Genomic DNA, 57,671 nt, shown 5'->3' with positions numbered 1-57,671 from the left:
CTGGTGTTTTTATTGGTGAGCACACGCAACCGTTGGCTGGCACTGCTACCTTACTTTATCATTGTGCCCATAGGCATATACCTGACAAGGGATGTCTTTCACCACGCGTTGTTCTATGTAAACCCCATTCTGCGCACCGGTGATTTTGTAATAGGCATGATGCTGTATAAGCTCTACGCCAACAGGAAAGATATTGAGTACCTGAACAACCGAAGGTTTGCCAGCGTAGCAGAGGTGTTTACCGTATTGCTGCTGGGCGCATTCATCTACTTTCACGACCAGGTGGCCATTGGTTACCGCTACAGCATATATTATATGCTGCCTATGAGCCTGCTGGTATATGTATTTGCTTACTCAAAAGGTGTTATCTCTGATATACTGTCAAATAAAACGCTTGTATTTTTAGGTGATACCAGCTTCAGCTTTTACCTGCTGCACATACTGGTGTTGCGCTACTACATTATACTACAGGAAAAATATGCCTTCATTCCGCATGGCTATGCCGCAGCGGCAATAATACTGGCAGTAACTATTGCAGGCAGTATAATAGCCTATAAGTATTACGAAATACCGATGAACAGCTATGTGAAGAAAAGGCTCAGCGACAGTAGGAAAACACCGAAGGCAAGAGTTACCGCCTACGAGCGGTATAAAGGCATACCCGCAGGCCGTGCAGGCGAGGCCAACATGCCTGTTTAGTCTACATATTCGTTGAAAAGTCTTTCCAGAGTCTCATCCAGGTTATCAGTAAGGCCGGGGTGTGGCCGCGAGGTTTGTATCACGGAGCTGCGCACGGCGGTAAGCCAGCGGAAACGGGATGCAATGTCGAGCGAAGCAATGTTACCACCATCCTTATCGCCGCCACATACTTTGAGCAGTGCATCGAGGTTAGCACATATCTGTGCGGTATCAGCCTTGGGGTCCAGTACCTTCAGGCGCTCTTCGTCAAGGTGTACTTTGCAATGCAGGTAGCCACTCTTTGAGGCACAGAGTATCACGCCGACGTTGATGAACTCCTCACGTTCGACCCTGGGCACCACGCGGATGACCGCATACTCATATAAGTGCTTTACCGCCATTTTTGCGCTTCGTTTACAAAGTTATCAGAATTGCGGAGCCTTAACAGCAGGAATTGTGCATATACTTCGCGTTGCTCAGCGGGCGTGCCCGACTCGGGCATGGCCAGCAGCCAATCGTCGGGCAGGCCAGATACGATATTGTCTATCACTTCTTCCGTCAGCAGCTGTTTGTATGCCTCATTCACCTGTGCCAGCTTTGATGCCTTGGGCAACAATACATGGTCTTTTATCATTGGGAATGCAGAGATGGCCTGTTTCTCCCAGTTGTCCCAGGAATGATGGAAAAGGAATGCCGCGCCGTGGTCTATGAGCCATAGCTCGTTGCGCCACATGAGCATATTGGTATTGCGGAATGTCCTGTCGACATTGGTAATATAGGCATCCAGCCATACCACCTGTGAGGCCGGGAGTTCATCCACGGGCATAGCCACGGGATCGTAATTGACAGCGCCGGACAGGAAGTGCAGTGCCAGGTTGAGCCCTTTGCTGGCTTTGAGCAGGTCTTGTATCTCCTCGTCGGGTTCGGTACGTCCAAAAGCTTCGTCCAGCATAGCATACACCAGTTCGGGCACTTTCAATCCCAGCACCCGGGCTATCTCGCCACCCAGGTATTCGGCTATCAACGCACGTTCGCGCTGCCCCGCCCCCCTGAACTTGAGCACATATTTAAAACCATCGTCAGCCTCGGCAAGAGCGGGCAAAGAGCCTCCTTCGCGCAGCGGCAGCATATACCGCAGCACATTCACCGTACGAAGGTTCAGTTGTTCTGTCATTGTGTAAAAATAAGCTACTGCGATAAAAGAAAATGCATTTCCCGGCTGAACAGGAAATGCATTATGCATATATTATTCCGGGTATAACCCCGCTATTATTACTTAACAGAATCGTATGGAGATACCGGTATCAATACCTCTACCACATCGCAGCCTTTTACGGTTATGTGGTATTCTTTCACAACGGGGTTTACTTTATAACCGCTGGCCTGTGTTGCCACTATGTAGTACGAACCTTTGAATACAGTCTTTTCAGTTTCAGTACGTCCTGCAATAGTGGGTTCCTCCATATTGTCTATCGTGATATTATATGGATTAGCTGATTTGTTGACAAAATGGATCTTACCATCCTTGCATGCATCTTCAGTAGTAGTATTCTTGGTGCAACCAACAAAGAACAATGCAGCGAATAGTAACGTAAAAATATTTTTCATTATCAGTAATTTTTCGAGTTGCTAAAATATCATTAATAAATGAGAAATAACAGGGGGTGATACGTCAAATATCAAAAACAAATGCTCATTTACAGTTATAACTACTTTAAAGCGTTGAGCAATGCGTTGATGTCGTCCGGGGTATTATAATAATGCATGCTGATGCGGATATTGCCCCGCTGAGAGCAGACAATACTATGCTTCTGCAATTTATCCCAAATGCCGTTCTCTTCTTTTAGAAATACGATAGAGGCCCTGTTCTTTGTATCAGCCTCACCGATAAGGGTGACATCAAGGTCTTGTAAGCCATCTATGAGCATTTGGGTAAGGGTGCGGTTGTGCTGCTCAATGTGCTCAACTCCCCGCTTACGTTTATCATTTATGGCAGCATTGAGTACCGTAAAACCATACATATTCGGATGACCAGGCTCGAAGCTTAATATACCCGGTTCGTAAACCGGTTTGCCGTCTTTTATGCGGTAGCTGTTGTTGCCACCTACTGCCGGAGTGTACCTATCAAAGAACCTGCTATTGACATATAATATGCCGGTGCCAAAGCCCGCATTCATCCATTTGTAGTTGCTGGCGATGAGCACATCCACATCCAGCTCAGCCAGGTTGATCTGTATAGCTCCTAAACTTTGTGTGGCGTCTACTATAAACAGGATTCCATGCTGCCTGCAAAAGCTGCCCAGATCAGCCAGGTCTATTTTGTAGCCCGACATCCATTGTACATGGCTTACGGCCAGTATATTGATATGTTCGCTGAGTAAACGTTCTTTTATTTCATCAACAGGTATAGTGAAACCATCCATGTCCTTCACCCATGTAATATTAAACCCGTTGATTCGGAAAGGCTCCAATAGTGAAGGGTAATCGGCTGCATAGGCCAGCACTTTCTCATTACCCGTCAGCGAGTGCACCATGGCATTGATCCCCCAACTGAAATTAGGTATCAACGCTATATTGCCCACATCCGCACCCAGGAAATCAGCGATATTCTGCCTGATGAGGGGCTGCTCAATGTCTCTCCATTTTTCAGCACGGGAACTGGCATTGGCTGACAGTTCAGCATAAAATTTATTGGCCTGTTCTGTAAACTCTGCGGGTAATATTCCTGTAGCGGCGGTGTTGAGGTATGTTGACATAGGATAAAGTTGGGGATTTTTTTTGCAACAAAAAAACAGCCCCGAAATTCGGGGCTGTTTTAATTATATCTCAAAGCAGTTACAACTGCGTTTGATTATTTGATAATTTCAGTAACCTGGCCGGCACCTACTGTACGTCCACCTTCGCGGATAGCGAATTTCAGACCTTTTTCCATCGCGATCGGAGCGATCAGTTTAACAGTCAGGTTAACGTTATCACCAGGCATAACCATTTCAACACCTTCAGGCAGCATACACTCACCAGTTACGTCCGTAGTACGGAAGTAGAACTGAGGACGGTATTTGTTGAAGAATGGCGTGTGACGACCACCTTCTTCTTTGCTCAGTACGTATACCTCACCTTTGAAGTCAGTGTGCGGAGTGATGCTCTTAGGAGCGCAGATAACCATACCACGTTTGATATCTTTTTTCTCAATACCACGCAACAGGATACCGGCGTTATCACCAGCCTCACCACGGTCAAGAAGTTTTTTGAACATCTCAACACCAGTACAAGTAGAAGTCAGAGGAGAGTCATTGAAACCAACGATCTCAACGTTGTCACCCACTTTGATCACACCACGCTCGATACGACCAGTAGCAACTGTACCACGACCTGTGATAGTGAATACGTCCTCAACAGACATCAGGAACGGCTGATCAACAGCACGTGGAGGCAGTGGTATCCACTCATCCACAGCTTTCATCAGTTCCAGTACTTTCTCAACCCACTGAGGCTCTCCAGCCAAAGCGCCTGTAGCAGAACCCTGGATGATCGGTGTGTTATCACCATCATATTCGTATTTACTCAACAGTTCACGGATCTCCATTTCAACCAGTTCCAGGATCTCAGGATCATCAACCAGGTCTACTTTATTCATGAAAACAACCATACGAGGAACGCCAACCTGGCGGCCTAACAGGATGTGTTCTTTAGTTTGTGGCATCGGACCATCAGTAGCAGCCACCACCAGGATAGCACCATCCATCTGTGCAGCACCTGTAATCATATTCTTTACATAGTCGGCGTGACCAGGACAGTCAACGTGTGCATAGTGGCGAGTATCAGTAGCGTACTCTACGTGTGCAGTGTTAATCGTGATACCACGCTCTCTTTCTTCAGGAGCACCGTCGATCTCATCGTATCCTTTTTTAGCTGCCAAGCCTCTTTCTGATAAGATAGTTGTGATCGCAGCAGTCAATGTAGTTTTACCATGGTCAACGTGACCGATAGTACCAATGTTAACGTGGGGTTTATCCCGCTGAAAGGTCTCTTTTGCCATTTTTATTTTTTTTAAGCGATGTTTTAAATTGTTTCTTCTTTTATCAATTGATGGCCTTCGGCCTTTTCAATACCGTTTTTTTCTTATGAGCTGTTGAGCAGGATTGAACTGCCGACCTCTTCCTTACCAAGGAAGTGCTCTACCACTGAGCTACAACAGCTTTTGTTTTTTTTTCGCCCTGTCAACCTTCACGCCAAAAGCGTGATGCTCTACCACTGAGCTACAACAGCTTTTGTTATTTCCTCAAAACAGGGTTGCAAAGTTAAGCAAAACCATGTTATAAACCGAGCTACAACAACTTTAAGAACTTGTTATAAAACCTTACGTTTTCGACCAAGCATAAGCTGCCTGATGAAAACGGGTGTTATTAACGAGCGGGAGACGAGGTTCGAACCCGCGACCTACAGCTTGGAAGGCTGTCGCTCTACCAGCTGAGCTACTCCCGCTAATACTGCTTATTGCAGTATGCCAATACAGATAACAGTTATAAACTGCATGCTGCAAAAACATACTGCAATCTATTTAAAAAATGTGGGCAGAGAAGGATTCGAACCTCCGTACTCGTGAGAGAACAGATTTACAGTCTGTCGCCTTTAACCACTCGGCCATCTACCCTCCTGATATTTCCTCCCGGAGGACAAAACTTGAACTCCCAAAAAGAGCCGCTTGCCGGAATCGAACCAGCGACCTACTGATTACAAATCAGTTGCTCTACCAGCTGAGCTAAAGCGGCTTATATCGATCTTAAGAACTTGCCCGCGTTTCAAACGGGATTGCAAAAGTAGGTAACAAATTGATTTTTGCAAATTTTTTTCAGCGCATTTTCAGACAATTTTCAAGGAAGCCGAACTGCCAGCTCAACCAAATGTCAAAGTACCTGAAAAATAGGCCTTCCAGAGGTTTCGGCACCCATAAGAAAGGAAATAAAAAGTTAGTTTATATATGTTGCAGAGAAAGTGTATTTGTCCTGTACCGAACCTTTTGCCGAATCGGGATAGACAATTGTGAAATCTCCGGACATTTGCGTGCCCAGGTTATTGATATGCCCTTCGCCTTTTAACAATTGTATCTTTGAACTACCCAGAGGCTGATTTTTCGGGAAGACAAAATTATCCTGCGTGGAAACAACATATGATTCAATCAGTATCGAATCTATCCCATTTGCGAGATAGCCTATCTCCATCGCGATGCGTGCTGATGCATTAAACGAGGCATCACCCAGCAGGCCATTAAAGTTCAGGAAAGTTACAGACTCAGCGCCCTCAGTAACCGTCACCTCGTATTTTTTCTCAGGTCCGGATACCGGATTATTATTTGACGATATCAGCTGCTGAGAAAAAGACCATTTCCCCAGGTAAGGTGTTATAGCTTTCTTTTCGCAATATTGCCCGGTATAACCGGTGGTACAATCACACGCACCACTGATACATATCCCGTTGTTTTTACACTCAATACCTTCGCAAGGGTCGATGTATGTATACTTAGGCTTGTTACAAGCCGTATACACCACTGAAGAAAAAAAAGACATAATAATCACTGCCGTCGCTATAACACTCTTAATGCGGGTCAACATGCTAATATTTTATTTCATACAAAAATAACGCAATTACCTTGTCCACGTATAACCGACATTAGTAATTACATCCTTCTGACTTAAAGAATACAATCCCGTGACTTTGGCACCATCATCGCTAAGGAGGCCATTGCCGGATGCCAGCTTAAAGCTGTCGTTCAATACCCGCTCCATGATCGTAAAGGTCTTATACCCACTCCTATAACACTTTACGGTATCCAGTGTATCCGCAAAATTGAGCAGGTAGAAAGTATCAGTATAACCGGCATATACTACAGACACATCATATTTATTGAGTACTGAATCTTTTTTATCCGTTTCAACACTGCTCCAGTTACCCTCGTACTTCTGGTACCATTGTTTTTCGCACATATCCCCTTCGTAACCAAAGGTACACGCACATTCACCTCGCACACATACCCCCTCATTCTCACATTGAACAGAAGTACACATATCCTGAATACATCCGTTGCATAACAAAAGCCCTATACATAGGCTATACGACAATAATATTTTTACGAACCCGGGCATGACTTAATATTAGTAGATCCTTACCTGTAAGACCTGTCCAAACGATGCTTTTAACATTAGTTTTTTATACTAAGTATGTTATGCTTATATTTACAGCTAACAGGTAACTTCATTTATGCGGCGTAAAGCTACTTATAAATTTATTCTATTTTTCAAACTGTGCTTCTTACTGAACATATACTGTGTTCAGGCACAAACTGCCTATATCCCCAACAGCTTTACCGATACTATGCTGTGCGTAAACGCACAGTTCAGCGTGCCTATTGCAGTTACAGGCAGTTTTAACATGTCTAACTTTTTCACGGTAGAGATGTCCAATTCAGCCGGTAGTTTTTCCAGTCCTGACACTGTTGGTTATTATTATGGCGTGGGTTCAGGCACTGCTTACTGTTTATTACCGGGTAGTATTGGTGCAGGCACCGGCTACCTGTTTCGTATACGAGCGTTGTCACCCGCCTATACATCGGCACCATTCAGTAAAACAATACGCGTATCCAACTTTCCCACTGTAAATGCCGGGGCCAATGGCCCTCTTTGCGAAGGAGACACGGTACACATGACGGCCAGCACCCCCAATGCCTCTCCTTCATTTAACTGGACAGGCCCCAACAGTTTCAGCAGCAGCCAGCAGAACCCCAATATTTACAATGCTACAACTGCCGCCAAAGGAACTTATAAAGTGTATGTAACCAGCTATATGTGCACGTCTTTCGACACGGTACAGGTGGTGGTTACCCCAGCACCGAAAATAGATTCAGTAACCAATACATCGCCTGTATGTGAATATGATGAGCTAAACATCAACGTATGGGTCAACCTGCCAAATATTCCTCCCCCATCATGGACCTATCCTTCGAGCGTAGTGAAGCAGGCCGGGGGTATCTGGTTTGAACATACCAAACCTTCGGATGGCGGGATGTACTTTGTAAAAGTAACAATAGGTAACTGCTGGGATACAGGCCATACCTATGTAACCGTAAAACCACTACCCGATACCCCCAAAGCCACCAGCAACAGCCCGATATGTGTAGGCGAAACGCTGCAGCTGAGCGGCAGCACTACCACGCAGGGAGTAACTTACAGGTGGGAAGGCCCCAATAGTTTTGCCGCAAATGGCGCCACGGCCAATAAAAACAACATTGCCAAAACAGATGAAGGTGATTATTTGCTATATGCCAAAAAGAATGGCTGCGAATCCAGGCCTGGCTCAACTAAACTTGACGTAGGCATACCATTGGTAGCGCTGGCGATAACAGGAGACACGACGCTTTGCCCGGGCGACAGGCTACTGCTGAGCGCCAAAACAAGCAACCCTGCCGGTATTGAATGGAAAAAAGATAATGATACATCTGTAATAAGCATCCTGAGAACGCTGAGCATTTCTCCTGTTAAGGCTACCGATGCCGGAACTTATTCTGTAACACAGGAAGAAGTAGGCTGCAAATCACCACCAACATACATAACCGTAAAGATACCTGACATAAGGACACCCCAACCAGAAAATAACGGCCCTCTGTGCATTGGCGAAACGCTGAACCTGAGCATTAAGCCAACACCTGATGGTACCTATGCATGGACGGGGCCGGGCGGGTTTGCATCAAATGCACAAAACCCTGCGCTGGCTGATGTTACAGAAGCGACAGAAGGCACTTACATTATTAAAACACAACTGGAATACTGTTCCATTACCGATAGCACCAGTGTTGTTATAAAACCTATGCCCGAAATAAAAAGTATCAGCAGCAACAGTCCTGTATGCACAGCTACAATGCTGGAATTATATACTGAAAGCACCTTGCCTAATTCCAGTTTTGAATGGACCGGCCCTAATAACTTCAAGTCGGACAAACAGAATCCCACCGCTCCTTTTGACGGAAGTATGGCCGGAACCTACCAGGTACGTACCACTACAGACAAGTGCATCTCAGCACCAGCTATGACAGAAGTAGAAATGCGTGAGGGTCCCGGGGGATCGGTAGCACGCAGCAACAGTCCTATAAACGAAGGAGCTACTCTTGAATTATATGCCAATAACGACAAGGACAGCGTAAGTTTCTCCTGGAAAGGACCTGATGGTTTTACATCGGACGAACGTAACCCGGTAATACCGATAGCAACCTATAGGAACAGCGGCGAGTATGAACTGACCAGTAGTTATAATGGTTGTACCACCACTACTACTACTATTGTTAGTGTTAAGGATATCCTGGGCATTACGTTAGACCTGTACCCCAATCCTAACAAAGGAAAATTTACAATTTCTGGTATTACCCAGACGGATGAAACATTAACGATGAATATTTATAATCACCAGGGTATGATCGTACATAAAAGTTTCATACAGCCAGACAGGTCAAAATTCGATACTGTTGTAGACCTGGGCAACACGGCAAGTGGAGTATATATATTGCAACTTATTTCAGGTATAGAAAAAAGAACTGTACGTTTTACGGTTATACAGCAATAACAGGCTGCAACATTAACATTCTTTAAAGGATATTGGCACAGGGCTTGCATTATCATCTGAAGTGAAATCAGTCATTTACTACATATTACTATTACCTATAGCTCTGCTCTTGCATGACGGCGCCCTGGCACAGGAGACAGCGCCTGATACACAGCTACATGTAACCCTGAAACCCGTGTCAATTAAAGCTGAGCGGGACTGGGCAAATGATACAGTGCGTTATAAGTATAACCAGATGAAGTACTATGTTACTACCGTAATGCCGTATGTGCAGGAAGCTGTGAACTTATATGAAGACCTTGAAGTAAAGACCGGGCAAGGAGGCATAAGCCGAAAAGAACGCAGAGCATATGTACACCAGCGTGAAGATGAACTAAGAGAACAGTTTGATAAAGAGGTAAAAGCGCTGAATGAAACGCAGGGTGTGCTTATGGTGAAGCTAATAGCCAGGCAAACGGGTGTGAATATTTACGATATGCTGCTTGAATATAAAAACCCGGTAGCAGCCACCAAGTGGCTGGGCTGGGCCAGGCTGCATGGTTTCAACCTGAACAGGCAATATAACCCTGACGACAATATCATGCTGGAGAATATTATGGATGAACTCGGCTATCCGCTACCCTATTTTTATAAAGAACATGAAATACTGACCGCCAATTAGCCTACTATCCGTAACTTTGCGGCGTTATGAAAGTGAACAAGACAAGTATTTTCCTCATTGTATTTTTCCTGATACTGGCTTCAGCATTTGTTACCTATTCACTCAGATATTCAAAAAAGCCGGATACACTGCCCGTAATAGGCTCAAACACCGGCCATCATGTGCAACCGTTCAAATTTGTGAACCAGGAAGGCGACACGATAACCAACGAAGACCTGAAAGGCAAGATATATGTCGTGGAATACTTCTTCACAACATGCAAAGGCATATGCCCGAAAATGAATGAGAATATGAGTAAAGTGTACGAGGCTTTCAGGGGTAATGATATGGTGAAGATACTATCTCACAGCGTAGACCCGAAAAAAGATACAGTAGGTGCTATGAAGGAATACAGCCTGAGGTTTGAAGCTGACCCTGAGCAATGGATGTTCCTTACAGGAGATAAGAAAGAACTGTATGATGCCGCCAGGTACAGCTACCTGATCAGTGCAGAAGATGACACAGCAGGTGTTGAGATAGAAAGCGACTTTATTCACTCAGACCGGTTTGTACTGGTTGACAAAGATGGTTTCCTGCGTGGCCGTTTCTACAAAGGAACTGACATGACTGAAGTAAATCAGTTGATCGGAGATGTAAAGAAACTATTGAAAGAGCAGGAGTAACTCAGGCATTCATGGTCCAGCCCAGCAGGAGCCAGCCCAATACGATCAGTGGAGAAGGTATTTTTGTAAAGAACAATATACAGAAAGTAATAACAGCCACTACAACGTTCGTCCACTCAAACGACATAGTCTGAAACAATACCACACCCGAAGCCCATATAATACCGACAATAGCGGCATTGATACCTTCAAGCGCACGAAATATCACTACATACTGCCGCAGATTCTGATATACCGGAAAAAGGAAAAAGAGCAATAGTGTGCTTGGGAGAAATACCGCGAAGGTTGCCACTATGCAACCAACTGCCTGCCACACCGCGCCATAAGGGCTCATGACCATCCCCCCCACATAAGAACAGACCGCAAATACCGGCCCCGGTACTGCCTGCACCATACCATACCCGGTAAGCAACTGCTCGCCCGACATAAGCGGAGACAAACCAAGGTGCAAGGGACGATTGACAAACTGGAACAACATCATGGGCATAAGTGCCTGACCACCACCGAACACAATAGCACCGAAACGATAAAAGTTCTCGAACAAATTGAACAACTTGGCATTCGGGAAACTGTACATATTTGCCGCCTCACTAAGCACCCCCACTACCAGGAATATGGCTACAAATATCCACAGGTTCATCCACTTAACAGGCTTAGGTTTTTCTTTACTGTCAGGTATACGCCTGTTGCTGAAATTGCTGATCACGCCCGACAGCAGTAACAACAACGGAAACACCCATGGAAACTGCACGAAAAAAGTTACAATAGCACAGCCTGTCATAATAGCCCATGTCGCGACATGGCGTACACTGCTTTTCATCATCCTTGCCGCAGCATAAAAGATAAAACCGACAGACATCGGTAGCACATACTTGAATAAATTGGTACTTATCTCCTTTACATCTATGTAATATATCAGGAATGAGAAAGCCCCCATCATGGTAGCTGCCGGCAATATCCATAATAACAAGGCAACAATCGCCAGGGGTATACCCCCTCTTTTATAAGCTATCAGCGTAACCGTCTGTGTGGAAGAAGGCCCCGGCAGCATCTGGCAAAAGGCATTGTATTCCATCAGTTCTTCTTCCGATACATCCTTACGTTTCTGCACGAAGGTGCGCATCATCATACCTATGTGCCCCTGTGGCCCGCCAAAAGCAGTAAAGGAGTACAACAGTACAGACCTTAAAAATGGTATGTGCCGCAAAAACATAGGCTAAGTTGGTGATTCTGCCGAAAATTACTTACAAAAAAGGGAATTACATAAAGTAGAAAAATACACGCATGTTTCGTATCTTGCGGCGTAAATTTCTATATAAATGGAATCTGTACTACTCAACGCATTTTACGATACAGTTCAATATGGCTTAGGTATGACGCTTTGCTATATCTTCATCATACTGATGACCTTTGAACTATTATATGTAATGTCAAAATATCTGGGCGGGGACAAAAAATAACCCCTTCCCTTTACATCCTTTTACGACTTGAAGGACCTTGCAGAAATAAGAAGAGACTACCAACTGGCAGCTCTTGACGAGACGACCGTCGGGGATGATCCCATAGCATTTTTCACGCGCTGGTTCATGGAGTGCAGGGAGGCGTTGATAGATGAGGTCAATGCCATGACACTTGCCACTGTAGGCCCGGACGGCAAACCTGACGCACGTATCGTTCTATTAAAAGGCCTGGAAGACGGGGCTTTTGTTTTTTTCACCAACTACAACAGTACCAAAGGACAAAACATAGCACACAATCCAAATGTGTGCCTGGTATTCTTTTGGAAGGAACTGGAGCGACAGGTCAGGATATACGGCCAGGCCTCAAAGCTGCCACCCGAAAAAAGCGATGAATATTTTCACTCCCGCCCCGAAAGCAGCCGGATAGGCGCCTGGGCTTCACCGCAAAGCTCAGTCATACCTGACAGGGCTATACTGAACGACAACTACTACCGTTACGAACAAGAGTTTGCCGGCAAGCCTGTTCCCCGCCCGAAACATTGGGGAGGGTATGGTGTGCAACCATACAGTATCGAATTCTGGCAGGGGCGAAGCAGCCGCATGCACGACAGGATACTGTTTACAAGTACAAAGGACGGGCAGTGGAAAAGAGAGCGGCTGGCCCCATAAAAAATCAAAGCAAGTGCTTAGAGTATATCGATCGCTCATCCACATATAAAAACACCATTAACGTGTAGAGTGATAATTATCAACACGTTACATCAGTTAACAACAAGATAACGAAGTTAATACCCATTTGTTAATCATAAGGCATAAATTTTGCAAGAATCCGGGTTGAATCCATTGTTAATCTCCTGTGGATAACTTGTTAATACCCTGTGAATAAGTTATCCACAAAGCTTTAGCATGTAAGGAAACGAACGTATTTTGCGTATTGTATTTTAAGGCGGGTAAAATGTGTAGAAGTCGCTGTAATACAGTGTTATCTATACTCTACTGCCAAATATGTTGAAATATCGTGGTGATATATAAGCAAGAGAGAGGGAGCCAGCGACTCCCTAACTGCGTATATAGCACTTTGTGGATGAATTGAAAATGTAGATTACTAACCCAATTAAATGCGACAGCTTATGCGATCGACCCCAATATTAGCTGCAATGGCCCTTGTGCTGTTGATAGCATCTTGTGCCGCACCGCAAAAGACGATATACTTTTCTGACAATGTACCTTTAGATCCTCATGTGCAGGTTGAGAACATTGAAAAGCGGAAAGAGATCAGCATACTGCCCGGCGATATACTGGCCATAAACGTCACCTCTATCAGCAGTATAACCGCAGGCGCAGGAGGGACAGGCGACCCAGTAGTCATCTTCAATGAAGGAGGTACCACTTACAACATCAGCTCGAGTATGGGTTCTGCCGGCTCGGGCGGAGGTTCGAATAAGGCATTTCTTGTAGACGAGAATGGTTTTATTGATTACCCGGTGTTAGGCAAAGTAAAAGTATCCGGCCTGACCTTAAGGGAAATAAAAGACCAATTAGGCAAACGCCTGGTCGATTTCATATTGGAACCTGTAGTGGAGATACGCATCATCAATTACAAAATTACAGTATTGGGCGAGGTAGGCCATCCGGGCTCTATCATCGCCTCGAATCATAAGATCAGCGTTATTGATGCCATAGCCCTGGCAGGAGATATACCTATTACGGGAAGGAAAGATAACGTGATGATAGTGCGCGAAACGGAAGGCCGCAGGGAATATGCACGCCTGAACCTGAACAGCAGGAACGTTTTCAGCAGTCCCTATTTTTACCTAAAACAGAATGACTTAATATATGTGGAACCGGCAAGGATAAGGAGGCAGGAAAGCAACGAGTTCCTGCGTTTCTACCTGCCAACATTTACATCATTGCTATCTGCAGCGATCGCAATTTATGGTGTAACACAAATTGTTAAGTAAGGCGTGAGCCAATAAGAATGGAGCAGAACCAACAGCAAATACAAGCAAGGCTACTTAACCAGCTCAACTCGAGTTTCGACTTCAAGCGATTGTTCGGGGCGCTGCTGACCAATTGGTATTGGTTTGTACTTACGCTGTCTATAACTCTCACAGCAGGCTTTCTGTACCTGCGCTATACTACTCCGCAATACGCCATTAACAGCTCCATACTTATGGAGCAAAACAAAGAAGATCCGGCACAAAGCCTGCTGAATAAGATCGATCCGGGTAATGACAAATCCAAGGTCAACCTTTTTAACGAAAAAGTGATACTGCAGTCGCAGGATATGATATTCAAAGTGATCGACTCCCTGGATATCAATATACGTTACTGGGCTATAGGCCGTGTAAAAGAAACGGAACTGTACAAGGAATGTCCGATAAAAATAGTATTTGACGAAAAAGGATTTCTTGTCGGCAGCAAGCAGATCACTATCCGCCAGATAGTAGAGGGACAGTTTGAACTGGTAGAAGGCGAAGCATCAGAACGCGTATTATACGGCACGTGGATCAACCGCAAATGGGGACGTTTTAAAATTCTCTACAACGAAGGCCCTGAAGTGAACAGGGGTTTCCTGGAGTCTACCGACTTTATTGTAAACATAGAACATCTTGAAGTAGCCGCCGGCAGAATAGGTGGTAAGTTTGGCGTAGACCTGCAGGACGGCCGTACCAGCCTGCTGGACCTGCACTTTACAGATAATATCCGGGAGCGTGGTGTAGACTTCATGAATACGCTCATATACTTCTACCAGAAAAACGAACTGGAAAGTATCAACTATACTGCGCAGAAAACACGAGAGTTCATTGAAGACAGGACAGCGAGTATCAGCAACAACCTGCAACAACTGGACTCATTGACCGTTGATATACAGAAAACAAATGATGTTGTAGATGTAAAAGCCGAGACAGCAGACCTTATGGGTAAAAAGTCAGCATCGGAAACACTGGTAGATGAACTGACCCATAAAAAGAACATCATTGAAACGCTGAAGAACAGCCTTGAGAATCCGTTTGGAAGTGAATATGAAGTAATAGCCGGGGCAGAAGTTACAGACCCATCGCTAAGCGGCCTGATACAGGACTATAACCTGGCGATACGCGAAAGAAGTTTACTGGCACGCAACTGGGGCAAAGCCCACCCGCAACTGCTGGACAAAGAAAGTGAGATAGCAGCTATACGCAAACGTATTATTGACGCCTGCGAAAAAGTACTGAAAAACCTGAATCGCGAACTGGCCGTAGAAAGGGAGAACCAGCGCGAAGTATCGGAAAAGATACGTCAGGCCCCTGAAATAGACAAAGAGATAAACCAGGCCAACAGGAACTACCCTGTACTGCAAAGCATCTACCTGTTGCTGTATCAAAAGTTGGTAGAGAACGAGATATCTGTTTATTCAGCTACCAACAAATCAAAAGTAGTAGTAGTACCATATGCATCAGGTGCACCCATAAGTCCTGTTCCTAAAAGGATATACATGATGATGTTCCTGATAGGTATATTGATACCGGGGTCTATTGTTGTGTTGCGCGAGGTGATGAACAATAAGGTCATCAATGAAAATGATATTGAGTCGCAAACGTCTATTCCGCTTATCGGTTCGATAGGCAGAGTAGAAGGTACTACTGATAAAGAAAATGCAATTGTCGTTGGTCCGCACGTGCGCACAGGAGTTGCAGAACAATTCAGGCTGATACGCGCCAACCTTGAGTTTATGTCAGGGGCGAAGAATAACAGCCGCATATACATGGTAACATCGAGCACCAGTGGTGAGGGTAAATCGTTCATATCTATCAATATGGGTATCACGATGACACTGGCGAAAAAACGTGTTATCATTCTTGAATTTGACCTGCGTAAACCTAAGATAGCCCACTACCTGGGCCTGCCCAATGATGGTGGTATCAGCGGTTACCTGGCTGGGATGTGCGGTATGGAAAACGTGATAAAAGCATCGGGTATTCACGAGAACCTGTATATCGCCAACTGCGGTGCCATACCTCCCAACCCTGGAGAATTGCTTGTTTCAGACAAATGCCGCCAGTTGTTTGATGAGTTATCAGAAATGTTTGACGTGATCATTGTAGATACTGCGCCGATAGGTATGGTGTCAGATGCATTGATATTATCACAATATGCAAGTACTAACCTGTTCATTATCAGGCAATCTTACACAGTAAAAGACCAGGTAAGGATGTTTGACGTACTGCACAAGGATGGAAAGATCAAAAATCCGGCTATCATATTCAATGGTGTGGAGTTCCTTAGAAAATACGGATACGGATACGGCGGTAGTTCAGGCTACGGATACGGCTATGTGTACGGATACCAGGCTGGTGGCTATGGATATTACAACGACGACAAGAGCAAAAAGAAAAAGAAGAACATATTCAAACGGTTTTTTACTAAATAAGAGAGAGGAGCAGTAAAATACCCGTTTCAGTTATTTGCATGTTAACAAGAGAGATACGATAGGCCCTTCTTTAATGAAAGGAATATCATTGCAGAAATAAATTAGTTACATATAGCTGATGAAATTGAAAAAAAGAAATGCGCTTTCGTACGTCGCGAAGCTCTATAATATATTCAACCGAAAACAAAAGAAGTCATTTAACTGGCTGGTATTCTGGACGTTTATCAGTTCTATAACTGACCTTCTGGGCCTCTCGCTGATCATACCTGTTGTGGGCCTGGTTATGTCTGAGTCGTTTTACGAAACTGTTGCTACCAACTACCCTTTCCTCGCCACCTTTTCCAAAAACGAATTACTGGTATATACAGTTGCACTCTTCTTCCTGATGATAGTCGCCAAAAATGCCTTCGGTCTGCTGATCAATTGGCTACAGGTAGCATTTGTGCGTAGGCTGTATGTTAGCTCTTCAATGAACGTGCTAGGCAAAGTATATGACCGCAGTATGCTGGACATGCAAAAAGAAACATCTAATGAACTGGTGAGTAAACTTACCTATTACCAATCTGCCTTGTGCAGCAGTGCTGCCATATCCAGCCTGATACTTATCAACGAGGCAATAATCTTTATACTAACAGGACTTATTATATGCTTGTATAACTGGCAGCTGTTCTTCCTGCTTATTGGCGTTTTAATTCCTATCATGGGTACATTTTATGCCAAAGTGAAGAACATGATACGCGAGGCAGGTGAAGAAAAAAGCAAGAACAGTATCAAACTGTATGCGTATGCACAGGAGATGATATTCGGTTATACCGATATAAAAATAGCAGGTACAGAAGACCGCTTTAAAAACCGCTTTCACGACTTCGCAAAAAGATACAGCCATAACCAGGCACAGATAGATTTCATGATGTTCATTCCTACACGCATCATAGAGATAGCCATATTCATGTGTATTATCCTGATACTGGTGTATGGCGTGTTTGTACTGAAGGATACTGAGAAGATCATTACAACCGTTAGTTTATTCTCTGTGGTAGCTTACCGTAGTATACCCTCCATCAACAGGTTTGTTATTTCAATGAATAACCTGACCTCTACCGGTTTCATATTTAAAGATGTAGACTTTACACCAACAGAGGAAGAGGATATTGTTAAAAAAGACAGTAAGGAAATCACACTGACCCATAGCATAAAATTCAACCATGTTGGCTACAAATACCCCGGCAGTGATACTGATATACTGAAAGACTGCAACCTGACCATTAAAAAAGGTGAGGCCATAGGTATAATAGGGCGTTCAGGTGCGGGAAAATCTACTTTGGTAAATAACATACTTGGCTTTTTATACCCTACCAGCGGGGATATACATATTGACCAGACACAACTAACCAGGGACAATGTGCATAAATGGTGGGAGATACTTGGCTACGTAAGGCAGGAGGTATTTGTTATGAATACAACCTTTAAAGAAAATATAGCAATAGGCGAACCCAGAGAGCAAATAGACCCTAAGCGTTTGGAGCGGGCCATACAATTGTCCAGCCTGAAGGAACTGGTAGACTCGTGGCCTGACAAAGAAGAGACCATGCTGAACGAACGCGGCAACAATCTTTCGGGCGGACAGAAGCAAAGGATCGCCATTGCACGTGCAATATATAAGGGTGCGCAGATACTGATATTTGACGAAGCTACTTCTGCATTAGATTCAAAAACAGAAGAAGAAATTACCAACTCTATACGTGCGTTAGGCGAAGAACACCTGACTGTAATAATTATCGCACACAGGTATACCTCATTAAAATATTGTAACCAGATATACAGGATAGACGGTGGAACAATCACCGAGCAACTGTCCTATAAAGAATTAATGACCGCTGAGCAGCATGCTCACTAAAAGAAATAGCAACTATGAGTAAGTTGGTATCCGTTGTTGTACCTAACTATAACTGTGCTGAGTATTTGGATAAATGCCTGGAACACATTGTGAACCAGACATACACCAATATTGAGTGCATTGTATGCGACAACGCATCTACTGACAACTCTTTAGACATCATCAACAAATGGGCAGCCAAAGATACCAGGATAAAGGTGCTGACCACAGAAGTGAACCAGGGAGGATTGAGGTGCTATAACAGGCTGTTCTTTGAAGCGAAGGGTGATTATATCATGATACAGGACTCCGACGACTGGTGTGACCTTCAGAGAGTGGAGAAGCAGGTAGCAGTACTTGACAGCCACGATGTGGGTTGCTGTATGACCAACTCTATTTTTTATTATAGTCATATAGATCCTGAATATCCTGAAAGGCCAGGTTCCGGGCCTGCAGATATGCGCAAAGAAGACTGGGCGCCGGCCACGATCATGTTCAGGAGGGAAGTATTGAAAGAAATACCCGGTTATAACCTGTACTGGGACCGCGTGACCAGCTATGACAACTACTTCATCATGGATATCATCAGCCGTTATGGAGGATATTACCTGGACGAGTACTTGTATTTTGTATGGGCCAGGCCTAATTCAGACCATCGCAGTATAGACCTCGATGAACCAAACGCGCTGAGAAAAATAATTGCTTACGATGTATTCCAACAGCTAAAGAAACAGAGACTGGAAACCGGCACTGATTGGCTGAAGGAAGGCAATATAAAAGCACTGGAGCAATATGAGCAAAAATTGATGCACAATAAAAACTACCTGGCTGATAAGGTGAGAGCTTTTGCATGCATACAAATTGACAACGGCAACTTCGGCAATGGGTGGGCGCTTTTAAAACAAGCCATGTCTATAGCACCGCTTTTCATTAAGAATTATCAATCGCTCCTGTACCTGGTAAGGGCCAGGGTGAAAAACAACGCTGAATAAAACGAAGAGTATGAAAGTAAGTATCATAATGTGCTCTTATAATTGTGCCGAATACATAGGCAAAGCTATTGAGTGCATACTGGCACAAACGTACAGCAATTGGGAACTGATCATCAGCGATGATACATCGAAAGATAATACGGTAGAGCTGATCAAGCCCTACTTACAAGACCCCCGTATAACATTATACCAACAGGAAAAAAACCTTGGCTATGTAAAAAACAAGAACTGGGCTTTGCGCAAAGCTACCGGGGAATTAGTGACACAACTTGACTCCGACGATATGTGCCCGCCTGACAGGATAGAAAAGCAGGTAAATGTATTTATCAAACACCCTGAGATAGTGATATGCGGTAGCGACTTTCAGGCGATCGGCACCGACGACAAACCACTTAATGTACAGGAATTCGATTCTTATGCACAGGAATATACAGAAGATTTCCTTGTGTATGACTTACAATTGCAGTACCCTTTCTGGTTTCCGGGCCTGATGTGGAGAAGACAGCTTTTTGACGAATTCGGTTATTTTTCCGAATACTTCAATGGTATTTACGGGGACGATCACTACTGGACATTCAAAGTAAACCATAAGTACCCGATATACTTTTTAAAAGATTGCCTGTATTTCTACCGCATTAACCCCGGGTCCATTACAAATGTATTGGACGACCAACGGAAACTAATAGCCCAGGATATCATTGCTGAGTTATTCAGGTTGATAAACGAAACAGGTACCGACTGGCTGCAACAAGGCAAACCTGAAGAAGCCAAGGCATTTGAACAGGCATTGTTCAACAATAAACCATTAATGGCCAAAAGGTACCGTATGTGGGCAGCGAAAGCGATTGACAAGAAGAACTGGAAACAGGCCAAAGACTTGTTAGGCAAACATTTCAGCTATAGCAAAACTGACACGGAAGGATACAGGACCTTATTTTATTATTTGCGCCGTAAGTATTTATCATAACAATGAAGATCGTACTGGCATCAGAAGTAATACATCCGGGAGGCGCAGAAACCTTTATACTGCGCCTGGCACAGGCATTGCATAACAACGGGCACGATGTGCGTGTGTTTGTATTCTACAACCAGCTGTTGAACTATGAACTATGCAGGCTGATAGCTCCTGACGTGCAAGTAACGCCCGCGGCAATACCGGTATACAAACTATTAAGCAAAATAGACGGCCTGCTGTTCAGATTAAAAATAGATATCAGCCTGAGAGATAGTTATATTCGTAAAACACTAAATAAGTTGATAAAAGAACAGGGCACAGAAGTAATACACAGCCACCTGCTTAAGGTGGACAAACTTTGCCTGGACGTATGTACACCCCTTAATATACCTGTAGTTAATACCATACATGGCGATTACCTGCAATTCTTCAACAAAACGAAGAACAACATACCCATACCATTACTGAACTACCCTACAAAAGCACCACACAACCTGCAAAGACTCGCTGCCACTGTTTGTATCTCGGATAAACAGACAGCCTTCTTCAAAGAACATTTCCCCAACGAAACGGCTAACAAAATAAGTAAAATATATAACGGATATACCGGTGAAGTCACAGAGCAACCCGATGTGTTGAAGCAACAGCTCGGCATCAATGATACAGACTTTGTATTTGGCATGGTATCGCGCGGTATACCTGAAAAAGGCTGGCAGGTTGCTATTAACGGGTTTCTCAAAATGAACAATACCAAAAGCCACTTAGTTTTAACGGGTGAAAGTGGCTACCTGTCGGACCTGAAAGAAAAATACAGCACAGAGAAAAGAATACATTTCACAGGACATTCAGATAACCCAATCAACTGGATCAATATTTTCGATGTAGGGTTGTTGCCCTCTACCTACCCTTCTGAAAGTCTGCCAACAGTGATCATTGAATACCTGTATTGCCATGTGCCGGTAATAGCCAGCGATGCAGGTGAAATAGTAAATATGACAGGCCAGGCACAACACCCTGCAGGGCAGATAGTAGCCATAGACAATGGTGAGGTGAGCGTTGACAAGATAGCAGCAGCCATGAAACGATATTTGGATACCCCGGCACTGTATGACGAGCATAAAAACAACACGGGTTTATGCTACCGGATGTTTGACATGAACAAATGTGTGGAAGCATATACCGAAGTATACCAAAAAGCCATAAACCGATAACTGTATAGAAAAATAAACAATTATGAGGTTTGCAATAAGAGACGACGATACCAACTACTACACGCAACCGGAAGACCTGGAACAGTGTTACAGTGATATTTGGAGTGACTTTCCCCCTACACTCAGCCTCATATCAAAGGTAAAAGGGAACTGGCTGTATTGGGTGCACCAGATATACAAAGACAAACAAAATACTGACTGGGCAGCCTGGGATAAAGACAATATGCCCAACCCGATCGAAAATAACAACTCACTGGTAGCCTTCCTGAAGGAGAAAATAAAAGAAAGGAAACTGGATCTATCATTTCATGCTAAATATCACAGGAATGGCGACCCGGAATTACCTGAAAATCGTAGTAATAACTACGTAAGAGGCGCTGAATTTTTTACTACCCGCGACCTGACCGATGAGATAAAAGAAGAAATAGCACACCTGAATAAAATATTAGACTGCGACATAAGTGTATTCACACCACCTCAAAATCTTTTGAGTGAAATGGGATACAAAGCCGTTCTTAATGCCGGGCTGAATCTTTGTGGTGGGGGTATACCATTCTATAAAAAAGAAAAAGACCTGAAGGGCTTGTATAACATAGCAAAGCAATTAACTTTCAAGGTTCTACATCGCGAGTCTGACTACCCGCGTGTGGTCAGGTATTCGAACCACAATGAAATTGCCTATCATTACCCATTGCAACCCACAACAAGGTTAGATACATTGATATACGACTTTGATATGGTGCGCAAATACAACGGCGATTTTGTATTGTCTACACACTATGTAGAGTTTGACTACCCTATGGTATATGACGAAACAATAACCATGAAAAAAATATTACTGGACTTTCTGGACCATGTATCGAAATACAAAGTTGAAAAAATGACCTTGTCAACAATGCTTAAATAACAATAGCAGGACTATTATGAATAAAGGAGGAAAAATATTGGTTGTATCTTTTCAATCGCTCACAGCGACAAGTGGACAAGGTATGGCCAGGCTGGGGCACGCATTGTCTAAAGAACTGCATAAACGCGGTTTATTAAAGTCATTTGTCGTTAATTCTAAAGGAAAGTTTGACACACCCTTCCCTAGCGAACCTGTTTCTTTCTTTTCGAGGTATTATCTCTTCATCCTGAATAAGATCAATAGTTTTTACAACTTTCAGACCCACGGCTTCAGGTTCATACAGGAATTATTATTCGACTTTTTCTGCGCTATGAAGCTGAATAAGTCCATCTCAATATTATTTGTAACGCAACCCTACCTGAAACGCACTTTCAAAAAAGCCAAAAGCCTTGGTATAACCACGATACTGTTATCAGGAACACCCGAGGATGATTATATATACGATATCGTAAGTGAGGAGAACAGGAAACTTGGATCGAAAGAAATAGATGCCTATACGTATGACAGGCGTAACAGGTACTTCAAAGAATCTATGAAAAACCTGGACATAGCCATTGGTTTCTTCCCAACTGTCTATAAAACCTACAAAGAGTCGACTGCTTTTAAAGGAGAAGCAGTAAATATGACCGGTCATATGACACCCGATTTCCCTTTTTATGATGTTAAGAACAAGAAAAAAACAGGAGGAAAATTTGTTGTAGGATTCATGTCGTACGTAGTAGTCTTAAAAGGTCTACAATACCTGCTGGAAGCCTGGGAGGAAATAATAACTGAACATAACCTGCCTGATATAGAACTGGTTGTAGGCGGGCCACTCAATCCTGTAATGCATGATTATATAGAAGAACATTATGACAACGTAAAACAGGTGAGGTTTGCAGGCCATGTTCATAATATAGCTGCTTTTATGCAAGAACTCGACCTCTTTGTCGTTCCAAGCCTGGTAGACGGCGGGCCTATGGCCGCACTTGAAGCTGCACATTACGCGGTACCTGTATTAATTACTGACAATGCGGGATCGAGCGAGTTAATAAGCCGAGGTGATGGTGGCGGCTATATAGTACCTATAAGGGATGCTAAAGCTATAAAAGAAAGTATTTTATGGGCGTATCACCATAGGGAAGAAAACGCACAAAAAGGCCTTAACGCGAAACAAAACCTGACAGACTATAACTTCGACGAATACATTGTCCACTTAAGTGATTACCTGGAAAAGATGCTCAATGACTAAGCAGAAAAACATATTACTTATCGGGTCGGAACTTGGCAAGGGTGGCGCAGAACGTTCTATATCGTTATTGAGTTATCATCTTGAGCGGTTAGGCTATAACGTGACATTGTGTATTTTATCAGGTAAAGACCGGACACGTTATTACAAAACCTGCAATGAAATAATATTCGTTGACCCACCCGGAGGCACCTCAATTTATAATAAGATAAAAGCATGGCGTTTCCGTATCAGGAAAATAAAAGAGATCAAACAACAGAACAATATCGATGTCTCGATCAGTTTTCTCGAAGGGCCTGACTATGTAAACGTATTGACCAAAGGCAGGGAGAAAGTAGTACTGAGTATCCGTGGCTCTAAAATGTTCGACAAAGTCATCAGCGGATTCATGGGGCAAGTGCGCAAAAAAGTATTGATACCTTTCCTGTATAAACGGGCAGACAACATAGTATGCGTTACCCAGGCATTGGCTGATGAGTTAAATACATATTTTGGTATAAACTACGATAAGCTAAGAGTAATATTCAACTTCTATGAAAAAGAAGAAATATTCGCAAATGCGAGTGTGCCACTGACTGAAGATGAAGGAAAAATATTCTCAAAGAAAGTCATCATCACATCAGGCAGGTTGCATGTGGCTAAAGAGCATGATAAACTGGTAAGAATACTTAAAAAAGTAAAAGACCATGTTGATGCACGGCTAGTAATACTTGGAGATGGCGAATTGCATGGCGAACTGACTGAATTGGCAAGATCACTTAACCTGAAGCCATACGATTGGGATGGCACATACCAGGATGCAGATATATACTTTATGGGATTTCAGAAGAATGCATTTAAATTCTATCAACATAGTAACCTTTTCGCCCTTACCTCTTCATGGGAGGGGTTCCCGAATGTGCTGGCAGAAGCTATCATTTGCGAAAAACCTGTAGTGAGCACAGATTGTCCTACCGGGCCCAGGGAGATATTAAATGTGGCCGGCTTAGGCCCTAAACCTACAGAACAACTGGTCAGGACACCTGTAGGCTCGCTCTTACCCATGTTACACGACATAACAGACGAAATAATTGATACCTGGACAGACGAGATAAATTACAGGTTAGATAATCCCGTACCTTCGACCGAAGAATTCAATAAATTATCAGACAGGTTTGCTTTGGAAACCCTGTTGGCGAAATGGCAGGATATCATTGAACACTAAAATCAAAACAATTGAATATACTGATAATAGACAACTCCATAGCTTTCACAGGTGCGTTTAAATGTGCCGTAAATGAGGCTGATCTGTTATCAGAAGAGCACAAATTTATCTTTGTGATCAGCGATCAGAGTAAACTCAAAAAGACCCTGCAAGACAAGGGAATAAAAGTTTACAGATTACCGATGGTAGAGATCAAACGTTCTGTACCGATTCTTCTGCTTTACCCTATCATGTTGTTGCGAAACGCTGTTGCTTTACGAAGCATTGTACGTCATGAAAAAGTAGATATCGTACAAGTTAATGACTTTTACAATATGCTGGGTGTGATGCTTAAGGTAATGGGTTACAAGGGTAAATTACTTACCTACGTGCGTTTCCTCCCTTCTGTAATGCCCGGTATATTCCGGAAAATATGGATCAGGTACGGGTTGAAGTATTCTCACAGAATGATAGCTGTTTCTGACGCAGTCCTGAAGCAACTACCGCCTCATCCAAAAGCTGTAAGGGTATATGACCCTGTGCAACTCACAGAAACTGAACCAGAAAAAACGGTTCGTGACAATAAGGACATTTCAATACTTTACCTCTCCAATTATATAAGGGGGAAAGGTCAGGATGATGCATTGGCCGCATTTATCAAAGTCTATGCTACGCACAAGAATATAACATTAACCTTTATGGGCGGCGATATGGGATTAGAGAAAAACGCTGCTTATAAATCTGAGCTCGAGATGATGAGTGCACGGGCTGGGTTAACCGGCATTGTAAAATTCGATCATTTCAATGCTAATGTAGAATCTGCGATCAAGGCTGCAGATATCGTTCTGAATTGCTCAGAGGCAGAATCATTTTCTATGACATGCCTGGAAGCTGCATATTATGGTACGGCATTAATAGCTACAAAATGCGGTGGTCCTGAAGAGATCATTAACAACGGTAAAACAGGCATAACAGTACCGGTAAAAGATGTAGATGCGATAGCTGAAGCATTAACACAACTAATAACAAACTCTGAACTCAGGAGCGAATTTGCTACTAAAGGAAGAGCATATGTACGAGAGAAGTTCAACACGGAACAGTATCGGAAAGAGATGCGACAAATAATATCTAACAGTTAAATGAGTAAAAGGAAACTGAACATATTATTTATGGTGCCCTACCCGGTAAGGCACGCACCCTCGCAACGGTTTCGCGTAGAGTTATTCGAACCGTACATACAAGAAGAAGGTGATATCAATTATGACATAGCACCGTTTATGGATGCCCACACCTGGCATATACTTTACAAGGAAGGTTCTGCTTTGCAAAAGGCAACCGGGATAGCTAAAGGATACCTGAGAAGGCTGAAAACTGTATTGTTTGATATTCATCATTACGACTGTGTTTTTGTACACCGTGAAGGGGCTCCTATGGGACCTCCTGTATTTGAATGGATAGTGGCAAAGCTGTGGCGTAAGAAGATGATATATGATTTTGACGACGCCATATGGATACCTAATACGAGCTCAGAGAATAGCCTGGCAGCTATGCTCAAAGCCTTTTGGAAGGTGAAGTATATCTGCAAATGGTCGCATACTGTAATAGGAGGTAATGACTACTTATGCAATTACGCCCGCAAATACAATGACAATGTTGTATTGATACCTACCTGCGTAGATATGGACCGTATGCACAATGGCATTAAGGAACATACCGAAGGGCAGGTAACTATCGGATGGACAGGCAGTCATTCTACCATTCCCTACCTGGATGAGATTATGGATGTACTGCAATATGCGGAACAAAATCTTGGTACAAAATTCATTTTGATAGCTAATAAAAAACCTGACTTACCACTTAATAATTGGGAATTTATCAACTGGAATGAGACAACCGAAATAAGCGACTTGCTTAAAATTGATGTAGGGGTAATGCCACTGAAAGACGACAACTGGAGTGAGGGAAAATGTGGTTTTAAACTGATACAGTACCTTTCGCTAGGCATACCGGCAATTGCCAGCCCCGTAGGAGTAAATAAGGTCATCATTGAAGAGGGTGTAAATGGATTCTTGTGCACCACAAAAGAAGAATGGATAGCAGCACTTAAGAAACTGGCAACAGATACTGAACTCAGAAAAAAAGCCGGAGCAGCAGGGCGCAATAAAATGCTGCTTGAATACAGCATATCCGCCAACAAAACCAGGTTTATTCAGGTACTCCGTGCATAAATATCGCCACTTTCTTACGGCTGATAAGACTAAACGAAAGCAAGTTAACCTGTATCGGGTAATGTTTATAATAAATAAGTACCAATGTAAGACCGTAGAACGGCAGACATGGGATACGATAACGTGAAAGTGTCCCAAAATTACCCGAAGATATGCCCACCGCAAACGCAAATATCAATGTAAATATGAGGCAGAATTGTATCGTAGGATCTGCTGATATAGTTTTCCATATCTCTTTAAGCCCGATTGACAGGATCACTTTTATGGTCACCAGGAGGAAAATAGTTGCTTCCAGTGCGTTGATGAGCTGAAGAGCTTTACGTGTTTCCCAGAGATAGGGCCTGAATAATGTTACGTTCACAGCAGCAGGAAACTTGCTGAGCATGCCTGCGGCTGTAGGGCTCAGCTCTCCCAGGTTATAAGCACTACCTTCATCACCTGATTGTTCCTGAATATAACTACTGATAAGATAGGATGTCTTCGCAATTTTGTCCAGAGAATATTTACCAAACACTTCGGAGTACTGTTGCATGACAATAACGAAACCACCGGCACAGATAGCGAACACAGCAAACTTCATAATAAAACGTGCAAAGCCGTTACGTATCATGTGAGAATAGGATGCCAATATCCAGAATATAATAGCCGGTATAAACGCGATAAGAATGTATAGCTTGATGGTTGCCAGAAGAAAAAAAGACAAAGCTGTAATAGCCACTGTACGGAACCTGAAGTCCCTGTTGATGAGCAGACGGAATGCTCCATAGGTCATCCACCCGAGACTAAACATACAGATAGTGTCTTTAAAGATACCCGACCCCCACATGATAGTACTGGGAACAAACAGAGTTGCAATAGCTATGTACCTCGTATATTCAGGGAATTTTGTTGCAAACGTTCTGAACAAAGCCCAGATACCGGAAAAAGCAATGGCTGCTATGATAACAGCCGTAGGTAAAAAGGTGTTGAGTGTAAATAGCATGATAACAGCGACTATCGTACACACCGTATACTCAGCAGGAGCCTGGTACCAGTCCATTTGTGTAATATACTTGGTATAGCCTCCTGCATACCACTCTGGTATCCTGAAAAGCATGTTGTACCATTTCGTAAAACTTTCGTCCATCGCACTGTTAATGATCTTTGCGTGCCAGTGATACAAGGCAGTGTCCCCCCATCCATAATAATAACGGTAAATAAGACTGATACCGATAGCCCCGCCTACCTTAAAGATCAACCCGGACATAAAATACTTCCTCCATGGATGACCAACGGGATATCTGCGTTCACGAATCTGGTAAGCGATGAAAAAGATAGCTACCAGGTAAAAAGGTAGTAACAAAAAGTCCAGAAATGTTATAAATTGCCGCCAATCTGACTCGTACATCGTCTCTGATTTCTTTGTTTCTGAATTTGTCTAAACGTATTTCTCTACATGTGTGGTATTACAGGCTACTATGCTTTTGCAGATAGCGCTAAAGCAAACGTTATAAAGGTAAGACAATCAACCGATAAAATGTATCTGCGTGGTCCCGACCATGGGGATATTTATACACATAACAACGTTGCTTTAGGACACAGGCGCCTATCAATCATAGATACCTCCAGTGGCGCATTTCAGCCCATGACGGACGCAACAGGACGGTATATTATCGTCTTTAATGGGGAAATCTTCAACTACAGGGAATTATCAGAAAAGTACCTCAAAAAAGTATGGGAACGTATAGGCGGACCTAGGACAACTTCAGATACTGAGATACTGCTTTACCTTCTTATTGAGTACGGGAAAGACTGCCTGCCCTGGTTGAGTGGCTTTTTCGCCTTCAGCCTGTATGATAAAGTAACGGGATTAATGTTACTGGCCAGGGATCGTTACGGGAAAAAACCACTTAATTATTATAGTACTGATGAACAATTCGCATTTTCATCAGAAATGAAATCATTGCTGGCATGGGGCATACCTAAAAAGCTGAATTACTCGGTTCTACACCAGTACCTGCAACTGAACTATATACCCCAACCACAAAGCATGATAGAAGGTGTGGCCAAAGTAAAACCTGCCCACTATATGCTGATAGACAGCACAGGTATAAAAGAATACAAACCTTATTACTCTATCAAAATTGACACAGCACATTATAATGACCTTACATATGATGGTGCGCAGGCTGAGTTGGTAAAACGAATGGACGCATCTGTGCAGGAACGTATGATTTCAGATGTTCCTTTGGGTGCATTCCTGAGCGGAGGCATAGACTCCTCAGTTATTGTTGCACTGGCCAGCAAATACACCAAAGACCTGAATACCTTTTCAGTTGGCTATAAAGAGAATGCGTTTTTTGATGAAACGAAGTATGCTAAGCTGGTTGCAGAAAAATACAAGACCAATCATACCGTCTTCTCACTGACCAATAGCGATTTCCTGGAGCATGTGTATGACGTGCTGGATTATATGGATGAACCTTTTGCAGACTCATCAGCCATACCTGAATATATCTTGTGTCACCATACGCGCAAACATGTAACTGTTGCACTGAGCGGTGACGGAGGAGATGAGGTATTTGCAGGCTATAACAAACACGCCGCCGAGTGGAAAATGAGGCAAAGCTCATTGGTAAATACTCTGGTAAAAGCAGGCTTGCCTGTATGGAGTATGTTACCACGCGGCAGGAACAACAAAATAACCAACCTCTTCCGCCAGCTGCACAGATTTGCAGAAGGTGGACAACTATCTGCTAAAGACCGTTACTGGAGATGGGCATCATTTAACACTGTATCTAAAACGGACTCATTGCTCAGTCGTCAATCTATTGAGCAGGTAGATTATCCGCAGATGGAAATGGAACGCCAGGACATACTTCATCATCTGGGTGATAAGGATTTTAATGAACTGCTGCTCACAGACATGAACCTGGTACTTACAGGCGATATGCTGGTAAAAGTAGACCTGATGAGTATGGCAAACAGCCTGGAGGTACGCAGCCCTTTCCTTGATTATAAAGTAGTAGATTTCGCCTTCTCATTACCGGAAAGATATAAGATAGACGCCAACATGAAGAAACGCATCGTACAGGATGCCTTCCGTGATATGCTGCCTGAAGAAATATATAACCGCCCTAAGCATGGCTTTGAAATTCCATTGCTGGACTGGTTCAAAAATGAACTGTGGGGATTGATAAACGACGACCTGCTCAAAAAGTCGTTTATCGAAGAGCAGGGCATTTTCAATGTGGATGCTATAGAGCACCTGAAGAAAAAACTGCACAGCAACAGCCCCGAAGATAGCCATGCTACCATATGGGCGCTGATCGTATTCCAGTATTGGTGGAAAAAATATTTTATAAATTAGTAACAATACCATCTGTTTGATTAGGCAATCAAATTATTGTATCATTGTACAACTAAGATTCACATGCCCAGGGTATTACGCATACATAACCGTCTGATCATAGGAGGTCCTGCTATAAACGTCACTTACCTGACCAAATATATGGCCCCGGAATTTGAGACCATGTTGGTGATTGGCGATAAAGACAGTCACGAGCAAGATGCCGACCACCTGATCATGAACCTTGGTTTAGACCCCGTGGTGGTGCCTGAAATGAAGCGTGACATCAGCCCCCTGAATGATGGTTATGCCTATCAGAAAATAAAGGCACTGATTGAAAAATTCAGACCTGACATAGTTCATACACACGCTGCCAAATCAGGAGTGATTGGCCGTATGGCCGCCGATGCCTGCAAAGTACCTGTGATTCTGCACACTTTTCATGGCCATGTTTTTCACAGCTACTTCAGCAAGTTCAAAACCAATACATTTATACAGATAGAACGTTACCTGGCACGGCGTTCTACAGGTATCATAGCCATAAGTGAAACACAAAAACATGAACTGGCAGATGTATACAAAATATGTGAGCCTGAAAAGATCAAGATCATCCCTTTAGGGCTTGACCTTGACAAGTTCAACATTCACCAGGATGCGAAGCGAGCAGAGTTCAGGAAACAATTCAGCCTCAATACTGACGATATTGTTATCGGTATCATTGGGCGTGTTGTGCCTGTAAAGAACCACAGCCTGTTTGTAGCTGCTGCGAAAAGAGTATTAGACCAAACCAGTCTGCCTGTAAAGTTTATTGTAATAGGCGATGGTGATATGCGTGAGCAGATGGAAGCAGAATTTGCTGAAGCAGGTATAGATTATACTTACTACCCTGCCGATCCCAGGGAGGCTACCGCATCCTGCATATCATGGCAGACAGAAATGGACTACGTGCTTTCAGGACTGGATATTGTCGCACTTACTTCTCATAATGAAGGCACACCGGTATCGCTTATAGAAGCACAGGCTGCATCAAGACCTGTAGTGTCTACTAATGTAGGTGGAGTAAAAGATGTAGTTACAGACAACCAAACAGGGTACATAACAGAGCCCGGCGACCCTGACATGTTTGCAGAAGCATTACTCAAACTCATCAACAACCCTGAAAAACGCGCTTATTTCGGGCAATTGGGCAAAACATTCGCGCAAACACATTACTCCTACCAAAGGCTGGTAAGAGACATGTCTGACTATTATTATGAGCAACTAGCAATGGCCGGTGTTGATTATCGCAAACCACCCATCAGGCCTGTTTCTCCCAATCTTGAAGAGGATTAGTGCATTTCTTTAAAAAAGGCCACTGTCTGCGCCAGGCCATCCAGGAACCCTTTGGTAGGCTCATAACCCAGTAAATTCTGTGCAAGGGAAATGTCTGCAAGTGAATCTCTTACATCGCCTGCCCTTGGCTCACGATAGGTAGCTTCGTGATCTGCTTCCAGTATCTCCCTTATCCTGTTGTACAGGAAGTTCACTGAGAAATTCTCACCTACGGCAACGTTGTACACCTTTCCAAATGCTTCTTCATTCTTACACAGCATCCCTCTCACATTTGCTTGTACTGCATTGTCTACAAATGTAAAATCGCGTGTCTGCTCACCATCGCCGTTGATATATACGGGTGCTTTCTTCATTATACCATCCACAAACAGAGGTATGACAGCTGCGTAAGGGCCATGAGGATCTTGCCTGGGACCAAACACATTAAAGTACCTGTACCCTACCAGTTTCATACCATATAGTTGGGCGAATACGCCGGCATATAGTTCATTTGCCTTTTTTGTAACTGCGTAAGGAGATAACGGGTTACCTACCTTCTCTTCCCGCTTGGGCAGGTTTGGCTCGTCGCCATATACTGATGAAGAGGATGCGTAAACAAAGGTTTTCACCCCAGCATCTTTGGCTGCAGTAAGCATATTCACAAATCCGCCCACATTCACATCATTGCTGGTGATTGGGTCCTGAATAGAACGGGGAACAGAGCCAAGTGCGGCCTGGTGGCTTACATAATCTATACCCTCACAGGCCTTCCTGCAGGTTTCCGGATCACGGATATCGCCATTGATGAATTCAAAATTACCGTAGTCTTTAAACAGGTCTATGTTTTTGCGGAACCCTGTTGCCAGGTTATCTAATACACGCACTTTACCAGCACCATTTTTAAGCAGGTATTCTGTAATGTGTGAACCAATAAAGCCGGCACCACCTGTTACTAAGAAACGGTATTTGCCAAGGTCGTCTGTATGGAATAATGACATCTATATGTAATTTATGCTTATTAATACCCCTGCGTTATGGCAGAGTAAGCGCAAACATATAGTAAATAGATAAAAAAGAGGTATTGTTTGCCGCAGCGTTAACTAATTAATCACAGGCACAAAAAAACCGTCCTGGTATCGAACGGTGGTTTTTGCTCTTACAAAAGTAAAAGAATTAAGCTCCTTTTTCCGCCTTCTTAGCTGCAGGCTTAGTAGCTTTTTTAGGGCGGGCAAGACGGCTAACACCGAAAGTACCCATGAATATTTTACCCTTTTTTGTACGTTTATCACCGCGTCCCATATAATAAATTTTAATTAAGAAGTCGCAAAAATACAAAAAAAGCAAGAAACTTTCGTCCCTTGCTTTTTATTTAAGATTTGGGGTAAGTTATTTCTTACCGCTGATCTTAGTTGCAAATTCTTTACCAGCTTTAAATTTAGGCACTTTGCGTGCTTTGATCTTGATAACCTCACCAGTTTGTGGGTTACGGCCGTTACGTGCAGAACGCTCAGATACAGAGAATGTACCGAAACCTACTAAAGTAACACGGTCTCCTTTTTTCAGAGCAGCAGTAACTGCACCTGTAAATGCATCTAAAGCATCGTTTGCCTGTGCTTTAGTAATGTCAGCATCTTTCGCGATCTTGTCAATCAATTCAGCTTTGTTCATAGACTCAGTGTGTTTGGATGTAAATAATAATGTTGTTTCGTGTTTAGGCAAATATACTCACCTTTAGGTCAGTTCCAAATATCCCGTCAGCTTTTTTTATTCGCCAAAAGCCTTGCCAGTAGGGACTTTCCACACATTATTCACAATTTCAACATCCATTACAGGTCAATTATTCACTGTAACCCCTTATCAATCAATGCTTTTATCATATTGGCAGGAAATTTGCTATGTAGAAATCCTTTACCAGCAAGCATTTCAGGCGATTTTTATTAAAAAATCTAAACTTTTTTCATTATAGTACGGAAAGCAACGAATTTATCGGGGAAGCGCTGCAACCCGCTGGCACGCATAGCAGGCGCATGATCTGCTATATACTTTTCATAGTCTTCCATATTTCTACAGAAGTATTGTGCAGCATAAGTAATTCCGTCGCTTTCATCTACCTCCAGCAGGCGAAACAACTTTGAATCAACAAACAGTCCTGTAGCCATAAGCTCCGGCATATGTTCATCGGTCATCCATTTCACCCATTCATCTGCGACATCGTTATTCACCTTTATAGTAACGTTATATAGTATCATAGCTCTTATTTACCATTTCTTTTCTATCGTGTCTAATATAGTGATATAGTTGGCATAGCGTTCAGCAGAAAGCTCGCCTTTCATTACAGCTTCTTTCACAGCACATCCCGGCTCATTGGTATGTACACAATTATTAAACCTGCAGTCACTCATAAGTTTTCTCATTTCAGGAAAATACTGTGCCAGTTCTTCTTTTTCAAAGTCGATCAACCCGAACTCTTTTACTCCCGGAGTATCTATGATGCGGCCACCACCCGGTATCTCAAACATTTCTGCGAAAGTAGTAGTGTGCTGCCCTTTGCCACTCCAGTCAGACACCTCATTTGTCTTGAGTTCTTTACCCGGTATAAGACGGTTGATAAGTGTACTCTTGCCCACTCCTGAATGCCCGCTGAATAAAGTGGTAATACCTTCCAACCTACTCTGCAGTACATTCATACTATCTTTCAAGGCAGATATAGCATACACTTCGTATCCTGCAACTGTATATATTCCCTTCCACTCTTCCAGTTTAGCCTGTTGTTTGCCTGTAAGTAAGTCAGTTTTATTAATGACGATAATTGCGGGTATATGATACGCCTCGGCAGTAATGAGAAACCTGTCAACAAATCCTGTAGATGTACGTGGATGTGCAATAGTAGCTATTACTAAAGCTGCATCAAGATTGGCAGCAACTATATGTTTCTGGTGCCTGTTTTGCGGTGATACCCTTACAATATAATTATGACGTTCTTCTACCGTACGTATGACACCTATCTTTTCATCCTCATTCTCTACCTCAAATAATACATGATCACCAACGGCTACCGGGTTGCTGGATGATATGTCGTCATCTATCTTAAGTTTACCTTTTATGCGTGCATTCCAGAATCGTCCGTCCTCATCACGAACAACATACCAGCTGCCTGTAGATCTGTATACCTGTCCTTTAAGCTCCGACATTTAAACGTTGTTTATTCATACCTTAATGCTACTATGGGATCCAGCCTTGCTGCTTTTAAAGCCGGGTATATACCGGAAACAATTCCGACAACTGTACATAGCGTAAATCCCATGACAACCCAACCCCAGGGCACGATAAACGAAGTATGAAATATCATACTGAATATATTGCCGATGAGAATGCCGAGTACTATACCCGTGGCACCACCTATCAGGCTTATGAGTATCGACTCTGTAAGAAACTGTTGCTGAATAGTTGAAGACCGCGCTCCCAGTGCTTTATTAACACCTATCTCTCTTGTGCGTTCTGCAACAGATACCAACATGATGTTCATCAAACCAATTACAGAACCAAGCAAAGTAATGATACCAATGAACAAAGCTGCCCAACTAATAGTACTGATGCTTTCTATGAGCATGGTAGCCAGGCTGTCGTTTTGCTGTATCGTAAAATCATTTTCCGTGCCTACCGGTATTTTTCTTATTACCCTGAACAACCCTTCTGCTTCCTGGGTTGCTAACTCTTTCTGAGAAACATCTGCCACCATTACATTTAATACATAACGCTCATTGTCAGTACCATACACAGCCCTTGCATTCTCCAACGGCAGAAACACCAGGTTATCAGCATTCATGATCATACTCCCACCTTTAGACCCGGCTATGCCCACTACAGTATATTTCATATCGCCTATTGAGATGATCTTGCCAACAGCACCTTTATACTTTGTGCCAAACAATTTTGTTGCTACCCCATTTCCCAGAATACACACCGAACTACCAAACTCCAGTTCCGACTGTGAAAAATCTCTGCCTGCTTCCAGCTCTGTATCTGATATTTTCAGGTAGTTCTCATCAATACCCATAGTATTGATATTGGGATTCGTCTTCAGCGAGCCATACTTGACAGTTGCAGTACTTGTACCCGACATAGACATGCTGACATCTGAAGGAAAATCATATCGCTTTTTAAACGCAGAAGCCTCGAGATAAGTAATATTTTTTCCTTCTCTTACACTTATATGCAAACCCCGTGAGTGTTTCTGTTTTATGATGTCGCCTGTTATCTGGAACGAGTTGGCCCCCATCTGGCTAAAGCTCGTATACACACCTTCTTTCATTACTTCCACAGCGGTGAGTATACCTATAAGAGCTGTGATACCCAAAGCTATTATTGCTATTGTGATAGCAGAGCGCAGCCTGTTACTACTAATAGCACGGTAAGCAAGATTGAGATTGAACAATAACCGCGTCATGAACACTATTATTTATACCCTGTCAGTATTTCTACTGTTTTACGAAACGTTGGGTCATTACCACATCTCCTTTGCTACCGGAGCCTCTAAGTATGTAACTACCTGCCGGCAATGATGCCGTATTGAACTGGATAACATTTTTACCTTCTTCGCACTTTTTAGTTACCAGATTATCCACCAGTTGTCCGTTGATATTATATATAGCGAAAGTAACCTCTGTCTCATTGCTCAGCGTAAACATGTATGTTACAAAAGTGTTTACAGGATTTGGATATACCTGTCCGGTAGCCTTTTTAATTGTTTCCTTAACACCCAGCGCAGGCGAATTCAGCTTCACAATCCAGCTGCCATATTCATGATCTGACCGTCCATATATACCTTCGATCCATACAGAACCCAGGTTATTATAGTCGACTTGTGTTCCAGTATAGTCACCCCAGCGCTGCACCTTGCCCGGCACCTGCCCCGAAATACTACTCTCGCCTTCCTTTGCCCTCAACATGTTCGAATAAGACAATCCATCATACACTAAGGCACCTATACCAGCTGGTGTTGAAGGACCGGTATAATTAAAACTAATGATCGATTGATTCAATCCCCAGGGATTTCCTACGTAGGATATATTTGGATAACCGAAATCAAGTGTATCTATTGAAAATATCTGTGCATATGAGATATTGGGAGAAGTAGCATAATCTGTGATCTTTGCATGAAACACGCCCGAAGCACCATTATTCGGATCAACTGAAGTACTCACAAACTGTATCTCGTTATTCATAACATATGCACCCAATATCCTGCCATCGTTAGTAGCTAATGTAGCCGACGTATCCTCCTGACGCCCGTTAGGAGGAACACCATAAGAGAGCGGTGATTTGAGCAATGTAACCGAAACGCTTCCGCCCTGGGAAATAGTCCCCGGAACCTTCACCAAAAAGATACTATCATTTTGAGTCGAAAAGTTCCTGTTAGAAAGGAAGTATTGTTCATCTCCTGTAGGCAGCCATCCCGGTCTGACAGGAAACAGGTTGCGTATGGAATTACCGTCATACTTTATGCCATCCCATATTTTATAAGTAAGTGCAGAAGCTCCTGAATAGCCATCGCTTTTATTTACCTGGTATATAACAGATTGCCTGAAACCTGTTTCCCATGGAGCAGCATATTTGATCTTATTGCCCGTAAAGAAAAACTCAGAATTGGTAACAGAAACGCCCGGATAATCGAACCATGTAGAGTCACTACCGTAATCACCATAAAACTTATACCAGGCCCATGCACCGGTCGGATCATTAGACTGGGAGAAACCAACAACTATATAATTATTTTCATCCCTGTCGTGCAACATAACACAAATAAAACGATCCTCTTTTGCATCATAAAGCACTTTGGGGTCATATCTGCCCGACAGTCCGAGCCCCGCTGAGCCGGAAAAGAATCCAAGGCTTTTCTGGTCATTTACGGTTCCGGTAGAAGCGTCCATGATAGCAGCATTCACATTGATAACAGACACTGCTTTATCCGCTTTTGAAACGGCAAAATCATTATCAGGTGGGGTACCGGGTGTTGTATTAGCTACATATGACTTTACAACAACCGGATCCTTTGCAGAGGTAGTCTTTTGCCTTGCATTTGACATTTTATGAGGGTATAACCTTGCTATCTCTTCCTTTACAGCGTCTAATCTTTCCTGCTCATCATCACCATCTGGTTCCGGTGCCTCAAACCCAAACACCTGTGTACCGTATTTATTATCTACATCCCTAAATACCGTAGTACCGGCAAGTTCGGCTTTATACACTTTACCATTCACTTCCTGTCCGTATGCCGATACAGAAAAGCATATCGCAATTACCGGTAGTAGTAGTTTTTGCATCTTTTACAATTTGTCTAAAATTAAGAAAACCGCTGCATATACCCATATACACAGCGGTTTACAAAATATTTATTTAGATAATCCTTATCCTTGAAGCGCAGCTGCACCACTAACGATCTCTGTAAGCTCGGTAGTAATTGCCGCCTGGCGGGCACGGTTGTAAGATATCTTAAGGCTTTTCAGCAATTCGTTAGCATTCTCACTTGCCTTATCCATAGCGGTCATACGAGCTCCATGCTCTGAGGCATTGGCATCCAGAATAGCTTTGTATACCTGGGTGTTCAATATCTTAGGCATAAGTTCCAGTATCAGCGTCTCTTCTGACGGTTCAAATATGTAATCTGCCTTGCCCTTCTTTCCATCACTCTCCTTATTCTCTACTTTAGGAATTGGCAGATACGCTTCGGCAACAAACTCCTGCGTAGCGGCATTTTTAAACTTACTGTATACCAACTCTACTTTATCAAACTCTTTCTTCAGGTATGATTCCTGAGCATGGACAGCAGCTTTGCGCACATTATCAAAACTCAGGTCAGCGAAAGTTGTCCAGTAAGTATCGATTAGTGGATAGTTATTCTTCAGGAAGTACTCGTAAGCTTTCTTACCTATCGGCATGATCACCACATTCCCTTTAGCGTGTTGTGCGCTGTATTTATCTGCAATTGACTTACGGGCAGTTTTTATCACATTCGAGTTGTAACCACCACACAAACCACGGTCACTGGTAATAACAATCAGCAATACACGTTCTGCAGTACGTTCTTCTGCCAGCGACAAGTCAATATCACCCGTACTGTTGCTCACGATATTGCTCAGCATCTCCTGCAATTTTTCAGCATATGGGCGCATCTGCACTATCGCATCGGTTGCGCGACGCAATTTGGCCGCACTTACCATCTTCATAGCCTTCGTGATCTGCTGTGTAGAAGTAACTGATTTTATACGATTACGAACCTCCTTAAGCTGTCCTGACATATTAAAACTGAATATGAATGTTTAAACTGCGCGCAAAAGTACGACAAAAAACCATCATTAAGGAAAGTATCAGGTAAAAACTTGCATGTATATAGAAACCGTATCTAACTTACTGAAAAACAGCACTTTACAAACATCCGGTCGTGATGGAAGTAATATTATGTGTAACTTAGTAGCTTCAGAAAACATAAAAAACAATAGCATATACTTAACTTGCTGTTATTGATATACTAAACAATCGAACAGAACTTTGGAAAAAATAGTGGATACGAACGGGATGTTACACAAGACGAAGATCATTGCTACAGTTGGGCCCAGCTGTAATACATATGAAAAACTTTTAGCATTAACAGAGGCAGGGGTAAATGTGTTCCGGCTCAATTTTTCGCACGGTACTCATGAACAACACGCAGAAGTAATAAAACACATAAGGCGAATAAACGATGATTTCCCATTTAACATTGCGATTTTAGCAGACCTGCAAGGCCCGAAACTACGCGTTGGGGAGATAATAGATAACTCGCTGGAACTAAAGGCGAATGATGAACTATACTTTACGAATGAAAAACTGGTAGGCACCCTGGATAATATTTACATATCCTACCCCGATTTTTATAAAGACGTACGTATAGGTGAAACGATCATGCTGGATGATGGTAAGATAGAAGTACTTGTGACCGAAATAACAGAAGATAAAAGAGTGAAAGCCAAAGTGATAACCCCCGGCATCTTGTCTTCAAAGAAAGGAGTGAACCTGCCGGACACGCAGATATCTCTGCCCTCTATGTCTGAAAAAGACATGAACGATCTGGATTTTATTATATCCCAGGAAATAGGCTGGGTGGCTCTTTCGTTTGTTCGCAGGCCTGATGACATTCATGCATTAAGGAAGGTCATAAAAGAGCGCAAAAGCCATGCTAAGATCATTGCAAAAATAGAAAAGCCTGAAGCGCTTGAGCACCTGCGCGAGATAATACTCGCAAGCGACGCTGTAATGGTAGCCCGCGGAGACCTGGGTGTCGAATTACCGCTGGAAAAAATACCAATGATCCAGAAGAACATAATCAGAATGTGCATTCACCGCGCCAAACCTGTGATCATTGCTACGCAAATGATGGAAAGCATGATAGACCGTACACGTCCTAATCGTAGTGAAATTACTGATGTGGCTAACGCGGTACTTGAAGGTGCCGATGCAGTAATGCTGAGCGGAGAAACAGCTATGGGACAGTACCCCGTACAGGTGGTAGAAACAATGGTAAGCATTATATCAGAGGTGGAAAAAGAGGAAATGGTGTATAATAAGAATCTCACCCCTCAGCCTCACTCCCCTTCTTTCCTGAGTGATGCTCTTTGCTATAATGCATGCGAAATATCAAGAGACGTTAAGGCTAATGCGCTTGTGGGCATGACACAATCAGGATATACAGGCTTTATGCTTTCGAGTTTCAGGCCAAGATCTCCCTTATATATTTTTACTAAGACCGAATCATTGGTGAATCAACTTAGCCTTAGTTGGGGTGTACAGGCATTCTTTTACGAGAACGAAGAAAGCCTGGATGAAATATTCACCGACCAGATCGAATTGCTACGCTCCAAGGGCCTGCTCAAATCCGGCGATGTTGTTGTTATGACAGGCAGCACTCCTGTAAAAGAGCACCTGCCCACCAATATGCTGAAAGTCTGGAGAGTATCATAACATTGACTATTTAAAGCAAATGCCGCCATGTTGGCGGCATTTGCTTTAAAACACATCATCCTTAACAAACTATAGTTTCTCAACTTTCTCGATCGTATAACCATTCATTCCCTGCAGCACAATAAAATATATGCCCGGAGCTGAAGAAGACAGGTTAACCTGCGTTTCTGTTTCTGAGAGGTTGTACACTCCACATATTTGTCCCATAGCGTTCATCACCCTGGCCGTACTGAAATTACCCTCATTCACCCTGATCGTAAATATATCGTGAGTTGGATTAGGGAATACACTTACGTTACCTGCATTACCTCTTTTAATAGTTTCTACACTCACATCACCAATAGTGTTCAATGTTGTATTGGTTATCACCGGCTCATTAAAATCAAAATATATAGCGGCATTATTGGTAAACTTAGTTCCGTTAGGTAGTCCCTTCTTTGTATGTATCGTATATATTACCAGTCCGTTACTTGCCTCTTCATTTGTGGTCTTAGTTGGCAGATCAATATTATCAAACTGGAACCTTACCACACCGTTCTCACTCATGGTCACATCACAATCATGCGACTTATAAATTGGTGTAAGTGTCGCCCAGTCAAGGTCAGAGTCAAGAGTATCCAGTATATAAATATTCTGCGCTTTATAGGTACCCAGGTTCTGGAAATGTATCTTGTATTCCAGCACAGAATCATTTACGCTAATGATACCTTCAGGACCTTTACCCTGTGGTTTTACTTCTTTGAAGTTGGGGTCGAAAGAGCCAACCACTAACGGTGTAAAATAGTCAACGTTGTTCCATGGTGAATAATCATTCAACCAGTTGGACATAGGACCTGTGTAGGCTGCAGTATCCTTAAATACCAGCGATGTATTCAATGGAATATTTGTAGGTGTGTTATAATAAAGAGTCAGTACATGTGATATACCCGGATTGAGCGACGTGCCTGACACGCTGTAGTAAGTTCCTGAACCGGTAAACAGGTTAGAAGGAGAGAACAAAGGCGCCGGCAGTTGTCCATCAGTCTTATAGCCGGCAACAACTGAAGATTCTGTTACGGTTCCCATATTCTTAATGATCAATCTCTGCCTGTATTGGTATCCCGGCACCGGACAATTAAGGTTGGCAGTGCCAACATACATGTCGTGAATGGTGTTAACAGTATTGGCAAAATTAACTATGTGGACACAATTGGTACCCGCTGTGGCGTTAACTGTTATTGAATTGTTCTGACAGGTAGCTAGTGGATAGAAACTATGTACCGTTTCAGACAAAGTATATGATCCGGATGGCACTATGAATGAATAAACACCGTTAGCATTTGTATATGCATAACCTATGCCACTACAATGTATCCTGATATTCTCAATACCCTGCTCTCCTGCATCTTTTACGCAGTTACTATTCGCATCATTATACACGGTACCGGTTATGGTACAATAGCAGCTATTGTTGTTCGGGTTATAACTTACATAAGATTGGCCGGTTGCTTTACAGCCAACCGCATCTGTAACATTTACAGTATAAAAACCCTTAGACAGACCCGTTACTGTAGATGATGTTCCTGAAACGTTTGACCATTGGTAAGTATATGGTGTTGTACCGCCCGAAGGAGTTGCTGTTATAGCACCATCGCTGTTGAAAATGCAGCTGGCGTTTGTTGTAGACAAACCTACAGACACCGGCGAAGACACACCGACATGGCTACCTTTTGTTACAGCACAACCCAGGTTATCAGTAACAGTGACAGAATAATAACTGGAGGCAAGACCGGAGATAGATGATGTGGTAGCACTGTTGCTCCATAGGTAGGTATATGGCGTAGAACCACCAGTCACTACGGCATTTATACTACCATTCTGCTGCGTACAGGTCGTATTCGTAGTGGATAACACCACAGATACATTACTAACCGGTGGAATCTGCACAGTGCCGTTCCTGATACAGCCGTTGGCATCTGTTACTTTGAACGAATAACTGCCGGGAGCTGCATTGGTAAGCGTAGTGCCTGATTGTGCGGGAGACGTGTACCACTGAACGGTATATGGTGTAGTACCTCCTGATATATTTAAAGTAGCGGTACCTGTAGGAGAAGTACATGAACTCGCTGTTGTTGTATATGTCACGTTAACAGGAGTGCTTGCGCTGATATATCTTGCCCCGTTACCTACACAACCATTGGCATCGGTAACTTTTACTGAGTAGTACCCGGCAGGCAATCCTGATATGGTTTGCGTAGTTGCGCTATTGCTCCATAAATATGTATATGGAGGAATACCTCCCGAACCAAAACTGGTGGCTGAGCCATTATTCTGCAGGCAGGTCGCCGGGCTTGATGTAATGTTAGTGCCTATTTGCCTGGACTGCTGCACACTTGCGCCTTTTGGGGTACTGCAACCTACGGCGTCTGTAACGGTTACATAATAGTACCCGGCTGTTAACCCTGTTATTGCCGAAGTGGTAGCTGAGTTCGACCATAAATAACTGTAGGGAGATGTTCCTCCGCTGACAGAATTCACAGTTGCAGTACCATTAGTACAGTTTGCCGTAGTTGTGCTGATCGAATAGCTGATGTTTGAAGTATTATATATGTAGGCATTTTTTGCTCCCTGTCCGCTGTCCCATTGATATAATGAGCCGAAAACACATCCGTTTGCGTCTGTTATCATAACATCATAAGAGCCTGTCTGCAGTCCCGTAGCAGGGTTAGATGTACTAACCACAACACTGTTAGCATCTGTCCACTGGTACGTGTATGGAGATGTGCCACCTGTTACCGTAGCAGTAGCTGTTCCCAAAACAGGGCAAACACCTCCCGTTGCAGACACAGTATAGCTGAAGGGTGGCGCACCATTGTAACTGCCATACACTTTGTTGTTATTAGCATCGGTGGCATACAGGTTAAGATATTGTCCGGCATAACCTGTCAATGCATCCGAAGTTCCCGTAACTCCGGTATGCACCACTTTACTATTCCCCCAAACAACTGTAAGCGGAGGTGTCATACCAGTAAAGTTTGCCGTTAATACCCCGTTGGCATTACACGGTGCCTGTGTAAGCGTAAATGATACTGATTGTGCGTACCCAAAATTAAACACAAGTATCATTACCGTAATTGATAATAGTAGGTTGAGCTTTTTCATATCGTCGATTTTTAAGGTGAGCTTGTACCCAATATGACGAATGCGACAATCAAGATGTTAGTTTTTTTTATATTTTTTTGTTAGCGTCATACACTAACTGTAACCACAGGTTAATACCGTTTTGTTTGTTGTTTGCAAATAGCAAGGGGCCATACGCCGAACACTCATATAAACACTTAATCAAAATAAAGAAGCCGGGGAGAAATCCCCGGCTTCTTTATTTTGAACCTTGAGTTTTAACTACTCGGCAAAAGTGAATTTTTTAAATACCTGGTTACCGGCTACATCTATATTCATGATGTATACTCCGGCTGCTTTTCCGGATATATCTATTTGGTGTGTTATTGTACCTTGAGCAGCTTGTACTTCAGCTTTGTACACTACCTGACCTACGGTATTCATTATAGACACAATAGCTTTGCTATTACCAACACCGTTTGCCTTGACCGTAAACGTACCTTTATTAGGATTGGGCGCTAATGTAACGCCTATATTATTACCAACAGATGTAACAGAGGTAGTTGCCTGCCTGCTGGTTGCCAGTCTCGGCATGGCGCAATCCCTGCTACTGAGCATTGCAACGGTCACTTTATCCCATGGCTTTAGTATGTCCGTTGTGAATGATTGTCCTGTTTCACCAGGCAGCAATTTATTATTTACATACCAATGGAATTCCGGATCGTCTCCACCATTTTTAGGCTGTGCAATAAAGGTATATGAATTGCCACCATTGTAGCTGGTGGCAATACCTACTTCTGCTGTCAGATTACTAACTACATTTATCTTAATGCCATTACTTATACTCTCATATACACATTGCTGACTACTAATAAAACGACACTGCACAATATCACCATGATCAAGAGAGTCAATCTGCAAAGACGCATTAGTAGCACCAGGTATCTCAAGGCCATTCAGCAACCACCTGTATTGCGGACTTGATCCACCTTTAGTAAATGCTGATGTAAAGGTCACCTCCTCATTATTGCATATATCTGTACCTGGGGCAGAAGCAATAATAATACTGGAATTAGCACTTGGTATCATTTCGAGTAAACCTTCATCACTTGCCTTAGAACAGTTTTTCTCTACATTGGTAGCCACAACGCGATACCTGTATTTATCCCATGACAGTTGGGTATTTTTCACAGACAGGTTCAATGTATTTACACCGCTGTATATCGCATCGTTACCCAGGTCTGTCCAGCCATTAGTACCGTACCATTGCCATTGATATTGAGTTGCACTGTCAGGCGTAGCTGTAAACATGGCTGTTGCACCTGCGCATGTAGGAACATTCTGTGGTTGTTTAGGAAATTTCACCGGGCAATCTATACCCCAGAAATAACTTTGACCGGTTGCCGGCAGAGTATAAACACTGGTTTTAAAAGAACTCTTATTGGGCGTGGGATTTGAGCCTCCGTTGGGTAACGTCTGAAAGTCACTGCTGCTCGACCTGCCCATGATACCGATAGTACCTGATGAGATACTTGTGCCACCCGACTCTCTCTTATACATAAACTCGATGCCACCCGTTGCTTCATATAATATCACCTGAATTGAGAAATAGTTGGACGAATATGAATATGACAGCGGGTGGATATGCTTCCACTCAAAAGTAAATGTTCGGCTGCCGGCCGCACCCTGTGTTTTATAGGTTGTAACACTGCCTGACCCCTGTAGGTCGTCAAATAATGGCATCAGTACAGGTTTCAGGTAATTAGCGTAATACTGGCTGTTTGAGTAATACGTGCTTGAAGTATTTCCTAACTTCAGCCAGCCGTTTGAGCATGCACTTACAGTTGTATAGTTTGCTCCGCAATACTTGAAAGTAAATCCTATAGGTATATTATACATTGTCTTGTCATCACTCTGTATGTTCACAGAAGTACCCCCTGACAAATAAGTCCATGTTTTTTGTTTCGCCGTAAATGGGTATTGTTTGGCCGTAGGAAAACCTACCTGAGCATTTGCCTGTGCGCAAAATACGAACAGGCAAATAACGGATAGCATCGCCTTAACCATTTTTGCGTTGGGGTTAGTTGTAAGTTTAGTAATTACTTGTTTCATATCAGTTTAATTCAATCGTTTATGCACACGCAGCCTTAACAACATCCTGTGTTATCGTGCTGAGTTACTTGCAATGAGACTTTACACATCACAAGTTAAGACTCCACATTATAAATTATACGAATATATAATTAAAGGATTATTAAGTGGAAATTAAATGTATTGAAACAAATGATCCGATAAACGTGGAAAATTGAACAGAAACACCTCTGAAAACTTCACAAAAAACCCATGTAATACAGTCCTGACAAAAAACATTGAACAATTAATACATGTTTAATGATTAGCGATAAGTATTCAATGATCAAAAAATAAAAAACGGGAACTACAGTATGTAGTTCCCGTTCAGAAAAATATTTTAGGAGTATTAATCCACTATATTGAATTTGATCATTTTTTGTTGTCCGCCAACCTCAATATTCAGAATATAAACACCGGCGGCTGCCTTGCCTGCCATGTCTATATCATATACCAGGTTGCCTTGTACAGGCTGTGCTCCTGATCTGTAAACTATCTTACCTACAGTATTCATTACTGTGATGTTTGCAGCATTGTTGCCAATACCATTAGCATGTACTGTAAACTTGCCGGTATTAGGATTAGGAGCTAGTGTGATGCCGGCATTGTCATCAATTGATGCAACTGAAGTTGTAGCCTGCCTGCTGGTTGCAAGTCTGGGCATAGCACAATCCCTGCTGCTCAGCATAGCAACTGTCACTTTATCCCAGGGCTTTAATATGTCTGTTGTAAATGATTGACCTGTTTCATTAGGTAATAATTTATTATTTACATACCAATGGAACTCAGGGTTATCGCCACCATTTGTAGGCTCTGCAATGAAAGTATATGAGTTTCCACCGTTGTAGCTGGTAGCAATACCTACCTCAGCCAGCAGGTTACTCACTACATCTATCTTTATACCATTACTAATGCTTTCGAACACACATTGCTGGCTGCTAATAAAACGGCATTGTACAATGTCACCATGATCCAGCGAATCAATTTGTAGTGATGCATTAGTAGCACCGGGTATTTCAAGCCCATTCAGCAACCACCTGTATTGCGGGCTGGAACCACCTTTTGTAAATGCAGATGTGAATACGACTTCTTCATTAAGACAGACCTCAGTGCCGGGTGATGATGCGATCACTATACTTGAGTTGCTACTAGGTATCATTTCCAGCAGCGCCTCATCACTTTCAATTGAACAATTTTTCTCAACATTGGTTGCCACCATACGATACCTGTACTTATCCCATGAAAGCTGCGTGTTCTTTACTGACAAGTTAAGTGAGTTTACACCACTGTATATAGCGTCATTACCAAGGTCTTTCCATCCGGTAGGGCCATACCATTGCCATTGATATGCTGATGCACTGTCAGGAGCAGCTGTGAAAATAGCTGTTGCTCCTGCACAACTCGGAACATTCTGAGGCTGTGTAGGAAACTTAACCGGGCAATCTACTCCCCAGAAATAACTCTGTCCTGTTGCAGCCTGCGTATACACACTTGTGTAAAAAGAGGTTGAACTTGACGTAGGATTAGTGCCTGCGTTATTTAAGGTTTGGTAATCACTACTCGTCTTACCCATGATACCTATTGTAGCAGACGAAAAGTTTGTACCACCTGACTCCCTTTTATACATAAATTCTATCGCACCTGTCGCTTCATACAATATCGCCTGCATTGAAAATATGTTTGACGTATATGACAACGGGCGGATATTTTTCCACTCGAAAATAAATACTCGGCTGCCGGTAGCACCCACTGTTTTATAAGTTGTGACACTTCCCGACCCTTGCAGGTCATCAAACAGGGGCATGATGAGCGGTGCCAGCGATCCTGCATTTCCCTGGCTGTTCGTATATTGTGTACTACTTGAGTTCGCCAGGGACATCCAACCATTTGAACAAGCACTCAACTTTGTATACCCTGTTCCGCAATAGGTAAAAGTAAAACCTATAGGAATGTTAGTAACTGTCCTGTCATCACTCTGTAGGTTTACAGAAGTACCCCCTGATAAATACGTGTAAGTTTTTGCTTTTGCCTTAAATGGATATTGTTTTGCTGTAGGGAAACCTACCTGTGCTTCTGCCTGGTTTAACATTACAAACAGGCAAATAGCCGACAAGAACACCTTGGCCATTTTAAGATCGGGCTTGATCGTTAATTTTGTAAACATCCGTTTCATATTCATTTAATTATTCATTCGTTTACCTGTACAATCATGACAAAATATTGTCATTGCATATACAACATTACATGTTATGAATTTGTACACACAAGTTACCGATCCACATTATAATTAATATAAATGCGTAATTAAAGGATAGTTAAACAGAAATTAAATATAGATGAAACAATGTCTCGTTATTTTCACTAACTGGCACTGTAAAAACTATCAAAATGCCTGTAAACAGACGCAAAACAGCGCCACAACAAAAAATATAGACTAATTAATACATATTTAATAACAAGGTAACAGATTCGTATAAACACTCAAGACCATCAGCGGGGTTAAATAAAAAAAGGAACTACAAATTGTAGTTCCTTTTTAAGAATATTATTGATTTGTTATTAATCTGCAACGTTGAATTTGATCATTTTTTGCTGACCATCAACACTAATGTTCATAACATAAACACCGGCGGCAACTTTACCTGCCAGATCAACTGAATGAGACAAGTTGCCCTGTACAGCTTGTGTTTCAGATGTATATATTACAGCACCTACAGCATTCATGATATTGATCGCCACTTTGCTGTTACCCAGCCCTGTAGCTTGTACAATAAATTTACCATTATTAGGATTGGGCGACATCGTTATACCCATACTTTCGCCAGATAAGCCTGAGACAGACGTAGTGGCCAACCTGCTGGTGGCCATTTTGGGTTCAGCACAATCCCTGCTGGTAAGCATTGCTACAGATACTTTATCCCATGGTTTTAATACATCTGTAGTAAACGACTGGTTGGTCTCACCTTGCTGCAGTTTGTTGTTTACATACCAGTAGAACCTTGGAGCAGTACCGCCATTCTTTGGATCTGCAATAAATGTGTATGAATTTCCGCCATTGTAGCTGGTAGAAATACCCACTTCGGCCAACAGGTTGCTCACAACATCAAATTTGATGGGGGGGCTGATACTTTCGAAAATACATTGCTGATTACTGATAAAACGGCACTGGATAATATCACCATGATCCAGAGAATCAATTTTCAGACTGGCATTCACGGCACCCGGTATTTCAAGGCCATTCAGCAACCACCTGTATTGCGGGCTTGTTCCTCCTTTCGTGTATGCAGATGTAATGGTTACCTCTTCTGTGTTACAAACTTCAGTGCCGGGGGCCGCTGCTATCACCACACTTGAATTGGCACTTGGTATCATCATCAACAATGCTTCATCACTTTCAATTGAACAGGCCTTTTCTACGTTCGTAGCCACCATACGATACCTGTACTTATCCCATGACATCTGTGTGTTCTTGATAGACAGGTTCAAAGTATTTACACCACTGTATATAGCATCATTACCCAGGTCTGTCCAGCCGGTTGGGCCATACCACTGCCACTGGAACTGAGAAGCGCTATCCGGTGCTGCAGTGAACATTGCTGTTTCGCTGGCACAACTAGATACGTTTTGTGGCTGCGTAGGAAACTTAACCGGGCAATCGATACCCCAGAAATAACTCTGGCCTGTTGCAGGATAAGATGTAATAGAAACGTCGAAAGATGTAGAAGAAGGAGTGGGGTTAGTACCTGAGTTGTTCAAAGTCTGGTAATCACCGTTTGTTTTACCAACAATACCAATAGTTGCAGAAGGTAATGGATTAGAACCTTCTTTCTTGTACAGGAATTCTATACCGCCACTGGCTTCGTACAACAATACCTGGAATGATATCTCAGCATACGTTGTATATGACAGCGGACGCCAGTTTCTCCACTCCATGGTAAATACACGGTTGCCCGGAGAGCCTGTGGTAAGATAAGTAGATGTACCACCTACACCATACAAGTCATCCCATACGGGCATCAGCATAGGAGGCAAAGTACCTGTTTGTGTATTGGTATATGGAGCACTGGTTGTAGACCCCATATACAGGAAGCCATTTGACGAAGGACTTACCGTAGTATAACCTGTGCCACAGTAGGTAAATGTAAACCCTATTGGAACAGGGTTTGTAATGTCATCAGATTGTAAGTTCACACTTGTACCACCGGTCAGGTAAGTATACGTTTTTGTTTTTGCTTTAAAAGGATAGGAAGCAGCCGTAGTCAGCTGCGCATGTACAATCACAGTAGCGCATATCCCTAACACAACTGTAAGCAATACTCTAGACAGACCTTTCCTGATCACATTGCCTGTGAGTAATGAACTCCCTTTGTACAAGAAGTAATTTTGTTTCATACTTAAATCGTTTTTTTATGTCAAAAGCCAGGAACACTCTTCCCGGCATACCTGTTACTATACAAGATACACAACACATTAAAACAAACAAAATTTTCTATTAATATTTTATTAACGAAATATCGCAAAAGGAGGATAACCCCTCAACATTGAGTGCTGTCTAAATCACTAAATGTAATTATAATTAATTAATTTTCAATTATATACATATGTCAAAGGGCCGCTTTTAGCAGCCCTCTAACATTAAAATATGATAAACTACGCCAACTACTGGCTTATAGCAAATTTTAATACTTGCTCTGTACCAGCTGACTTTACGTGCACCAGGTACATGCCTGGCGCAGCATTATTACCCATATCAATATGACTTTCAGAAGTATGATTTTGAGAATTGATATCTGCTTTATACACGATCTGTCCTATAGCATTGGTAATGTAAACCGATGCGCCGTCAAGTAACAGTGATTTTGATTTTATGGTAAAATTGCCATTATTAGGATTGGGAGATAAAACAATATTTTCATCTGTTTTTACAACCTCTGAAACATCTGTAGTTGCTATCCTGCTTGTTGCCATTTTAGGTTGAGCACAATCTCTGCTGGTCTGCATACCAACGGTTACTTTATCCCATGGTTTCAGCGCATCGGTTGTGAACGACTGGCCGTTTTCGTTAGGCACCAGTTTACCGTTGACATACCATACATATTTCGGGCTAACTCCTCCGTTTTTCGGATCAGCGATAAATGTATAAGAGTTACCTCCGTTATAACTGGTGGTAATACCCACTTCAGCAAGTAGGTTGCTAACAATTGAAAATTTGATGCCGGAACTCATGCTCTCAAAAACGCATTGTTCGCTGCTGATAAAGCGGCACTGGACAATATCACCGTGATCAAGTTTCGTTGTCTTAAGGAATGCTTTTGTTTCACCTTGTATCTCCAGGCCATTCAGCAACCACCTGTACTGTGGCGTCGTGCCTCCTTTCGTGTAAGCCGTATGAAAAACGACCTCTTCATTTTCGCATATTGTCGTACTTGGATCTGCAGACACCAAAATTGTAGAAGTACTGCTTGGTATCATACTCAATGTAGCCGGGTCACTGTTTACCGAACAACCTTGCGCGGTGTTGGTAGCCACCGCACGGTACTTATAGTTGTTCATGGCCATCGAAGTATTTTTTATACGCAGGTTATTTGTGGTTGTACCACCGTACGTAGCATCATTACCCAGGTCTATCCAACCACTGCCTTTATTAAGCTGCCAGTGATAATTATTAACAGGGTCTGCTACAGCAGAAATCGTCACACTATCCAATGCACACAGGCTCACATCCATGGGTTGTGCAGTAAATGCTGTAACACAAGCAGGCTCAAAAGTAACAAAGCCCGTAAAGAAACGTGGGTTGTTGCTAACAGCATATCCTACATATGAACCCGATATCTGGTAATCGCCCGTATACATAGTAACACCTGCAGTAGTGAACGTATTCACAGTAGGTGTACCCGACGTATAGTTATTAGTTCCGGTAGTATGAACTGCAAACCTGTAGGTTGTGTTGTTGGGAATCTCAAAACTCATAACGGGTATTACCGGGAATACACCGGATGTCGTTACACCGGTAACGGTATTAGAAGCTACAGACTGCCAATCAGGTTGTGCTAAAGTAACAGGTCCGCTAAGTGATACTGCTGAATACCACAATGTACTTACCGTATTATTATGACTGGTTGTTGCCCAATTGCCCACTTGTGTGATCTTCATAGCCATACCCGAGTTATTTTTCAGGACAAAAGTGATAAAACCATTTGTTCCGGAACTGTTTGAACCGTTATAACCGGTGGTGGTGGAAGTATTGATAGTCGAAGCCTGTGAAAAGCCCGTAGTACAGAGGAATACTGACACAATGAACATGGCCAGTTTATAAAGTATAGGTTTTTTCATAACAAAGAGATTTAATTTTATACAATATTATGTATGAAATCTCATTCTTAAATCAAACTCAAACAAATTAATATTTTATAAATACTTATTTTTCATCTATCATTTTTAGAAAAAAAATCATGTGCTTAAACATGGTACTTTTAGTTATTATTTATTCTGATTTTAATAACTAAAAATTAATAAAAAGTCAACAATAATAAAGAGAACAGCTAAATGCAATAAGAAAGGCCACACCGTAACGGTATGGCCTTTCTTTACGTTCTTAGTGGTTTAGTTTAGTCGGCAACAGTAAATTTCATCACCATTGGCTGAGTACCTGTTACAATATGCAACATATAGATTCCGGGGCTTACATTGCCTTTCATATTTATGTCCTGTTGTAATTTTCCATTTTTGATCGCAACTTCAGCATGATATACTACCTGCCCTAATGTATTAGATATATATATTCCTGCCTTATCAGTTGTTATGTTGTCAGACTTAACTGTAAAACTTCCCCTGTTGGGATTAGGGGATAATGTAATGTTGGTTGCATTATCGCTTAAGTCGGTAACACCTGTGGTTGCCAGCCTGCTCATAGCAAGTTTGGGGTTTGCGCAATCTCTGCTGGTTTGCATACCCACACTCACCTTATCCCAGGGTTTTAATGTTTCTGTTGTAAAAGACTGGCCTGTCTCATCAGGCAACAATTTTCCATTTATATACCATGAATACCTGGGCTCAGTACCTCCATTCTTTGGATCTGCAATAAATGTAAAAGAATTATTACCGTTGTAACTGGTGGAAATTCCCACCTCTGCCAATAAGTTGCTTACTACTGAAAATTTGATGCCAAGGCTATTGTTGGCCGGCACGCATTGTGCACTACTTAAAAAACGACATTGTACTATATCACCATGATCAAGTGTTTTTATCTTAAGTGAAGCTTTCGTTTCTCCCGGTATTTCCAGTCCGTTCAGCAACCAACGGTACTCAGGCTTATCCCCTCCGTTAGTATACGATGTATAGAGTATCGCTTCTTCACCCAGGCAAATATCTGTAGATGGTGCCGCAGCAACTACAATACTGGATTGTGTCGTAGGTACCAGGGTCAAAGAGGCCGGATCGCTTTTCACAGAGCAGTTATCATTCGTGTTAGTAGCCACCAGTCGATACTTATAGCCTTGCATGGATAAACCCGCATTTTTTATATGCAGGTTAGTGGTAGCTGTTCCGCCATAAATAGCATCATCTCCCAGGTCTACCCAGCCACTCCCCGAATTCAATTGCCATTGAAATTGTTGCGCATTGATAGTCGTGCTGCTAAAGGTTGTGGCACCATATTGGCATACACCCTTATCTGTTGGCTGTACCGGGAAATCTGCAGTACATGAAGGAAGGATGACAAACTTATGATCTTCGCACTCTCCATAACTTTGTGCCCCACAGGCATTAAAACTGGTAGTTGAGTATGAACTCCTGACACGTATCCGGGAGTCTCCGGGAGTTGCATCCTGCGGAATAACAAAACTGCCGGTTTTTGTATTACCGGCCGGTATCGATCCACTGGAAACCCATACCTCTTCTCCTGCATCGTCAAAATCACCGTCTATGTTATAGTCAACAAATATCTTAACTCCCTGAGGATAGGACGAGCCGATCTGTACGGAAAAGTTAACTGCTGTGCCCTGTACTCCATCGTGCACCTTATTGGCATAGTATTTATAACTGTTTGACGAGTTATCACAACCAGAGTTATTGTTGGTAATATTCGTCGTCTTTCCACCACTCGTGCTGAAACTGTTAATATACATATTGTAGTTGTTGCACTGTACACTATACGTTGGTGTACAGTATTGTGCATTTGCCTGAATTGAAAATGCTAACAACAACCCTAAGCATTTTACAATGGGACTAGGACCATATTTCATAATATGTATTTTTGGAATGAGAAAATAATAGCTGATACATGAAACTTAGTAATTAAATTTATAATAAAACATTAAAAATATATTAATAATATCACATCTGACTATCGCAGCCGATTAAATACTGATAATCAGGCAAATGTCCGGGAAGTATTAAAAGGCAAAAACCTGCACAGATCAACTGGCAGGCTCTTGTAAGGATTGATTTGTGAAATTATTTATGCTACTGTCTTCTCCAGCAGCTCCATGAAAGCATCTATTTCCTTCTTGTTATTGTAGATGTGCGTAGATATACGCAGGCAATCCATGCCATCTTCAGGCACAGCCCTGATACGAATATCGGCTGCAGCGCATTTTTTGTAGAAATCTTTATAATTAGTCCCTTTTATCCTGAAACTATTGATACCACAAAATGACCTTGGCTCTGTTGGAGTAAGCAACCTTACCTTGTCATCTAAGGCAATTAAACGTTCCTGCAGGTAGCCTCCAAGATATTTTATGCGCGCTGTCACATTTTCCATACCAATACTATTCATAAATCCTACCGCGGCTATCACTCCTTTTGCAAGTCCTAGTGACTGTGTGCCACCAAAATAGCGATGGGCACTGTCGGCATACCCGGGCATATAAACAGTGTCTACCAGGTCCCACTCCTCTTTTGAGCTACCTCCTCCAACAAAATAAGGTTGCAATGTATCCAGGAAACCTTCCCTGACATACAGGAACCCGGTGCCTTTCGGCCCAAGCATCCATTTATGGCAACAACTGGCATAGGTATCGCAACCCATGTCGTGTAGGTCTATCGGCATCATACCCGGGCCGTGGGCACCGTCAATGCATGAGTATATGCCTTTGTCCCTGGCTAATGTGCATATTTCTTTTACCGGCAACACCTGCCCTATAGTACAGGGCATATGCGGTACTGCAATGGCTCTTGTTTTCCTTGTTATAAGTGCTGCAACTCGTTCCAGCGTTTCTGCTGCGGTTGGTGCAGGTGTGAATGTCTTTAATTCAATTCCATGTAGTTTATGACGGTTCAGCCAGGGTAATGCATTACCTACATGTTCCTGGTCTGTAATGATCACTTCATCATGTTTATGCAAAGGCAATCCCCAGCAGGCTATATTGATCCCTTCAGTAACATTATGCGTCAGTGCTATCTCTTTTTTGTCAGCACCCACAAATTCAGCTATAGCATCTATACCTTTTTCATACCCGCTGTAATCACCGTACTCATCACTCCGCATCATACCCTCTCTTGTCGCTTCTATAACAGGGTATGGAGATGGACCGAGCGTTCCGTTGTTCAGGTATATTTTATCTTTTGTAAGCGGGAAAAGTTGCCTGACGTTCTGCCAATAGGCTTCATCATCTTCGGCAATTTTGTTTCCATTGGTACTAAGTTGCTGTGCTGCAGCCACTACATCAATTTCGCTCAGGGAGCATGCAGCCAGAATAGATGCGGAACGTAAGAAGTTCCTGCGATTAAAATACATAGGGGGTACAGTTTGTAAATTATACACAACAATATATGAAAAAGTTTGTAAATCATACACAAAACACAAACTATGTCGGAGGTTATCATATCATATACCGCTGCGGAACTTTGTCCCTAAAAAAACCGTTACATTTACATGAAATAGTCACTTGTGAAACATCTCACCTCTATCATAGTCACTTTTATTATTCTAACGGGTGTAAACCTGGCAGACGGGCAGACTATAATTAATAGCTATGCCGCTGTAGTATCATTCGCCGGCTGTAACCAAATTAATGTAGACAACGCGTCAGGTTTCAGTATAGGCGATGATGTATTGCTCATACAGATGAAAGGTGCTGAAATTGACACGACAAACACTTCGGCTTTCGGAACATTGGTAACCCTAAATAACTGTGGCAACTACGAGATCAATAAAATACAGTCTATAACCGGCAACGCTATCACGTTAACCTACAATAATATCAAGAGCTACGATGTGCCCTGGGGCAAAGTACAGTTGGTCAAGGTTCCCAGGTATACAAACTATGCTGTCAATAGCCTGCACTCATGTACACCATGGAACGGCACTAAAGGAGGTGTGTTTGCAATCATCGTCAATAATACATTGACCCTTAATGCAGATATCGACGTATCAGAAAAAGGCTTCAGGGGAGGTGTAAATGCGAATCCTATTTACCATACACAATACACCCGCAACCAGCAGGATTACTGCTTCCCTGTCAACAATTACAGCGGAGCAATGAAAGGCGAAGGCATAACCGAAGTATCTGTCAACAGGCTCTATTGCAGGGGAGAGTTATATACAGGAGGTGGTGGTGCCAATAGTACCAACTCCGGTGGTGGTGGCGGCGGAAATGGCGGTGCAGGTGGACTGGGTGGCAACGAGTGGGTAGGAGCACCCTCTACTGCTGTTGGCGGACGTGGCGGAAGAGCCTTTAACTACAACCCCGCAAACAACAGGGTAACCATGGGTGGTGGCGGTGGTGCCGGTGACGTGAATGATGCATATATAGCCAATGGCGGAAATGGCGGAGGTATTATGATCATCATTGCAGGCAGTATTACCGGCAACAGTAATTATTTGCTGGCCAACGGGCAACAGGGGCTGGATTGCATTTCAACAGGCGGGGGTTGTAATGACGGATTCGGAGGCGGAGGCGCAGGGGGTACAATACTCATCAACGCACAGAGTGTTAGCCAGCTCAACATAGAGACCAAAGGTGGTAGAGGTGCCAATGTAAAAACTTCTGCCGGGGGCCATGGTCCGGGCGGGGGCGCGGCAGGAGGAGCTGTGTTAGTTAATAATGCATCCCTCTTTTCTAATATTGCATTCAACTATACAGGAGGTGCAGGCGGTACTTTCACCGCGGGAACCAGCACTACCAACTGGGGTACACAACCCGGCAGCAATGGTGATACTACCTCAGGATTCGTGGTGCCATTTGCTACTATCCCGGCCAACTCGGGCAATATGAATCTCAACATTAAAGACACATTATCAGCCTGCCAGACATTGACACTTTCTGCTACGGCTAATACGCCCCTGTCTACCATCAACTGGGACTTTGGAGATGGTAACACAGGTACGGGCAATCCTGTTACTCATAGTTTCAGCCAGCCGGGCACGTATAAGATCGTTGTGAAAGTCAACTCTTCCAATGGCTGTTACGACACGGTCTTCAAAAATATTATTGTTCCCGGCGAACAGATGGACGAGCTTATATCTGATTCCTTATTTAATTGCAGAACAATACAGCTTACGTCTACTTCTGCGGGAGGACCTGTAACGCAGTATTCATGGCTTACAGGAGACGGCAATAATGGCAATACCAATCCACTCATGCACACTTACAGCCAGGATGGGAACTATACTATCACACTGATAACAACTGATGCACTTGGCTGTAAGGACACATTCAGCAGATCAATAGCTATATTCTCCTCTCTGGACTATGATATTGCAGACTCTCTGATAGACTGTACAACCATATATGCAGACA

At 42.8% G+C, this 57,671-nt stretch carries 45 protein-coding genes and 4 tRNA genes (2 of these 49 only partly in view); 21 read left to right on the top strand and 28 right to left on the bottom strand.

What is annotated here, in order from left to right; all coding sequences use genetic code 11:
- Positions 1–699: the 3' portion of an acyltransferase gene (locus tag H6550_05730; protein ID MCB9045618.1), read on the top strand. Its footprint begins 450 nt before the window's first position; only the last 699 of its 1,149 coding nucleotides appear in the window; its start codon lies off the left edge, out of view; the stop codon is at positions 697–699.
- On the opposite strand, the gene H6550_05725 is transcribed toward H6550_05730, so the two are convergent.
- The 11 genes from H6550_05725 to H6550_05675 all read right to left on the bottom strand — a co-directional run bounded on the left by H6550_05725 (position 696) and on the right by H6550_05675 (position 6,743).
- The gene (locus H6550_05725) at positions 696–1,079 is read right to left on the bottom strand and encodes a DUF3037 domain-containing protein (protein MCB9045617.1); all 384 of its coding nucleotides are present in this window, start codon (positions 1,077–1,079) and stop codon (positions 696–698) included. The two genes, H6550_05730 and H6550_05725, sit on opposite strands and share 4 nt — an antisense overlap.
- Entirely contained in the window at positions 1,070–1,852 is a 783-nt protein-coding gene (locus H6550_05720; GenBank protein MCB9045616.1) for an aminotransferase class I and II, read from the bottom strand. The genes H6550_05725 and H6550_05720 overlap by 10 nt, the downstream gene beginning before the upstream one ends.
- A 98-nt stretch (positions 1,853–1,950) precedes the next feature.
- A complete protein-coding gene (locus H6550_05715) occupies positions 1,951–2,286 on the bottom strand; it encodes a hypothetical protein (protein MCB9045615.1) in 336 nt (111 codons plus the stop codon).
- A gap of 101 nt (positions 2,287–2,387) precedes the next feature.
- Positions 2,388–3,434, bottom strand: a complete 1,047-nt coding sequence (locus H6550_05710; GenBank protein ID MCB9045614.1) for an aminotransferase class V-fold PLP-dependent enzyme — start codon at positions 3,432–3,434, stop codon at positions 2,388–2,390.
- 95 nt (positions 3,435–3,529) lie between these two features.
- Positions 3,530–4,717, bottom strand: a complete 1,188-nt coding sequence (gene tuf / locus H6550_05705; protein ID MCB9045613.1) for an elongation factor Tu — start codon at positions 4,715–4,717, stop codon at positions 3,530–3,532.
- 88 nt (positions 4,718–4,805) lie between these two features.
- Positions 4,806–4,877 (bottom strand) — tRNA-Thr (locus H6550_05700).
- Positions 4,878–5,090: 213 nt separating this feature from the next.
- A tRNA-Gly gene (locus tag H6550_05695) sits at positions 5,091–5,163 on the bottom strand.
- 86 nt (positions 5,164–5,249) lie between these two features.
- Positions 5,250–5,332: transfer RNA gene (locus H6550_05690), tRNA-Tyr, on the bottom strand.
- A gap of 45 nt (positions 5,333–5,377) precedes the next feature.
- Positions 5,378–5,450 (bottom strand) — tRNA-Thr (locus tag H6550_05685).
- Between the two features lie 198 nt (positions 5,451–5,648).
- On the bottom strand, positions 5,649–6,290 hold the full coding sequence (locus tag H6550_05680) for a calcium-binding EGF-like domain-containing protein (GenBank protein ID MCB9045612.1): 642 nt from the start codon (positions 6,288–6,290) through the stop codon (positions 5,649–5,651).
- Between the two features lie 33 nt (positions 6,291–6,323).
- Positions 6,324–6,743, bottom strand: a complete 420-nt coding sequence (locus H6550_05675; GenBank protein ID MCB9045611.1) for a hypothetical protein — start codon at positions 6,741–6,743, stop codon at positions 6,324–6,326.
- Positions 6,744–6,936: 193 nt separating this feature from the next.
- Here H6550_05675 and H6550_05670 point away from each other — a divergent pair, with 193 nt between their 5' ends.
- From H6550_05670 to H6550_05660, 3 genes are all read left to right on the top strand, one after another.
- Complete coding sequence (locus H6550_05670) at positions 6,937–9,288, top strand: T9SS type A sorting domain-containing protein (protein MCB9045610.1); 2,352 nt, start codon at positions 6,937–6,939, stop codon at positions 9,286–9,288.
- Positions 9,289–9,349: 61 nt separating this feature from the next.
- On the top strand, positions 9,350–9,949 hold the full coding sequence (locus H6550_05665) for a DUF4294 domain-containing protein (protein ID MCB9045609.1): 600 nt from the start codon (positions 9,350–9,352) through the stop codon (positions 9,947–9,949).
- Between the two features lie 26 nt (positions 9,950–9,975).
- Positions 9,976–10,611, top strand: a complete 636-nt coding sequence (locus tag H6550_05660; GenBank protein ID MCB9045608.1) for an SCO family protein — start codon at positions 9,976–9,978, stop codon at positions 10,609–10,611.
- 1 nt (position 10,612) lies between these two features.
- Here H6550_05660 and chrA read toward each other — a convergent pair whose 3' ends face one another.
- The gene (gene chrA, locus H6550_05655) at positions 10,613–11,824 is read right to left on the bottom strand and encodes a chromate efflux transporter (protein MCB9045607.1); all 1,212 of its coding nucleotides are present in this window, start codon (positions 11,822–11,824) and stop codon (positions 10,613–10,615) included.
- A 106-nt stretch (positions 11,825–11,930) separates the two neighbouring features.
- Between chrA and H6550_05650 the strand changes: the two genes are divergently transcribed.
- From H6550_05650 to H6550_05590, 13 genes are all read left to right on the top strand, one after another.
- Positions 11,931–12,071, top strand: a complete 141-nt coding sequence (locus H6550_05650; protein MCB9045606.1) for a hypothetical protein — start codon at positions 11,931–11,933, stop codon at positions 12,069–12,071.
- 27 nt (positions 12,072–12,098) lie between these two features.
- The gene (gene pdxH / locus H6550_05645) at positions 12,099–12,740 is read left to right on the top strand and encodes a pyridoxamine 5'-phosphate oxidase (protein MCB9045605.1); all 642 of its coding nucleotides are present in this window, start codon (positions 12,099–12,101) and stop codon (positions 12,738–12,740) included.
- 461 nt (positions 12,741–13,201) lie between these two features.
- Positions 13,202–14,032: a polysaccharide biosynthesis/export family protein gene (locus H6550_05640; protein MCB9045604.1), complete on the top strand. Its 831-nt coding sequence runs from the start codon at positions 13,202–13,204 to the stop codon at positions 14,030–14,032.
- A gap of 17 nt (positions 14,033–14,049) precedes the next feature.
- Positions 14,050–16,485, top strand: a complete 2,436-nt coding sequence (locus H6550_05635) for a polysaccharide biosynthesis tyrosine autokinase (protein ID MCB9045603.1) — start codon at positions 14,050–14,052, stop codon at positions 16,483–16,485.
- A gap of 118 nt (positions 16,486–16,603) precedes the next feature.
- Entirely contained in the window at positions 16,604–18,382 is a 1,779-nt protein-coding gene (locus tag H6550_05630; protein ID MCB9045602.1) for an ABC transporter ATP-binding protein, read from the top strand.
- A gap of 14 nt (positions 18,383–18,396) precedes the next feature.
- Positions 18,397–19,353 (top strand): glycosyltransferase family 2 protein, encoded by a 957-nt coding sequence (locus H6550_05625; GenBank protein ID MCB9045601.1) that lies wholly within the window; start codon positions 18,397–18,399, stop codon positions 19,351–19,353.
- 10 nt (positions 19,354–19,363) lie between these two features.
- Positions 19,364–20,320, top strand: coding sequence for a glycosyltransferase family 2 protein (locus tag H6550_05620; protein MCB9045600.1), 957 nt, complete (start codon positions 19,364–19,366; stop codon positions 20,318–20,320).
- Between the two features lie 2 nt (positions 20,321–20,322).
- Positions 20,323–21,519 carry a glycosyltransferase family 4 protein gene (locus H6550_05615; GenBank protein ID MCB9045599.1) on the top strand — a complete coding sequence of 399 codons (1,197 nt, stop codon included), beginning with the start codon at positions 20,323–20,325 and terminating at the stop codon, positions 21,517–21,519.
- 22 nt (positions 21,520–21,541) lie between these two features.
- Complete coding sequence (locus H6550_05610; GenBank protein ID MCB9045598.1) at positions 21,542–22,426, top strand: hypothetical protein; 885 nt, start codon at positions 21,542–21,544, stop codon at positions 22,424–22,426.
- A gap of 16 nt (positions 22,427–22,442) precedes the next feature.
- Positions 22,443–23,657: a glycosyltransferase family 4 protein gene (locus H6550_05605; GenBank protein MCB9045597.1), complete on the top strand. Its 1,215-nt coding sequence runs from the start codon at positions 22,443–22,445 to the stop codon at positions 23,655–23,657.
- Positions 23,650–24,858, top strand: a complete 1,209-nt coding sequence (locus H6550_05600; GenBank protein ID MCB9045596.1) for a glycosyltransferase — start codon at positions 23,650–23,652, stop codon at positions 24,856–24,858. The genes H6550_05605 and H6550_05600 overlap by 8 nt, the downstream gene beginning before the upstream one ends.
- A gap of 11 nt (positions 24,859–24,869) precedes the next feature.
- Positions 24,870–25,976: a glycosyltransferase family 4 protein gene (locus tag H6550_05595; GenBank protein ID MCB9045595.1), complete on the top strand. Its 1,107-nt coding sequence runs from the start codon at positions 24,870–24,872 to the stop codon at positions 25,974–25,976.
- A 15-nt stretch (positions 25,977–25,991) separates the two neighbouring features.
- Positions 25,992–27,065 carry a glycosyltransferase gene (locus H6550_05590; protein MCB9045594.1) on the top strand — a complete coding sequence of 358 codons (1,074 nt, stop codon included), beginning with the start codon at positions 25,992–25,994 and terminating at the stop codon, positions 27,063–27,065.
- Here H6550_05590 and H6550_05585 read toward each other — a convergent pair.
- Positions 27,043–28,452, bottom strand: coding sequence for a hypothetical protein (locus H6550_05585; protein ID MCB9045593.1), 1,410 nt, complete (start codon positions 28,450–28,452; stop codon positions 27,043–27,045). The genes H6550_05590 and H6550_05585 overlap by 23 nt on opposite strands.
- A gap of 48 nt (positions 28,453–28,500) precedes the next feature.
- On the opposite strand from H6550_05585, the gene asnB reads away from it, so the two are divergent.
- Together asnB and H6550_05575 are read left to right on the top strand one after the other, a co-directional pair.
- The gene (gene asnB / locus H6550_05580; GenBank protein MCB9045592.1) at positions 28,501–30,414 is read left to right on the top strand and encodes an asparagine synthase (glutamine-hydrolyzing); all 1,914 of its coding nucleotides are present in this window, start codon (positions 28,501–28,503) and stop codon (positions 30,412–30,414) included.
- A gap of 63 nt (positions 30,415–30,477) precedes the next feature.
- A complete protein-coding gene (locus H6550_05575) occupies positions 30,478–31,725 on the top strand; it encodes a glycosyltransferase (protein ID MCB9045591.1) in 1,248 nt (415 codons plus the stop codon).
- Here the strand turns inward: H6550_05575 and H6550_05570 are convergent.
- The 8 genes from H6550_05570 to atpG form a co-directional block, all read right to left on the bottom strand.
- A complete protein-coding gene (locus H6550_05570) occupies positions 31,722–32,702 on the bottom strand; it encodes an SDR family oxidoreductase (GenBank protein MCB9045590.1) in 981 nt (326 codons plus the stop codon). The two genes, H6550_05575 and H6550_05570, sit on opposite strands and share 4 nt — an antisense overlap.
- A 175-nt stretch (positions 32,703–32,877) precedes the next feature.
- Positions 32,878–33,003 (bottom strand): 30S ribosomal protein THX, encoded by a 126-nt coding sequence (locus H6550_05565; GenBank protein MCB9045589.1) that lies wholly within the window; start codon positions 33,001–33,003, stop codon positions 32,878–32,880.
- An 87-nt stretch (positions 33,004–33,090) separates the two neighbouring features.
- On the bottom strand, positions 33,091–33,372 hold the full coding sequence (locus H6550_05560) for an HU family DNA-binding protein (protein ID MCB9045588.1): 282 nt from the start codon (positions 33,370–33,372) through the stop codon (positions 33,091–33,093).
- 278 nt (positions 33,373–33,650) lie between these two features.
- Entirely contained in the window at positions 33,651–33,953 is a 303-nt protein-coding gene (locus H6550_05555) for a DUF4286 family protein (GenBank protein MCB9045587.1), read from the bottom strand.
- Between the two features lie 9 nt (positions 33,954–33,962).
- On the bottom strand, positions 33,963–34,895 hold the full coding sequence (gene rsgA / locus H6550_05550; protein ID MCB9045586.1) for a ribosome small subunit-dependent GTPase A: 933 nt from the start codon (positions 34,893–34,895) through the stop codon (positions 33,963–33,965).
- A gap of 11 nt (positions 34,896–34,906) precedes the next feature.
- Positions 34,907–36,151, bottom strand: a complete 1,245-nt coding sequence (locus H6550_05545; protein MCB9045585.1) for an ABC transporter permease — start codon at positions 36,149–36,151, stop codon at positions 34,907–34,909.
- 31 nt (positions 36,152–36,182) lie between these two features.
- On the bottom strand, positions 36,183–38,027 hold the full coding sequence (locus H6550_05540) for a T9SS type A sorting domain-containing protein (GenBank protein MCB9045584.1): 1,845 nt from the start codon (positions 38,025–38,027) through the stop codon (positions 36,183–36,185).
- Positions 38,028–38,111: 84 nt separating this feature from the next.
- Positions 38,112–39,002 carry an ATP synthase F1 subunit gamma gene (gene atpG, locus H6550_05535; GenBank protein ID MCB9045583.1) on the bottom strand — a complete coding sequence of 297 codons (891 nt, stop codon included), beginning with the start codon at positions 39,000–39,002 and terminating at the stop codon, positions 38,112–38,114.
- Positions 39,003–39,279: 277 nt separating this feature from the next.
- On the opposite strand from atpG, the gene pyk reads away from it, so the two are divergent.
- Complete coding sequence (pyk, locus tag H6550_05530; protein MCB9045582.1) at positions 39,280–40,701, top strand: pyruvate kinase; 1,422 nt, start codon at positions 39,280–39,282, stop codon at positions 40,699–40,701.
- Between the two features lie 69 nt (positions 40,702–40,770).
- Here the strand turns inward: pyk and H6550_05525 are convergent, their stop codons facing one another.
- From H6550_05525 to H6550_05495, 7 genes are all read right to left on the bottom strand, one after another.
- Positions 40,771–43,842 carry a T9SS type A sorting domain-containing protein gene (locus H6550_05525; protein ID MCB9045581.1) on the bottom strand — a complete coding sequence of 1,024 codons (3,072 nt, stop codon included), beginning with the start codon at positions 43,840–43,842 and terminating at the stop codon, positions 40,771–40,773.
- A 240-nt stretch (positions 43,843–44,082) separates the two neighbouring features.
- Positions 44,083–45,912, bottom strand: coding sequence for a T9SS type A sorting domain-containing protein (locus tag H6550_05520; protein MCB9045580.1), 1,830 nt, complete (start codon positions 45,910–45,912; stop codon positions 44,083–44,085).
- A 367-nt stretch (positions 45,913–46,279) separates the two neighbouring features.
- The gene (locus tag H6550_05515; protein ID MCB9045579.1) at positions 46,280–48,103 is read right to left on the bottom strand and encodes a T9SS type A sorting domain-containing protein; all 1,824 of its coding nucleotides are present in this window, start codon (positions 48,101–48,103) and stop codon (positions 46,280–46,282) included.
- A 386-nt stretch (positions 48,104–48,489) separates the two neighbouring features.
- On the bottom strand, positions 48,490–50,322 hold the full coding sequence (locus H6550_05510; protein ID MCB9045578.1) for a T9SS type A sorting domain-containing protein: 1,833 nt from the start codon (positions 50,320–50,322) through the stop codon (positions 48,490–48,492).
- Between the two features lie 267 nt (positions 50,323–50,589).
- Complete coding sequence (locus tag H6550_05505; protein MCB9045577.1) at positions 50,590–52,263, bottom strand: T9SS type A sorting domain-containing protein; 1,674 nt, start codon at positions 52,261–52,263, stop codon at positions 50,590–50,592.
- Positions 52,264–52,538: 275 nt separating this feature from the next.
- Complete coding sequence (locus H6550_05500; protein MCB9045576.1) at positions 52,539–54,056, bottom strand: T9SS type A sorting domain-containing protein; 1,518 nt, start codon at positions 54,054–54,056, stop codon at positions 52,539–52,541.
- Between the two features lie 332 nt (positions 54,057–54,388).
- Complete coding sequence (locus H6550_05495; GenBank protein MCB9045575.1) at positions 54,389–55,666, bottom strand: aminotransferase class V-fold PLP-dependent enzyme; 1,278 nt, start codon at positions 55,664–55,666, stop codon at positions 54,389–54,391.
- Between the two features lie 153 nt (positions 55,667–55,819).
- On the opposite strand from H6550_05495, the gene H6550_05490 reads away from it, so the two are divergent.
- Positions 55,820–57,671, top strand: the 5' portion of a protein-coding gene (locus H6550_05490; protein ID MCB9045574.1) for a gliding motility-associated C-terminal domain-containing protein. It continues 926 nt past the right edge of the window; the window shows 1,852 of its 2,778 coding nt (coding positions 1–1,852); the start codon lies at positions 55,820–55,822; its stop codon lies beyond the right edge, outside the window.

Source organism: Chitinophagales bacterium (assembly GCA_020636495.1).
Lineage (GTDB): Bacteria > Bacteroidota > Bacteroidia > Chitinophagales > Chitinophagaceae > UBA5543.
The sequence above is the reverse complement of the archived record's forward strand: the minus strand, read 5'-3'. Positions and strand labels throughout refer to the sequence as shown.

Coding starts and splice junctions, on each gene's coding strand:
- H6550_05725 (MCB9045617.1), bottom strand. CDS start 1,079: ATGGCGGTAAAGCACTTATATGAGTATGCGGTCATCCGCGTGGTGCCC.
- H6550_05720 (MCB9045616.1), bottom strand. CDS start 1,852: ATGACAGAACAACTGAACCTTCGTACGGTGAATGTGCTGCGGTATATG.
- H6550_05715 (MCB9045615.1), bottom strand. CDS start 2,286: ATGAAAAATATTTTTACGTTACTATTCGCTGCATTGTTCTTTGTTGGT.
- H6550_05710 (MCB9045614.1), bottom strand. CDS start 3,434: ATGTCAACATACCTCAACACCGCCGCTACAGGAATATTACCCGCAGAG.
- tuf (MCB9045613.1), bottom strand. CDS start 4,717: ATGGCAAAAGAGACCTTTCAGCGGGATAAACCCCACGTTAACATTGGT.
- H6550_05680 (MCB9045612.1), bottom strand. CDS start 6,290: ATGTTGACCCGCATTAAGAGTGTTATAGCGACGGCAGTGATTATTATG.
- H6550_05675 (MCB9045611.1), bottom strand. CDS start 6,743: ATGTGTACTTCTGTTCAATGTGAGAATGAGGGGGTATGTGTGCGAGGT.
- H6550_05670 (MCB9045610.1), top strand. CDS start 6,937: ATGCGGCGTAAAGCTACTTATAAATTTATTCTATTTTTCAAACTGTGC.
- H6550_05660 (MCB9045608.1), top strand. CDS start 9,976: ATGAAAGTGAACAAGACAAGTATTTTCCTCATTGTATTTTTCCTGATA.
- chrA (MCB9045607.1), bottom strand. CDS start 11,824: ATGTTTTTGCGGCACATACCATTTTTAAGGTCTGTACTGTTGTACTCC.
- H6550_05650 (MCB9045606.1), top strand. CDS start 11,931: ATGGAATCTGTACTACTCAACGCATTTTACGATACAGTTCAATATGGC.
- H6550_05640 (MCB9045604.1), top strand. CDS start 13,202: ATGCGATCGACCCCAATATTAGCTGCAATGGCCCTTGTGCTGTTGATA.
- H6550_05635 (MCB9045603.1), top strand. CDS start 14,050: ATGGAGCAGAACCAACAGCAAATACAAGCAAGGCTACTTAACCAGCTC.
- H6550_05630 (MCB9045602.1), top strand. CDS start 16,604: ATGAAATTGAAAAAAAGAAATGCGCTTTCGTACGTCGCGAAGCTCTAT.
- H6550_05625 (MCB9045601.1), top strand. CDS start 18,397: ATGAGTAAGTTGGTATCCGTTGTTGTACCTAACTATAACTGTGCTGAG.
- H6550_05620 (MCB9045600.1), top strand. CDS start 19,364: ATGAAAGTAAGTATCATAATGTGCTCTTATAATTGTGCCGAATACATA.
- H6550_05615 (MCB9045599.1), top strand. CDS start 20,323: ATGAAGATCGTACTGGCATCAGAAGTAATACATCCGGGAGGCGCAGAA.
- H6550_05610 (MCB9045598.1), top strand. CDS start 21,542: ATGAGGTTTGCAATAAGAGACGACGATACCAACTACTACACGCAACCG.
- H6550_05605 (MCB9045597.1), top strand. CDS start 22,443: ATGAATAAAGGAGGAAAAATATTGGTTGTATCTTTTCAATCGCTCACA.
- H6550_05600 (MCB9045596.1), top strand. CDS start 23,650: ATGACTAAGCAGAAAAACATATTACTTATCGGGTCGGAACTTGGCAAG.
- H6550_05585 (MCB9045593.1), bottom strand. CDS start 28,452: ATGTACGAGTCAGATTGGCGGCAATTTATAACATTTCTGGACTTTTTG.
- asnB (MCB9045592.1), top strand. CDS start 28,501: ATGTGTGGTATTACAGGCTACTATGCTTTTGCAGATAGCGCTAAAGCA.
- H6550_05575 (MCB9045591.1), top strand. CDS start 30,478: ATGCCCAGGGTATTACGCATACATAACCGTCTGATCATAGGAGGTCCT.
- H6550_05570 (MCB9045590.1), bottom strand. CDS start 32,702: ATGTCATTATTCCATACAGACGACCTTGGCAAATACCGTTTCTTAGTA.
- H6550_05565 (MCB9045589.1), bottom strand. CDS start 33,003: ATGGGACGCGGTGATAAACGTACAAAAAAGGGTAAAATATTCATGGGT.
- H6550_05560 (MCB9045588.1), bottom strand. CDS start 33,372: ATGAACAAAGCTGAATTGATTGACAAGATCGCGAAAGATGCTGACATT.
- H6550_05555 (MCB9045587.1), bottom strand. CDS start 33,953: ATGATACTATATAACGTTACTATAAAGGTGAATAACGATGTCGCAGAT.
- rsgA (MCB9045586.1), bottom strand. CDS start 34,895: ATGTCGGAGCTTAAAGGACAGGTATACAGATCTACAGGCAGCTGGTAT.
- H6550_05545 (MCB9045585.1), bottom strand. CDS start 36,151: ATGACGCGGTTATTGTTCAATCTCAATCTTGCTTACCGTGCTATTAGT.
- H6550_05540 (MCB9045584.1), bottom strand. CDS start 38,027: ATGCAAAAACTACTACTACCGGTAATTGCGATATGCTTTTCTGTATCG.
- atpG (MCB9045583.1), bottom strand. CDS start 39,002: ATGTCAGGACAGCTTAAGGAGGTTCGTAATCGTATAAAATCAGTTACT.
- pyk (MCB9045582.1), top strand. CDS start 39,280: ATGTTACACAAGACGAAGATCATTGCTACAGTTGGGCCCAGCTGTAAT.
- H6550_05525 (MCB9045581.1), bottom strand. CDS start 43,842: ATGAAAAAGCTCAACCTACTATTATCAATTACGGTAATGATACTTGTG.
- H6550_05520 (MCB9045580.1), bottom strand. CDS start 45,912: ATGAAACAAGTAATTACTAAACTTACAACTAACCCCAACGCAAAAATG.
- H6550_05515 (MCB9045579.1), bottom strand. CDS start 48,103: ATGAAACGGATGTTTACAAAATTAACGATCAAGCCCGATCTTAAAATG.
- H6550_05510 (MCB9045578.1), bottom strand. CDS start 50,322: ATGAAACAAAATTACTTCTTGTACAAAGGGAGTTCATTACTCACAGGC.
- H6550_05505 (MCB9045577.1), bottom strand. CDS start 52,263: ATGAAAAAACCTATACTTTATAAACTGGCCATGTTCATTGTGTCAGTA.
- H6550_05500 (MCB9045576.1), bottom strand. CDS start 54,056: ATGTATATTAACAGTTTCAGCACGAGTGGTGGAAAGACGACGAATATT.
- H6550_05495 (MCB9045575.1), bottom strand. CDS start 55,666: ATGTATTTTAATCGCAGGAACTTCTTACGTTCCGCATCTATTCTGGCT.